We start from the raw sequence: 54117 nt of genomic DNA on the forward strand, positions 1-54117 counted from the left end.
TCAACGAGCCGGATCTTTGCCAGATCATCACGCATTTTTGCGCCGATCCGCAGAAATTCGTCGCTAGAACCTAGTCGTAACTCACAGCCACCAGAAGCATATTCCCATGCGCCCGCATCGGGTGCTTGCCCATTGATTCCATTCGATGCTTCGCCCGCGGCGCCATCGATCCGACTCTCATCCGACGTCGACAAGATTCCTGCCCTCCCCTGCCACGATTGGCCGCGAGTTGACATGCAGGCATTTACCTGCATATTATATCTACAAGATGAGTGAGACCGATGGACGCCGACAAGGTTTTCAAAGCGCTGGGCGACCCAACCCGCAGAAAGCTGCTCGATCTTCTGTGTGAGAAGAACGGACAGACGCTGGGCCAGCTTTGCGAAAATCTCGACATGGCAAGGCAATCCGCGACGCAGCACATCGATCTTTTGGAAGCGGCCAATCTGATCAGCACGGTCAAGCGAGGCCGCGAGAAGCTGCATTTCATCAACCCCGTGCCGCTGCACGAAGTTTACGAGCGGTGGGTGCGCAAATTCGAACGGCAGCGGCTGAGCCTGCTGCACGACCTGAAGCAAGAACTCGAAGGAGACGACCAATGACCCGAGAAACCACCAGTTTTGTCTACGTGACCTACATCAGATCGACGCCGCAAAAGGTGTTCGAGGCCATAACCAAGCCCGATATCGCCAAGCGCTACTGGGGCCACGAGAACGTCTCCGACTGGAAGCCTGGCTCAAAATGGGAACACATCCGCGCCAATGACAAGCGAACCGTCGAACTCGTCGGCAAGGTGGTCGAAATCTCGCCGCCGACCCGTCTGGTCATGACCTGGGCCAACGCGTCGCAAGCCGACGATCCGACCAAACACAGCCGGGTGACGTTCGCCATCGAGGAATACGACACCATGGTCAAGCTGACCGTCAGCCATGACGAGCTCGAAGCCGGCAGCGGCATGGCTAAGGGCGTCAGCCAGGGCTGGCCGGCCGTGCTGTCCAGCATGAAATCCTTCCTCGAAACCGGCAGCGGCATCGACCTTTTCGCCAAGCCGAAATCGGCCTGACTGCCAGCGGGAGAATCACAATGACCAAGCGCTATACCGGCGGCTGTGCTTGCGGCGCGATCCGTTACGAAACCAGCGACGAGCCCATCTTCCAGAACCACTGCCAATGCAACGATTGCCAGAAGCGCAGCGGCACGGGCCACGGATCCTATCTGACCTTCGGCCAGCGAGCCGATATGGCAATCACCGGCGAGGTGAGCACCTGGCGCATAGCGAGCGCCAGCGGCAACGAAAAGATCCACGCGTTCTGTCCAACCTGCGGAACGCCGGTCTTTCTGATATCCGTCGCCATGCCGGAGCTGATAGCGGTCCACGCGGCCAGCCTTGACGATCCTGGCCAGTTCGATCCGCAGGTGGTCACCTACACCGTCCACAGCTATGCCTGGGACAAGATGGACCCGTCCTTGCAGCCATTCGAGCGAATGCCCGGATAAACACGCAGAGCCCTATCCGGATTCCCTCGGATGGGGCTCTGCATTCAGCTCAGACAACCAGACCCTTGGTCAGTTCCAGCGCCTGGCGTTCAAACAGGCGGCGGTAGATCCCGCCCTTCAGCCTGATCAGCTCGTCATGCGAACCTTCCTCGACAATCTTGCCGCGATCGAACACCAGGAGCCTGTCCAGCGCCCGCACCGTCGACAGCCGGTGGGCGATAACCAGCGTCGTGCGGCCGACCATCAGCCGCTCCATCGCCTGCTGGATCAGCACCTCCGATTCCGAATCGAGGCTCGATGTCGCCTCGTCCAGGATCAGGATGCGGGCATCCGCCAGGAACGCACGCGCGATCGCCACGCGCTGACGCTCGCCGCCCGACAGCTTCACGCCACGCTCACCGACCAGCGTGCCGTACCCCTTCGGCAGGCTGGCGATGAAGTCATGCGCGCTGGCGAGCTTCGCGGCATGCTCGATCTCGGCCTGCGTAGCATCAGGCCGGGCATAAGCGATGTTTTCCGCCAGCGAGCGGTGGAACAGGATCGGCTCCTGCTGGACGATGGCGATCTGCGCACGCAGCGACGCCTGCGCCACGTCAGAGATGTCCTGGCCGTCGATCAGGATCCTGCCGCCGCTGACATCATAGAGACGCTGGATCAGCTTGACGAAGGTCGTCTTGCCCGAGCCGGAATGACCGACCAGTCCGACGCGTTCGCCTGCCGCTATCTCCACCGAAAAGTCGCGGTAGAGCGGCAGGCGATGGCTGCCATAGTGGAAGGTGACGTTGTCGAAGCCGACAGCGCCCTGCGTGATCCGGATCGGCTGAGCGCCGGGCCGGTCCTCGATGCCGAGCGGTATGGACTGGAAGTCGACAAGCTCCTCCATATCGTTGACCGAGCGCTGCAGGTTTCGGATATGCGTGCCGACGTCCCTGAGATAGCCCTGCAGCACGAAGAACGACGTCAGCACGAAGGCGACATCCCCCGCACTCGCCTGCCCCCACGCCCACAGCATCAGCGACAGCCCGATCACCGCCGTCCGCAGCACCAACAGCATCGCGCCTTGCGTCGTGCCGTTGATGGTGCCGCGCACCCAGGTGCGGGTCGTGCGCGACCGCCATTTGTCGACGACCTTGGCGAGGCGCTTTTCCTCGCGCGTCTCGGCGCCAAAACCCTTGACCACGGCGTTGCAGCTCACCGCATCGGCAAGCGAACCGCCAAGCCGTGTATCCCAGCCATTGGCGAGCCGCGCCGCGGGCGCGACATAGCCGAGCGACAGCGTCGCCGTCACCAGGATGAACAACACCGAGCCGACTGCTACGACCAGTCCCATCGCCGGCCAGAACCAGCCGAGCAGCAGCGTCGAGCCGACCAGCATGGCGACCGATGGCAGCAGCGCGATCAGGATCGTGTCGTTGAGCAGGTCGAGGGCCCACATGCCGCGCGTGACCTTGCGCACCGTCGATCCGGCAAAGCTGTTGGCGTGCCAGTCGGTCGAGAAGCGCTGGACGCGATGGAACGCATCAGCGGCGATGTCGGCCATCATCTTGAGCGTCAGGTCGACGAGGCCCATGAAAGCGAGGTTGCGCACCACCAGGCCAGCCAGCGCCAGGCCAATGAGCGCAAAGAAAGCCGCTACCGCCGCATTCCAGGCGATGTCGTCGGCCGCGGCACCACTGGCGACGGCATCGACCAGCCGCCCCGAATAGAGCGGCGTCAGGACGTCGGCTATGGTCGCCAGCAGGAAGCCGCCCATGACCAGCGAAAGCCGCCACGGCTGGCGCCGCCAATGGCTGAACGTAAATCCAAGAACGCTGCGAAACGCGCTTGCGCGCAGATCGATTCGAAAACGAGCCATGATGTCATCCGGGCGCAAAAATGCCCGGTCCCGGTAAGGTCGAAAATTGAAAAACCGCGCTGGGCAATTCGCCCGGGCTGCGGAGGTTCGGCATAGGTGGCGGCGCGCCCTGGATATCGGGCGGCGACCGGCATCGGCAGAAGCCTGTACTCGACCCGGCATCGGCGCGAAGGGCAAACCTTCGCCGGACGCCGGTAGAGACCTAGGCTTCGCGGCCTCGCATTACCATGTTGACTACTGCCATTCGGACCTCCCGCAACACAATTGCGGAGCGGTCCTTATAGAGACGCTCCACCGGATCGCCAAGACTGGGCGCGCAGCAAAGCGAAACTGGTCCAACCAGTGAGGTTATTTTGCAACAACGGGCGAACTGCGCTTTAGCCGCGATCCCTGAAACGGTTGGTGATGGGATAGCGGCGGTCGCGGCCAAAATTCTTCCGGGTGATCTTCACACCGGGCGCCGCCTGCCGGCGTTTGTATTCAGCAATGTAGAGCAAATGTTCGACGCGCGTTACCGTCGCCCGGTCGTGGCCGCGTGCGACGATGTCGTCGACGCCCATCTCGTTCTCGACCAGGCATTCCAGAATGTCGTCCAGCACCGGATAGGGCGGCAGCGAATCCTGGTCGGTCTGGTTCTCGCGCAGTTCCGCCGACGGCGCCTTGTCGATGATGTTCTTCGGGATCACCTCGCCGGACGGGCCGAGCGCGCCTGGCGGCACATGGCTGTTGCGCCAGCGCGACAGCGCATAGACCTGCATCTTGTAGAGATCCTTGATCGGGTTGAAGCCGCCATTCATATCGCCATAAAGCGTGGCGTAACCGACCGACATTTCGCTCTTGTTGCCGGTGGTGACGACCATCGAGCCGAACTTGTTGGAGATCGCCATCAGGATTGTGCCGCGCGCGCGGCTCTGCAAATTCTCCTCGGTGATCCCTTCCTTGGTGCCTTCGAACAGCTGCGTCAGCGCATGCAGAAACCCTTCGACAGGCTCGAAGATCGGCACGATGTCATAGCGGCAGCCAAGCGCGCGGGCGCAGTCCTCGGCATCCTTCAGCGAATCTTTCGAGGTGTAGCGATATGGCATCATCACCGCGCGCAGCCGCTCCTCGCCGAGCGCGTCGACGGCCAAGGCGGCACAGATCGCCGAATCGATGCCGCCGGAGAGACCCAGCACGACGTTCTTGAAGCCGTTCTTGTTGACGTAGTCGCGCAATCCCAGCATGCAGGCGCGGTAATCAGCCTCCTCGCGCTCGGGGATTTTCGACATCGGCCCTTCGGAGCAGACCCAGCCGGCATCTGTTCGCTTCCAGGTGGTGACGTCGACCGTCTCCTCGAACTGGCTCATCTGGAAAGCGAGCGTCTTGTCGGCGCCGATGGCAAAGGACGCGCCGTCGAAGATCAACTCGTCCTGACCGCCGATCTGATTGGCATAGATCATCGGCAAACCGGTTTCGATGACCTGCCGGATAACGACCTGATGGCGGACGTCCATCTTGGCGCGATAGTAGGGCGAGCCGTTCGGCACCAGGAGGATTTCGGCGCCGCTTTCGGCCAGGGTTTCACAAATACCGACGTCGCCCCAGATGTCCTCGCAGATCGGAATTCCGATGCGCACACCGCGGAAGTTGACAGGTCCCTGAGCCTCGGGTCCGGCCTGGAAGACGCGCTTCTCATCGAACTCGCCATAGTTCGGCAGATCGAGCTTGTAGCGCTCGGCCAGGATTTTGCCGCCGTCGGCGAAGATGATGGAATTGTGGGTGCCGCTCTTGCGCTTCAGCGGCGTGCCGATGATGACACCCGGCCCGCCATCGGCAGTATCCCCGGCGAAGTCCTGCGCCGCCTTTTCGCAAACTTTCAGGAAGGCCGGCTTCAGTACCAGATCCTCGGGCGGATAGCCGGCCAGGAAAAGCTCGGTGTAGAGCACGATGTCGGCGCCCTGGCGGGCGGCATCCGCCCTTGCCTCACGCGCCTTGGCAAGATTGCCGGCGACATCGCCGACCGTCGGGTTGAGCTGGGCAATGGCGATGCGCAGAATATCGGGAGCGGTCTTCTTGGTCATGCCTGCGGTTTAGCGCGGCAGAATTGCCCGGGCAATGGCGTTCGTTTGGACCAATTCGGTGATCAGTCGTCGCCCATATACTCGCGCAGTGATTGCGGCGAATGGTTCTCGCCGATCGACATGGCCAGGATACGCGAAATGTGTCGGCGCGGCAGGCCGGTCTCCTCGGCCCATTTGTTGATCTGCGCCTGGATCTTGTCGAGATCCCTCTTCGACGTCGGGCTTTCGGCGATGTCGAGGCCGGCATCGCGCAGGGCAGCCGCCATATCGGCCGAGATGACGAAGGCGTCCCATTCCAGCCAGCGCAGGAAATACTGGCCGGTGTTGCCGCCGAGCCGGCTGCCGTGCTTGCCGAGATACGCCATCAGCCCGACCTGGTCGTCGGCCGGCCACTCAGCCAGGAATTTGCCGAAGCTGCCATGCTCCTTCGACACGCGCTCGACAAAGGCGGCGTTGTCGCGCACCGACTTGATCTTCTGCGGATTGCGCACGATGCGCTTGTCGGCCGTCAGATCGTGCCAGAAATCGTCGGGCTGGAACAACAGCCGCTTCGGCTCGAAGTGAAGGAAGGCTTCCTCGAAATCAGGCCATTTCTGCTCGATGACGCGCCAGACGAAGCCGGCGGCAAACACGCGCTCGGCCATCGTCGACAGGATGCGGTCGTCGGTAATTCTGGCCACGGCGGCGTTGTCGGGCAAAGGACCGAGCAGCGACGTCAGCACCGCATCGCCGCCTTTGCGCTTTGCGGCACGGGCATGAATCCTCTGGAAGTCGGCCATTGGCACCCTGATTCACAGTCGGTGGACGCGCAATCTACCACTTCCCGTTCGCGCCGGTAGTCTCTAGGTCTAGTCCAGACGCTGACCATGGAGGCGACCATGCACAAGACCGTGCCAGAACTGGCCAACCGCTGGCTGAGGCGAACACCTGAGACCCTCAGCGAGCTCGAGCGGCGAGTGTTGCAGAGCACCGTCGACCGAAAGCCGATCTCTCAGGATATCAACGACAGTCTCGCCGGTCTTCAGGGGGCTGGCGACCGTATCGCCGATGCTATCGCCCGCGTCGGCGGCTCGTGGACGTTTATCCTGTCCTTCATCGCTTTTCTGGTCCTGTGGATCGGCGCCAATTGGTGGCTGCTGGGACGAGACTCGTTCGATCCCTACCCCTTCATCTTCCTCAATCTTGTGCTGTCGATGATCGCCGCCTTGCAAGCGCCGGTGATCATGATGTCGCAGAACCGCCAGGCCGCGCGCGACCGCATCGATGCCGCGCACGACTATGAGGTCAACCTCAAGGCCGAGATCGAGATCATGGCGTTGCATGAGAAGCTGGACGAGCTGCGCCACAGCCAGATCATCGGCGTGCGCGAGGACATAGCCCGCCTGACTGAACACGTGAGCCGCATTGACGAAAGACTGTCGGGCCGGCAAACGTCTCAATGATCGGGATCGTCCACCACCTCATCGAGCAATATGGGCTGATCGCGGTTTTCCTGGGCTGTGTCGCCGAAGGCGAAAGTGCCGCGATCCTCGGAGGCTTCTTCGCCCACCAGCATGTCTTCGTCCCTTGGAAGGCTTTCCTCGCGGCCGCCATTGGCGCCTTCGTCGGCGACACGTTTTTCTTCGTCCTCGGCCGCAGCTTTGCCGACCATCCCAAGGTTCTGAAACTGAAGGCGAGGCCCGGCTTCAACCACGCCTACCGCCTTGTCTCGTCCCACCCCAACATCTTCGTGCTGTCCAACCGCTACATCTATGGCCTGCGCCTGGTCGGCGGCATCGCGGCGGGCTTTGCCAGCATTTCGGTGCCGCGCTTCGTCATCCTCAACGCCATATCGTCGCTGGTCTGGGCAGCCTTGTTCTGCGGTATCGGCTATGTTTTCGGCCTCGGCGCCGAGCAGATGATCGGCAAGGCACTGCTCCATCATGAACGGCTGCTGATCGCGCTTGCCATTGGGCTGGCCGTCGCGCTTCTTGCCTGGCTCATTGCCCGCACCGTCGCCGGCAAGGAACGCGCCAAGGACGCCCGCGACAGCGAAGCCGCGTCGTAAGGGTCAGTCGTCGTCCTCGACCAGAGCGCGGTCGCCGCGGTCGAGGATCAGCGGGATGATGAGATCCTCCTCGTCGGCAAGATGCCGCTTCAGCATGGCGATCAACCGGCTGTTCTCGTCGGCATAGGCATCGGCGGCGAAGCGCCGTCTGTCCTCGCTCTCCTCAAGCGTGCGGATGACGGCATTCGCCGCTTCGGCGTTGCGCTCCAGCCCCTCATGAATGATGTGGTGATCGGCATCGAGAATCTCGAAGCCGCGCTTCAGGCGCGGCTCGGCCTTGGCGAAAGCCGGGAAATATTGGTAGTCCTCGACATTGTGGTGGCCGTCGAGATTTCCGAGGAAATGGTTGAGCCGCGGCGCGAACCAGCGCGCGAAATCCGGCGCCGTCAGCCGACCTTCGCGATAGTCGGCAATGCCGTTGGTCAGCATGCCGCCGAGCTCGCGGAACATGTCGTGCCGCTGCAGCCACATATTGGCGAGGCCATGGATGTTGGCGTGACCCTGCCAGTTTTCGCGCGGATATTTTTGCACCAGCCAGCGCAGATCGTCCGGAAGGCCGGGACGTTCAAGCAACAGGGAATTCGCGGGCGCGGTCATGTCGGTCTCCTTTAGTAACCGACAGATAGGAACGCAGCCGCTAGATCGGTAGCCCCGTGATGCGCTCGATGATGGCGATGCCCCAGACGCCGGCGACGATCAGCACCGAAATCAGCACCGCCAGCGAACCGCAATCCTTGGCCAGCTGGATGTCGACGTTGAACTCGCGGCTGAAGGCGTCGCAGGCAGCCTCGATGCCGGTGTTCAGCACTTCGACCATGATCAGAAGCAGCACGGCGCCGATCAAGAGCGCGTAGCCGCGCCACGACACCGAGACGAACCAGCCGAGCGGCAGCGCCAGCGCCAGCAGCATCAGTTCCTGCTGGAACGCCTTTTCGCTGGCGGCGAGCTTGCGGAAAGCCCGCACCGAATTGAAGAAAGCATCGATCAGCCGCTGCATGGCCCGCATCCCCTTCGAATCACCGGCAGGGGATAACGCAATGGCTGGATCAAGGGAATAAGGCAGCAGCGGCAAAAATCACTCGTCCGCAACCTTGATCGCCGGCGTCGACTTCTCGAACTGCGGCAACCCATCGTCGATCGTGTAGTAGTCGCCCTTGTCGCCGACGAAGATGTGGCATTCGCCCTCGAGCCTGGTTGGCGCATCGAACGACCCGGCGAGAACCGAGACATAGGCATCCTGGCCAGGCTTCCAGAACAGCACCGAGCCGCAGATCCTGCAAAAGCCGCGTTTGGCAAAGGAAGACGCTTCGTACCAGCTGATGTTGTCGGTGCCGGTTATGGTGATGTCGCCGTCCGCGACATTGGTCGCGGCATAGTAATGCCCGCTCTGCTTGCGGCACTGCGAGCAGTGGCAATAGATCACGCCGCGCAACGGCCCTTGCGTCTGGAAACGCACTGCTCCGCACAGGCAAGATCCGCTGTGGTTGTTGCTCATCCCTGCCCTCCACCGGCCATCGTTCACGGCTTCGCCGCCACGGAGAGGATTTCAGTTTTGCGAGAGCCAGGCACGAGCAAATGCGACACGGCATGGACGTGTTCGGACTTCCTCCTCAGGATCATCGCAGGGCGTTGCTGCAGCCTGAGGTAGAATAGTCGCGTTACCTGGCGGCACGTTAAGGAAACTTTAGCGCCGGCGCATCTATGGTCGGTGCAAGGCGAAGGTCGCGATTGGGGACGCGTCCTTCGTAAGATGATCCGAAATACGGCTGGTTCTCCCCCGGTCGGCGACATCTCGCACGCGCAAGTCTGCGATGGTTCCCAGGGGTAGAGTGAGCAGAACATGCAGCCGGCAGCCGCCCAGACCGACCGAAACAGCGACATTGCAACAGCTGTTGTGACGACCATGCGCCAGCTCGGCGTGCTTGGCCTGCCGCGCAACTACGAGATCTTCTACGAAGCGCTGAAAGGCACCGATCGCGAACTCAGCCTTGCCGTCGTCGCGCTCGGCAACCGGCCGACGCAGGACGATCTCGACCGCATCGGTCGCGCCTTCTTTGCCCAGCATCATGGTCCCGGCATCGTCGAGCAGGCGCGCGACGTGTTGGCCAGGGAACTCGAGGATATCGCCTTGCTGCTGCGAAGCGAACGCAGCCATATCGAGAAATACGGCAAGATCCTCGACGAAACGTCGAGCGGCCTCGCCAACCGCAGCCTGCTTTCACAGGATTTGCTGCAGAAGGTTGCCAATGCAATGGCGGTGGCCACCAATTCGACCCTCGACCATGGCAGGCAGGTCGCCAGCACGCTCAGCGACAAGACGGCGGAGCTGGAGAGCGTCAAGTCGAAGCTTGAGGAGTACAAGCGGCTCGCCGACACCGATCCCTTGACGCATATCTGGAACCGCCGCGCCTTCGACAAGGAAATCAGAAGGATTTACACCTCCAACAAGGGCATCCTGTTCAACGCGCTGATCCTTGCCGACATCGACCGTTTCAAGGACATTAACGACCGTTACGGCCACCCGGTCGGTGACAAGATCATCCAGATCGTCGCCGAAATCTTCCAGACCAGTATCCGCGAAGACATGTTCGTTGCCCGCACCGGCGGCGAGGAATTCGCGTTGATCATCGAGGGCGCCAGCGAGGATACCACCTACGAGATCGCCGAACGCATCCGCGTGCTGGTCGAACAGACGCCGTTCACCAGCAGCCAGACCGGAACCAATTACGGCACAGTGACCGTTTCCATGGGGATCTGCATGGCTTCCGAAGCGGAAAGCCCGGAGGATCTCTACACCAAGGCCGACCGGGCGCTCTATCGCTCCAAGGTCGGCGGGCGCAACCGCGTCACCCGGCATTCGACAATGGCCGGCCGTACCGGCAAGAACTGGCTGCTCTACAAGAAAGACTGACGCTTCGGCGTACAGCCAGTTCGCGGGCATAGGCAAATTTATCCGATACCACCTCTTTCCATATGAATTTTCATGGACTATATTTTCCATGGAAAGAGTGAGGCCATGCCTGCTACACAACGCAATGCTGCCGCCAAGACGGCCGAAAACGCGGTCCTGACCAAGGCCACGCTGCGCGCCGCCGAGCTCCTGGATATAACCGCCAGGATGCTGGCGTCGATCATCGGCGTCTCGGAAGCCACGGTTTCGCGCATGCGCAGGCAGGAATTCCTGCTGGAGCGCGGCACCAAGCCGTTCGAACTCGCGGTGTTGTTCGTGCGGTTGTTCCGTTCGCTCGACGCCATTGTCGGCGGTGACGAGGCGATCGCCAAGGCATGGCTGAAGAACCCCAACACGGCGTTCGACGGCAGCCCGCTTGAAAAGATCCTCACCATCACCGGGCTTGTCGATGTCATTGCCTATCTGGACTCCCGACGCGCTCTCGTCTGAAGCCGCACGGCTCGACGGCAAATATTGGCGCATGGTCGAGGCGCAGCACCGGGTCTCGACGCTGAAAGTCGTCGACACGCTGGACGAACAGGCGTTGCTCGAGGATTTGATCGAGGAGACCAAGCCGCAGATCCCCATGGAATGCCGGCATCTCCACTACCTCCTGGCGACGCCCTTCCGTTACGGCTCGATCTATCCCTACGGCTCGCGCTTCCGCCGCGCCGGCCGCACCCTCGGTGTCTATTATGCCGCGGAGACGATCATGACGGCGGTCGCCGAAATGGCCTTCTACCGTCTGCTGTTCTTTGCCGATTCGCCCGACACGCCGTGGCCGCACGACGCCGCCGAATACACTGCCTTCGCTGCCGCGATCCGCACCGACAAGGCCGTCGACCTGACGCGGCCGCCGCTCGACAGCGATGAGGCTGAGTGGACGCATCCGACCGAGTATGCCGCCTGCCAAGGGATTGCCGATGTCGCGCGCGAGGCCGGGCTGGAAGCGATCCGCTACCGCTCGGCGCGCGATCCGAAGGGCACCAATGTAGCGCTGCTGACATGCCGCGGCTTTGCCAGGGCCAAGCCGCTGGAGCCGCATACATGGCGCATCCGGCTCGGCTCATTCGGCGTGCAGGCGATCTGCGAATTTCCGGAAAGGCGCATTGAGTTTTCCAGAACCGCCTTTGCCAATGATCCCCGGCTCAACGGATTGCGCTGGGAACGCGCCCGCTGACCTCCAAAGGAAAAGGCACCGGAATTGCGGTGCCTTTTCCTTTCACTCTGCAAAACAGACGCTTAGCCGTTGGCTGCCTGCTTGTGCTGCACCGGATGGCTCTTCTTCAAGAGATCCGACACCAGGAAGGCCAGCTCGATCGCCTGGTCGGCATTGAGGCGCGGGTCGCAATGGGTGTGATAGCGGTCCTGCAGTTCCTCGGCGGTGATGGCACGTGCGCCGCCCGTGCATTCGGTGACATTCTTTCCGGTCATCTCGACATGGATGCCGCCGGGATGCGTGCCTTCGGCGCGGTGCACCTCGAAGAAGGTCTGCACTTCCTTGAGGATGCGGTCGAACGGCCGCGTCTTGTAGCCGGCGGCCTCGATGGTGTTGCCGTGCATCGGGTCGGACGACCAGACAACGCTGCGGCCTTCCTTCTGCACCGCGCGCACCAGCTTCGGCAGATGGTCCGCCACCTTGTCGGAACCGAAGCGTGCGATCAGCGTCAGCCGGCCCGGTTCGTTCTCCGGGTTGAGCAGGTCGATCAGTTCCAGAAGGCCGTCCGGCGTCAGCGAAGGACCGCATTTCAGGCCGAGTGGGTTCTTGATGCCGCGGCAATATTCGACATGAGCGTGATCAGGCTGGCGGGTGCGGTCGCCGATCCAGATCATATGGCCCGAGGTGGCGTACCAGTCGCCAGAGGTCGAATCGACGCGGGTCAGCGCCTCTTCATAGCCGAGCAGCAGCGCCTCGTGGCTGGTGTAGAAATCGGTCTCGCGCAGCGCGTAGTTGGTCTCCGAGGTGATGCCGACAGCCTTCATGAAGTCCATCGTCTCGGTGATGCGGTTGGCGAGCATGCCATATTTCTCGCCCTGCGGGCTGTCGGAGACGAAGCCGAGCATCCAGCGATGGACATTCTCCAGGCTGGCATAGCCGCCCTGGGCGAAGGCGCGCAACAGGTTGAGCGTCGCCGCAGACTGGCGGTAGGCCATCTCCTGGCGGGCCGGATCTGGAATACGCGACTTTTCGTCGAACTCGATGCCGTTAATGATGTCGCCGCGATAGCTCGGTAGCGTCACGCCACTCTTGGTCTCATTGTCGGACGAGCGCGGCTTGGCGAACTGGCCGGCGACGCGGCCGACCTTGATCACCGGCTGCGCACCTGCAAAGGTCAGCACCACCGACATTTGCAGGAAGACGCGGAAGAAGTCGCGGATGTTGTCAGCGCCATGCTCGGCGAAACTCTCGGCGCAATCGCCGCCCTGGAGAAGGAATGCATCACCGGCCGCGACGCTCGCCAGCTGCTTCTTCAGCTTGCGCGCCTCACCTGCAAAAACCAGCGGCGGAAAGGTAGCGAGCTGGGCTTCCGTGTTCTTCAGCGCAGCAAGGTCCGGATAGGCAGGAACCTGCTTGATCGGCTTTGCTCTCCAAGAATTCGGCGACCATTTCGTCATCGCAACACCCAAACGCTCTTTCCAGCGGGGCCTTTGCCCGCCATGTCCCGCCCCATATGGGGATCGCGGCTCCATACACGAAGCCGATTTCCTATTCTAGACCGGAATTTAGGCGCTGGCGAATGATGGCGGGCGGCTTAAGCCGCCTTCTCCACCAGCTTTGCCAGCTGCGTCATGACGACAGCCGAACCCGCCAGGCGCTTCTCCGCCGTTGGCCAGTCGCGGATGAAGACCACGCTGTGGTCGGCCCGGATCTTGGCCAGCGAACCCTGCTCGCCGATGTACTTGACCAGCCCGACCGGGTTGGAGAACTCGCGCTTGCGGAAATGGATGACGACCCCCTTTGGCCCGGCATCGAGCTTTTCGACATTGGCCTTGCGGCAGAGAGCCTTGATGAAGACGATTTTGAGCAGATGCTTCACCTCCTCCGGCAGCGGCCCGAAACGGTCGATCAGCTCGGCGCCGAATGCATCGATCTCCTCGGTGTTTTCGAGATCGCCAAGGCGGCGATAAAGCGCCAGCCTGAGCTGCAGGTCCGGCACATAGCTTTCCGGGATCATGACCGCCGTTCCAACAGCGATCTGCGGCGACCAGCCGCCATCCTGGACCTCGCCGGAATCCTTCACCTCGGCGACCGCCTCTTCCAGCATCTGCTGGTAGAGTTCGAAGCCGACCTCCTTGATGTGGCCGGACTGCTCTTCGCCGAGCAGATTGCCGGCGCCCCTGATGTCGAGGTCGTGGCTGGCGAGCTGGAAGCCGGCGCCGAGCGTGTCCAGCGACTGCAGCACCTTCAACCGGCGCTCGGCCGTGTCGGTGAGCTTGCGGTTGGCCGGCAGTGTGAACAGCGCGTAGGCGCGCACCTTGGAGCGGCCGACGCGGCCACGCAGCTGGTAGAGCTGCGACAGGCCGAACATATCGGCGCGATGGATGATCAGCGTGTTGGCCGTCGGAATATCCAGCCCGGATTCCACGATGGTGGTCGACAACAGCACATCGTACTGGCCGTCATAGAAGGCGTTCATGATGTCGTCGAGTTCGCCGGGCGGCATCTGGCCATGGGCCACCGCCACCTTCAGCTCCGGCACGGATTCGCGCAGGAAATCATGGATTTCGGCTAGATCGCTGATGCGCGGCACGACATAGAAGGAATGGCCACCGCGATAGCGCTCCCTGAGCAGCGTCTCGCGGATGACCAGCGGATCGAACGGCGAGATGAAGGTACGCACCGCCATGCGGTCGACCGGCGGCGTGGCGATCAACGACAGCTCGCGCACGCCGGTCAAGGCGAGCTGCAAGGTGCGCGGGATCGGCGTTGCAGACAGCGTCAGCACGTGAACGTCGGTCTTCAAATCCTTCAGCCGCTCCTTGTGCTTGACGCCAAAGTGCTGCTCCTCGTCGATGATCAAGAGGCCGAGATTCTTGAACGAGATCGCGGACCCCAGCAGCGCGTGGGTGCCGATGACGACGTCGACCTGGCCCTCGGCGATGCCTTTTTTGGTTTCCGCCAGTTCCTTGGCGCCGACCAGCCGCGAAGCCTGGGCGACGCGGATCGGCAGGCCGGAGAAGCGTTGCGAAAAGGTCTTGAAATGCTGGCGCGACAACAGCGTCGTCGGCACCACCACGGCCACCTGGAACCCTTCCATGGCCGCGATGAAGGCGGCGCGCAGCGCCACTTCCGTCTTGCCGAAGCCGACATCGCCGCAAATCAGCCGGTCCATCGGCTTGCCGGCGCCGAGATCGTCCATGACGGAATCGATCGCGCCCTGCTGGTCGTCGGTCTCCTCATAGGGGAAGCGCGCCGAGAATTCGCCGTACAGTCCTTCCGCCGGCACCATCGTGGGAGCCGAGCGCATCTGCCGCTCGGCGGCGATGCGGATCAGTTGCCCGGCCATGTCGAGCAGGCGCTTCTTCAGCCGCGCCTTGCGCGACTGCCAGGCGCCGCCGCCGAGCTTGTCGAGTGAGGCTTCGGCCGAATCCGAACCATAGCGCGACAGAAGCTCGATGTTTTCCACCGGCAGGAACAGCCGGTCATCGCCGGCATAATGGATTTCCAGGCAGTCATGCGGCGCGCCGACCGCCTCGATGGTGCGCAGGCCGATGAAGCGGCCAATGCCGTGATCGGCATGGACGACGATATCGCCCGACGACAGCGACGAAGCCTCGGCGATGAACTCGGAGGCGCGCTTCTTGCGCTTGGAGCGCCGGATCAGCCGGTCGCCCAGAATGTCCTGCTCAGCGACGACGACCAGCTGTTCCGTCTCGAAGCCGGATTCCAATGGCAGTACCGCAAGGGCTGCCTGCCCCGGTTCCAGCTTTTCCACTTCACTGAGCGTCGCCACAGGCACGAGATTGCCGAGATGATGTTCGGCGAGGATCTGGCCGAGCCGGTCGAGCGAGCCTTCGGTCCAGCCGGCGACAATGACGCGGCGCCGTGCAGCGCGCTCGTCTGCGATGTGCTTCACGACGACATCGAAGACATTGGCGTTGGGGTCGGCGCGCTCCTCGGCAAAGCTGCGGCCATGGCGCGAACCGCCGTGGAAGACTTTCTTGGCGCCGACATCGGGCGCGTCGAACACAGTGAAATCGATGTCTTCGCGCGACCCGAGCGACGCTTTGAGGTTTTCCGGCGAAAGGTAGAGCAGGTCCGGCGCCACCGGCTTGTAGGGGACGGCGTCCTTCAAGGCGGCGTCGGCTTGCTTGCGGCGCGCTTCGTAGTGGTCGAGGATCAGCGTATGGCGCTCGGCCAGCGCCTCATGCGCCAGATGATCGAAGATGACAGGGGCATCAGGCAGATAGTCGAACACCGTCTCCAGCCGCTCGTAGAACAGAGGCAGCCAGTGTTCCATGCCGGCGAAGCGCCGACCCTCGCTCACCGCCGCATAAAGCCCGTCGTCGCGCTGCGGCGCGCCAAAGGCCTCGATATAGGAGCGGCGGAAGCGGCTGATGGTTTCCGGCGTCAGCGCCACTTCGCTCATCGCCTGCAGCGCCATCGACTTGCGCTGACCGGTGGTGCGCTGCGTGGCGGCGTCGAAGACGCGGATCGATTCCAGCGTATCGCCGAAGAAATCGAGCCTGAGCGCTTCGGTCCAGCCGGGCGCGTAGAGGTCGAGAATGCCGCCACGCACCGCGAATTCGCCGACGCCGCGCACGGTCGGCACCCGTTCGAAGCCGGAAATCTCCAGCCGCGACACCAGCGCATTCATGTCGATCTGGTTGCCGGGTCTGGCGTGAAAAGTCTGCGCTTCGACCAGATCGGCCGGCGGGATGCGCTGCAGCAAGGCATTGGCGGTGGTCAGGATGACGGCGCGATGCGGCTTCTTCGCCAGCGCGATCATCGCCGTCAGCGCATCGAGCCGCTTGGCGGCGGCGTCCGAACCGGGCGAGACGCGGTCGTAGGGCAGGCAGTCCCAGGCCGGCAGTTCCAGCACCGGCAGGCCGGGCGAAGCAAAGGTCAGCGCCTCCGTGATCGCCGGCAGGCGCTGGCCGTCGCGCGCGACGAACAGCACAGGCTTGTCCGGCGCGATCTCGTGGATCGCCTGCACCAGCGCAAAGGCTTCGTACCCGTCGGCGACGCCGTCGACGATGAACTGGCCGGCGCGGCCCTTCGGCAGGCCGATTGTGGGGATCAGGGTCATGGATTCAACGTTTCAGAAAGTCATGGTCCGGCGCGATGCCAGGATCTTTTGCAGGACGGCACAGTCGACATCCCCGGGAACCGGGCGTTCGCCGGTGACCATGGGCAGGAATTCGGTGTCGGGAATGTCGAGGAGCCTTTCATATTGGTCGATTTCGTCGCCGGTCAAGGCGCCGATCTCGTTGTCGGCAAAGGTGCCGAGGATCAGGTCCATCTCGCGCATGCCGCGATGCCAGGATCGGAACAACAGCTTGCGGCGGCGGGTATCCAGCCCCTCGCTTGATCGTTTCGTCCCGGTCATCGTGCCGCATCCTTACGTGGTGCGGCGCATATAGCGTGGATAGAGGGCGGTGTCAGCCTTGCAAGGCAAAGTGAGACACCCGACAATCAATCTGAAATGATTGCATTCTTTCACACCCCCCTCTGGCCTGCCGGCCATCTCCCCCGCAAGGGGGGAGATCGGATGTCATCTCGGCTTTCGATAACCTGCAAGGTCGAGAGAGTGGGCCGGCGCAAGAGCTGCCAATCTCCCCCCTTGCGGGGGAGATGTCCGGCAGGACAGAGGGGGGTGGGAGGGAACTCAGCTTTTCTCACTCCAACTACGGCGCAGCCCTGATGCGCCCTTCCCTCCTCGATCCCCTATTCGTCCCGATCACCTCGCTTGCCGGCGTTGGGCCGAAGGTCGGCGGGCTGATCGAGAAGGTGGTCGCGGCCGATCTCGGCGAACGGCCGGCACGCGCCGGCGACCTTCTTTTCGTGCTGCCTCACACCGTGATCGACCGCCGCAATCGCCCCGGCATCGCGCTCGCGCCTGCCGGCGCCATCGTCACGCTCGACGTGCGCATCGACCGCCACCAGCCACCGCCACGCGGCAACCGGTCGGTGCCCTACCGCGTCTATGCCCATGACGACACTGGCGAGATCGGGCTGACCTTTTTTCACGCCCATGCCGCCTATCTCGAAAAGGCGATGCCGGTGGGCGAACATGTCGTCGTCTCCGGCCGTATGGAGTGGTTTAATGGCCGCCCGACCATGGTCCATCCCGACCATATCGCGCTGGTCAGCGAGGCGGAAACCCTACCGCTGGTCGAGCCGGTCTATCCGCTGACCGCTGGCCTGTCGGGCAAGGTGCTGCGCCGCGCCATCGGCCAGGCGCTCGGCCGGCTGCCGGAATTGCCGGAATGGCAGGACGGCGCCTTCATGCGCAAGCAGACCTTTCCCGCCTTCGCCGATGCACTCGCCCGCATACATTATCCCGCGGACCCGATCGATGTCGCCATCGAGGCCTCGGCATGGCGGCGGCTTGCCTATGACGAGTTTCTCGCCGGCCAGGTCTCGCTGGCGCTGGTGCGGACAAAAGTGCGCCGCCTGTCGGGCCGGCCGCTGATCGGCGACGGCCGCATTGTCGAGAAACTGCGCGCGGCCCTGCCCTATTCATTGACAGGCAGCCAGGAATTCGCGCTCGCCGAAATCAACGCCGATCTCGCCGATCCGGAACGCATGCTGCGCCTGCTGCAGGGCGATGTCGGCTCCGGCAAGACGGTGGTGGCGCTGCTTGCCATGGCGCGCGCCGTCGAGGCCGGCGGCCAGGCGGCGTTGATGGCGCCGACCGAAATCCTGGCGCGCCAGCATCTGGCAACGATCACGCCTTTGGCCGAAAAAGCCGGCCTGCGCGTCGCGATTCTGACCGGCCGTGAGAAGGGCCGCGAGCGCGCTGAGACGCTGGCAGGTCTCGCCAGCGGCGACATCGACATCGTCGTCGGCACTCATGCTTTGTTCCAGGAAACGGTGACTTACCACGACCTCGTCTTTGCCGTCGTCGACGAGCAGCACCGCTTCGGCGTCCACCAGCGGCTTGCCATCACCGCCAAGGGCGATGCGCCCGACATGCTGGTGATGACGGCAACGCCAATCCCGCGCACTTTGGTGCTGACCGCCTTCGGCGACATGGACGTCTCCAAGCTGACGGAGAAGCCGGTCGGCCGCCAGCCGATCCGCACCGTCACGCTGCCGCTGGAGCGGTTGGACGAGTTGGTCGGCCGCATGCTCGACGCCGTCGCCGACGGCCAGAAAATCTACTGGATCTGCCCGCTGGTCGAGGAATCCGAAGAGATCAAGCTGATGTCCGCCGAGGACCGTTTCGCCTCGCTGCAACCCTTGTTCGGCGACCGCATCGGCCTCGTTCACGGACGCATGAAGGGCGCCGAAAAGGACGAGGCGATGCGCGCCTTCAAGGTCGGCGAAACCCGCATCCTGATCGCCACCACCGTCATCGAGGTCGGCGTCGACGTACCCGACGCCACGATCATGGTCATCGAGCACGCCGAGCGCTTTGGCCTGGCGCAACTGCACCAACTGCGCGGCCGCGTCGGGCGCGGCGACAAGCCCTCCTCTTGCGTATTGCTCTACAAGGACCCGCTCGGCGAGACGGCAAAGCGTAGGCTGTCGGTGATGCGCGAGACCGAGGACGGTTTTTTGATCGCCGAGGAGGATCTGAAACTGCGCGGCGAAGGCGAGCTGCTGGGCACCCGCCAATCCGGCACGCCGGGTTTCCAGGTGGCGCGCATCGAGGCGCATGCCGACCTTCTGGAGGCAGCCCGCGACGATGCGCGGCTGATCCTGTCACGCGATCCGGAACTGCAATCCGAACGCGGCGAGGCGCTGAGGCTGTTGCTCTATTTGTTCGGCCGCGACGAGGCGGTGCGGCTTTTGCGCGCCGGCTGAGCCAGGGCGGCCACCGACGGGTTGGCAAGTGCGCTCTCGAGCGGCTCACCGTTGAGGTCGACGAGCCTGGTCTTGACCTCGGGCGCTACCAGGCCGGCCGAAACGATCAGTCTGGCGCCGTCCTCGATCGTCATGTCGAGCAGCACGATGTCGGATTTCAGCACATACATCAGGAAGCCGGTGGTCGGGTTGGGCGTGCACGGCATGAAGACGGCAATCATCGGGTCGCCTTCCTGGTCGAGCTTCTGGTTGATCTCGGTTTCCTTCTCGCTGGCGACAAAGACCAGCGACCAGACCCCTTTGCGCGGATACTCGACCAGCCCGACCTGGCGGAACATGTCGCCCTTGTTCGAAAGCACCGTCTGGAAAATCTGTTTCAGCGAGCCGTAGATGCCGCGCACCAGCGGCATGCGCCCAAGCAATCGCTCGCCGAAATTGACGATGGCCCGGCCGACGATGTTGGCGGTCATGAAGCCGATCAGCGTAATCAGGACCAGCGCCACGATCAGGCCGAAACCCGGAACCGGAAACGGCAGATAGGTGTCGGGGCTGTAGCGCGCCGGAATGTAGGGTTTTACCCAAGAGTCGACCCAGCCGATGAACGACCAGGCGATATAGGCGGTGATCGCCAGCGGCGCGCAGACGATGAAGCCTGTGAGGAAATAGTTCCTCAGCCGGGTCATGCCGGAAGTTCTGGGAGCATCGGACATGGTTCACCGGGCGCGCGCGTTGCAGCGCAACATTAGTGAAGCAGACGGCGCTTTGGAACTGCGAAGTTTTTAAAGACCGCCAACGAGCGCTGGCTACTCCACCGTCACCGATTTCGCCAGATTACGCGGCTGGTCGACGTCGGTGCCCATGAAGACGGCGGCGTAATAGGCCAGCATCTGGATCGGCAGCGCGTAGATGATCGGCGAGATGATTTCCGGTACGTCGGGCAGAATGATCGTTTCCATCGTCTTCACGCTCACCTGCGCAGCGCCCTTGGCATCGGTGATCAGGATGATCTTGCCGCCGCGCGCCGCCACTTCCTGCATGTTGGACACGGTTTTTTCGAAGATGCGGTCATGCGGTGCGATGACGATCACCGGCATGTTCTCGTCGATCAGCGCGATCGGCCCATGCTTCAGCTCGCCCGCCGCGTAGCCCTCGGCATGGATGTAGGAGATTTCCTTGAGCTTCAGCGCGCCTTCCATGGCCAGCGGGAAATTGGTGTCGCGGCCGAGATAGAGCACGTCCTTGTAGCGCGAGATTTCGCGCGCGATGCGCTCGATCTGCTCTTCGAGCTTCAGCACCTGGTTGGCGTAGCGCGGCGCCTCAGAAAGCGCGCGCACAAGCGTCTTTTCCTCGTCCTTCGAGATCGTGCCGCGCGCCACGCCGGCGCGTACCGCCAGCGATGCCAGCACCGAGAGCTGGCAGGTAAAGGCTTTGGTCGAGGCGACGCCGATCTCCGGGCCGGCCAATGTCGGCAGCACGACATCGGATTCGCGCGCCATGGTCGATTCCCGCACATTGACGACCGCGCCGATCTTCATGCCGGCCTTGCGGCAATAGCGCAGCGAGGCCAGCGTGTCGGCGGTTTCGCCCGACTGCGAGATGAAGAAGGCGGCATCGTTGTCCGACAGCGGCATTTCGCGGTAGCGGAATTCCGAGGCGACATCGATGTCGACCGGCAGCCGCGCATAGCGCTCGAACCAGTATTTGCTGATCAGGCCTGCGAGATAGGCGGTGCCGCAGGCCGAGATCGCCAGCCGGCCGATCTTGGCGAAGTCGAACGGCAGATCCAGTGGCTTGGAAACACCCGAGACGAAATCGACATAGTGAGCCAGCGTGTGCGAGATCACCTCCGGCTGCTCATGGATTTCCTTTTCCATGAAGTGGCGGCGATTGCCCTTGTCGACCATGAAGCTGGTCGACAGCGACTGCTGGCGCTTGCGGGCAACCTTCTTGCCGTCGATGTCGAAGATGGTGACGCCGCCGCGGCGCACCACCGCCCAGTCGCCGTCCTCGAGATAGGTGATCGAATTGGTGAAGGGCGCGAGCGCAATGGCGTCGGAGCCCAAAAACATCTCGCCATCGCCATGGCCAACGGCCAGAGGCGGGCCGTTGCGAGCGCCGACGATAAGGTCCTCGTCGCCCGTGAACATGATGGCCAGCGCAAAGGCGCCTTCCAGCCGCTTCAGCGCCTGGTGCGCGGCCTCGACCGGCTTCAGCCCCTTGGCCAGTTCCCGCGCCACCAGATGCGCCACAACCTCGGTGTCGGTCTGCGAGGAGAAGGCATAGCCGTCGCGGATCAGCTCGTCGCGTAGTTCGGCGAAATTCTCGATGATGCCGTTATGGACGATGGCGACGCCGTCGGAAAAATGCGGGTGCGCATTGGTCTCGTTCGGCACGCCATGCGTCGCCCAGCGCGTATGGCCGATGCCGATCGTGCCCTCGAGCGGCTCGTCCTTCAGCCGGCGTTCGAGGTTGATCAGCTTGCCTTCGGCACGGCGCCGGCCGAGCGCGCCCTTCTCGACGGTGGCGACACCGGCCGAGTCATAGCCGCGATATTCCAGCCGCTTCAGCGCATCGACAATGAGCGGCGCAACCTGCTGCTGGCCGACAATTCCGACGATACCGCACATGGCGCCTGCCCCCGATTCCCGATGGAAAACCAGCGCTATCTAGGGATTGCCGGCCTGCCGCGAAAGTCACTTTGCGTTTCGTCTGGTGTAACGGAACGCTTGTCAACCCGATGCACCATGGCAGACCGCTCTTGCAATCCGGTTACTGCAATTGCTCGATTTTTCGAGGCGTCCGGTTCTCGTTTTCGCAATATCTGGCTAAGGTCTGGCCATGATGAGCCAAGCCACCGTCACACTCTGGCGTCCTGTCGGACCCAAGGAACTGGAACTGATCGAGGCGTCAGGGATGCGGGAATTCCCGCCGCGCCTGCCCGATCAGCCGATTTTCTATCCGGTTTTGACCGAAGCCTATGCGACGCAGATCGCCCGCGACTGGAACGTGCCGGCCAGCGGCTCCGGCTTCGTCACCCGCTTCGACGTACTGAAAAGCTTTCTCGACCGCTACCGGGTCGAGCACGCCGGCAGCAAGGCGCATCTGGAATACTGGATCCCGGCCGAAGACCTCGCCGATTTCAACACGGCGATCGTCGGCCGGATCGAGGTGACAGCGAGCTTCGGCAAGGCTGCCGATTTGATCGTTAGTGATCGGCAACAGCTTTCTTTTTCGCTGCCGCGGCCGAGGCAAACCGCTCGCGCAACTCCTTCCCCTTACCCGGAATTGTCTTCTGGCGCGCGCGGCCGAAGGCCAGTGCATCGTCGGGCACGCTTTCGGTGATCACGCTGCCCGAGGCGATGTAGCCGTCCTTGCCGATCGACACCGGCGCCACCAGCGACGAGTTCGAGCCGATAAAGGCGCCCTCGCCGATATCGGTGAAGAATTTCGAGTAGCCGTCATAATTGCAGGTGATGGTGCCGGCGCCGATATTGGCCCCTGCACCGACGCGAGCATCGCCGATATAGGTCAGGTGATTGACCTTGGCGCCTTCCTCGATAACCGCCTGCTTGACCTCGCAGAAATTGCCGACTTTTGCCTTGGTTCTGAGATCTGCACCCGGCCGCAGCCGCGCGAATGGCCCGACATCGCAATTGGAAGCGACGGTGGCACCCTCGATATGGCTGAAGGCGTGGATCTTGGCGCCGCCTGCAATCTTCACAGCCGGGCCGAACCAGACATTGGGTTCGACAATCGTGTCGGCGCCGATCTCAGTGTCGTGCGAGAAATAAACAGTCTCCGGCGCGATCAGCGTGACGCCCGACAGCATCGCCTCATGCCGGCGGCGCTGCTGCCAGATGCCTTCGGCCTGCGCCAGTTCGGCCCGGTTGTTGATGCCGAGCGCGCTCTCGAAGCTGGCCTCGGTGGCGACGACATCAAGGCCTTGTGCGCTGGCAATCTCGACAATGTCGGTGAGGTAGAACTCGCCCTTGGCATTCTTGTTGCCGACCTGGTCGAGCAGATCGAGCGCATGCTTGCCCGCCACCGCCATCATGCCGGCATTGCAGAACCCGATCTTTTTCTCCTCCGCCGAGCAGTCCTTTTCCTCGCGGATGGCGGTGAGCTTGCCGCCTTTTTCGATCAGCCGGCCATAGCCGGTCGGGTTGGGTGGGCGGAAGCCGACGACGACGACAGCGGCACCTTCCGCCAGTTTAAGCCGCGCGACCGCAAGCGCTTCCGGATCGATCAGCGGCGTATCGCCGAACATCACCAGGATATCGTCGTAACCCTTTGATATTGCTGCACGTGCCGCCAGCACGGCATGCGCGGTACCGAGCCGCCTCCCCTGCACGAAGGTCTCCGCATTCGGGGCGAATTTCTGCGCTGCCTTGCGCATGTCCTCCGCGCCATGGCCGATCACCAGCGCCAGATCGCCGCTACCGGCGGCCTCGGCCGCCTTCACCACATGGGCCACCATCGGTAGCCCGGCGATAGGATGCAGCACCTTGGGCAGTGCGCTCTTCATGCGCGTGCCCTCGCCGGCGGCAAGGATGACGGACAGGCAGGATCTCTGGCTCATGAACGGGCAACCATACGAAAGGCGTTTGAATCAATGCATGCTAGCAGTGCTGCTCATGCTGCACCAATGCGGTTAAATTCCGGTGAGACGCCGGAGCAGCTAACTCTCAATCAGCGGGTCGTTCGTTGGGGAATTCTGCGTTCTATCTTTTTGATAATTCATATAAAAATGGGGGGCATGGTCTATTTGACTGGCTACTAGAGTGGTCGCCTACCGCTTTTCCGGCCTCAAGCCAACACACTCCGGCTTCGGACGGCAGCGTTGCGCCACTTGCCGACCCTCGGCACCTCCAAGCACGAACGTCTGGTGTGATATCCGATACAAAAGCACTGCCACGGTGGCGTCAACCGGTTACACAAGGCAGGAAATATCTCCGGCCTTCTGGGAGTGGTGTGTCAGCGTCCCCAGAAGCTGTGTGGGCCTGTCGTCGGTTGGCTGTTAGCGCAGTGACTGGAACGCTCTACGCCTCGCAGCGGGATGGCGAAATCTCGTAAAGGCAAGGCCAAGCTGCGTTCTCCGTTCTGTATCAGCGAACAGGCGGAGACTGGGAGGGATGGATACCATGCGCGTTGGGCGTCTGGAAGCTGGCAGGACATGGACGCGGGGCGACCAGCGTGCAGGCGCTTGGCTGAGCGGTGCAATGACCACGCAGCGCCACCTCGCAGCGATCCTGGCTTGCGACGTAGTCGGCTATTCGCGCCTGATGGAGCGCGATGAGCGCGGTACGCTCGAGCGGCTGAAAATCTACCGCAACGACCTCCTCGAACCGCTGATCTCGGAGCACCAGGGTCGGATCGTTAAGCGCACCGGCGACGGCATGCTGTGCGAGTTCGCGAGCGTCGTTAATGCGGTGACCTCGGCGATGGCGATCCAGCAGGCCTTGGCGGAACGCGAGGCGGAGACGTCCGAGGAACAGCGGATTCGCTTCCGCATCGGCGTCAATCTCGGCGACGTGATCTGCGAGGAGGACGGCGACCTCTACGGCGACGGGGTCAACATCGCCGCCCGCCTCGAAGGCATCGCCGATCCCGGCACCGTGGTCGTCTCGGGCACTGCCTATGACCACCTTCAGGGCAAAGTCGACTGCGGCTTCACGCCACTCGGCGACCTGCGCCTCAAGAACATCGAGCGGCCTGTACGCGCCTACCGCGTCGAGGCCGACGCCAGTGCCTCGGTACCGCCTCACCTGCCCGAGAAACCCTCGATCGCGGTTCTGCCTTTCACCAATATGAGCGGCGACCCCGACCAGGAATACTTCGCCGACGGGCTCGTGGAGGACATCATCACGGGATTGAGCCGGGTGAACTCCTTCTTCGTGATCGCCCGCAACTCGTCCTTCACCTACAAGGGCCGGGCGGTGGACCTGCGCCAGGTCGGGCGCGAGCTGGGCGTCCGCTACGTGCTCGAAGGCAGCATCCGCAGAGCCGGATCGCGAGTGCGCATCAGTGGACAATTGGTGGACGCAATCAGCGGACACCATGTCTGGACCGACCGCTTCGAGGGCGACGTGAGCGACATCTTTGATCTGCAGGACAAGGTGACCGAGAGCGTCGTCGGCGCTGTCGAGCCGAGCATCCGGCTGGAGGAGATCAAGCAGGCGCGCATGAAGCCGACCGACTACATCAGCGCCTACGACCTCTACCTTCGCGCGCTGCCGCGCTTCTACAGCATGACGCGCGAAGGCTTTGCCGATGTGCGCCGGCTCACCAACGAAGCGCTCAGCATCGACCCTGGCTTCAGCTTGGCGAAGGGACTCGGCGCCTATGTCCGCAGCCTGTCCGTGAGCCAGTGCTGGCATGAGCCCGACGATACCCGCGTCGCCGCGCGCATGGCGCGCGAGGTACTGGCGGAAGCGCGCGACGACCCCACGAGCCTACGCTTCGCCGCGCAGGTGATCGCCTACAGCGCGAAGGACTACGAGATGGCGCTGCGCACGATCGAACGATCCCTGCTGCTCAACCCCAATTCGGCGCAGGGCCATACGGGCAGCGGTTGGGTGAACGCACATGCCAGCCGCCCGCTCGTCGCGATCGAGCACTTTCACAGGGCAATGCGGCTGAGCCCGGTCGACCCCGAGAAGGGCATCGCGCTCTCCGGCATCGGCATGAGCTACCTGATGCTCGAGCGCTACGAGGAAGCGCTGGCGTGGGGAGAACGCGCGCTGCACGAGATGCCCAACTACGGCTCCTCGCACCGGGTGGTGATCATGGCGCTGGTCAAACTCAACCGGCTGGACGAGGCGCAGGCGGCGGCGCGGCATCTGATGGAGGCGTTCCCAACCTACACGCTCACCCTGCAGAGACAGATCAACCCTTGGCGGGACAAGGCTTTCGCCGAGCGTTACGTCGAGGCGCTGGGCGTCTCCGGCGTGCCGGAATGATCGTCGCGGCTGCAAGGATGCCCTCTCCTGCGCGTCACGTCCGGCCAGGCGACGTCCGAAGTCCTTGGTCTTAATCAGCAGGTCCGCAGGTGGATCGTGCGCACAAAGCGGCAAACTACCCCAACTGCCCCAGCCCCGGGAAACTCTCCAGCAGCCAGTAGGACGCGCTCTGCACGCCGCCGGTGAGGAAGAACACGCCGGCAACCACCAGCAGCGCGCCGATCGCCTGTTCGACACGGCCGAGATGGACGCGGAATTTGCCGAGGAAGCGCATGAAGGCGCCGGAAAACAGCGCCGCGATCAGAAAGGGGATGCCGAGGCCGAGCGAATAGGCGGCAAGCAGCAGAGCGCCCTCGCCAACAGTCTCGCGGCCGCCGGCCAGTGTCAGGATCGGCCCCAGAACGGGTCCGATGCAAGGTGTCCAGCCGAAGGCGAAGGCCAAGCCCATGATATAGGCAGCAACGGCGCTGGTAGGTTTTCCCCGCGGTTGAAAACGCGCCTCGCGCGACAGCAGCGGGATGCGAATGATGCCGAGGAAGTTCAGCCCCATCAGGATGATGAACGCGCCGGCAATGAAGGCCAGTTCTTGTTGCCAGGTTCTCAGGAACTGGCAGATGGTCGAGGCGCCGGCACCCAGCGCGACGAAAACGGTGGTGAAGCCAAGCACGAAGGCCAGCGAGGAATAAAGCAGCGCGCCGCGTGCCCCGGCCTTCGCGGTCACACCAGTATCGCCGCGGAAGTCGTCGACCGACACGCCGGCCATATAGCAGAGATAGGGCGGCACCAGCGGCAGCACGCAAGGCGACAGGAACGAGATCGCCCCCGCCCCTATCGCGCTGACATAGCCGATATCCAGTGCCATCCCCGATGCTCCACAACGTTGTGGCTTTGATATAGCGAGGCAAAGGCGCATCCGCCAATCACCAATGCGTGGCAAACAGTCGCCCTGCCCAAGAGAATCGCGGGAAGAACCAGTCTCCCGGAAGCGTTTAACAGACGAGGCCCGCAATTTCTGCGCGCTTCTTCGAATACCCAGGGAGATTTCCATGAAAACGATCACTGTCGGGCTCGCGGCCCTTTTGCTCAGCACCGCCGCATCCTTCGCCGCCGAAGCGTGGAAGGAAGCCGAAGTCAACGGCACCAAGATCTACACCGATGCCAACGGCATGACGCTCTATACCTATGACAAGGATGAGAAGGGCAAGACCAACTGCTACGACAAATGCGCCACCAACTGGCCGCCGCTGAAGGCCGAGGCCGGCGCCAAGGCGGACGACGAATGGACCATCGTCGACCGCACCGACGGCACCAAGATGTGGGCTTATGACGGCAAACCGGTCTACACCTTCATCAAGGACAAGAAGGCCGGCGACACGACCGGCGACGGCGTCGGCGAAGTCTGGCACATCGTCAAAGCCGACTGATCTTTCGAACCTCAATCCCCGCCGATCGGCGGGACCAAGCTGGCTGCCGGCTCCAGGCGACCCGGTGGCCAGTTTCGTTTTTCGGCAGCTCGAAGGAAGGACCGGGCGCAGCTTCTGAGTCGTTTGTTCAAGACTTGACGCCCAAACCGGACGTCGCCGAATTCTGTGATTTTCTCCATACACTCTTAGAGTGTATTGCTGCGGACACGCCGGCAATTTGGCCGCCTCCCCTTGACCGGATGCAAAAGCGCGGCCATGTGAGCGACAAATAGAACGAGATTTCGTCGCGCGCAGCGGAATCCTCCTGCCGCACCACAGCTGATATGAGAACTCATGGACGTCGTCGTCGTCGAATCGCCGGCCAAGGCAAAGACAATCAACAAATACCTCGGTAAGAACTATAAGGTTCTGGCCTCGTTCGGCCACGTCCGCGATTTGCCGGCCAAGGATGGCTCGGTGCGTCCGGACGAGGATTTCGCCATGTCCTGGGCGGTCGACACCGCGTCGGGCAAGCGCCTCGCCGACATCGCCAAGGCGGTCAAGGATGCCGACGGCCTGATCCTCGCTACCGACCCGGACCGCGAGGGCGAAGCCATTTCCTGGCATGTCCTGGAGGTGCTGAAGCAGAAGCGCGCGTTGAAGGACAAGCCGGTCAGCCGCGTTGTCTTCAACGCCATCACCAAATCGTCTGTGCTGGAAGCGATGGCCAATCCACGCCAGATCGATGCGCCGCTGGTCGATGCCTATCTCGCCCGCCGGGCGCTCGACTATCTCGTCGGCTTCACCCTGTCGCCGGTGCTGTGGCGCAAGCTGCCGGGCGCCCGTTCGGCCGGCCGCGTCCAGTCGGTGGCGCTGCGCCTGGTCTGCGACCGCGAATCCGAAATCGAACGCTTCATCCGCGAGGAATACTGGCAGATTGCCGCTCTCCTTGGCACGCCGCGCAACGAGACTTTCGAGGCACGGCTGACCGCTTTCGAGCGCAAGAAGCTTCAGAAGCTCGACATCGCCAACAAGGCGCAGGCCGACGATATCAAGGGCATGCTCGAGGGTGCGACCTTCAAGGCGCTGTCGGTGGAAGCCAAGCCGACCCGGCGCAATCCCGGCCCACCCTTCACCACCTCTACGCTGCAGCAGGCCGCGTCGTCGGGCCTCGGCTTTTCGGCGACGCGCACCATGCAGGTGGCGCAGCGCCTCTATGAAGGCATGGAGATCGGTGGCGAGACCACCGGCCTGATCACCTATATGCGAACCGACGGCGTGCAGATGGCACCCGAGGCGATCGATGCCGCACGCGACGCCATCGCCAAGGAATTCGGCCCAAGATACCTGCCCGAAAAGCCGCGTCAGTACACGACCAAGGCCAAGAACGCCCAGGAAGCGCACGAGGCGATCCGTCCGACCGATTTCATGCGCACCCCGGCTTCGGTCAGGCAGTATCTCGATTCCGATCAGCTGCGGCTTTACGAGCTGATCTGGAAGCGCGCCATCGCCAGCCAGATGCAATCGGCCGAGATCGAAAGGACCACGGTCGAGATCGAGGCGGTCAACGGCGCCCGCACTGCAGAACTGCGCGCTGTCGGCTCGGTCGTCCGCTTCGACGGCTTCATCGCCGCCTACACGGATCAGAAGGACGATGACGCGGAGGACGAAGAAAACCGCCGCCTGCCCGAGATCCGCGCCGGCGAGCAGCTCAGGCGCGACGTAATCAACGCTACCCAGCACACCACCGAGCCGCCGCCGCGCTATTCCGAGGCGTCGCTGATCAAGAAGCTGGAGGAGCTCGGCATCGGCCGTCCCTCGACCTACACGGCGATCCTGAAGACGCTGGAAGACCGCGACTACGTCACCATCGACAAGCGCCGGCTGGTGCCGCAGGCCAAGGGCCGGCTGCTGTCGGCCTTCCTCGAAAGCTTCTTCGAGCGCTATGTCGAATACGATTTCACCGCTTCGCTTGAGGAAAAGCTCGACGAGATTTCCGACGGCAAGCTCGCCTGGAAAGACGTGTTGCGCGACTTCTGGAAGGATTTTTCCGGCGCTGTCGCCGACATCAAGGAACTGCGCGTCACCGACGTGCTCGACGCGCTGAACGAGGAACTGGCGCCGCTTGTGTTCCCCGCGCGCGAAGACGGCTCCAACCCGCGCATCTGCCCGAAATGCGGCACCGGTAACCTGTCACTGAAGCTCGGCAAATTCGGCGCCTTTGTCGGCTGCTCCAACTATCCGGAATGTTCCTTCACCCGCCAGCTCGGCGACGCCGCCAACCCGAATGGCGAGAATGGCGGCGGCGAGGACGGCACCAAGGTGCTGGGCAAAGACCCCTACACCTCAGAGGAAATCACACTGCGCTCAGGCCGCTTCGGCCCCTACATCCAGCGCGGCGACGGCAAGGAAGCCAAGCGCTCCAGCCTGCCCAAGGGCTGGACGCCAGAATCGATCGACCATGAGAAGGCGCTTGCGCTGCTGTCGCTTCCGCGCGATGTCGGCAAGCATCCCGAGAGCGGCAAGATGATCTCGGCCGGGCTCGGCCGCTACGGTCCGTTCGTGCTGCATGACGGCACCTACGCCAATGTCGAGAGCATCGAGGACGTGTTCTCGATCGGCCTCAACCGCGCCGTGTCGGTGATCGCCGAGAAGCAGTTGAAGGGCAAAGGCGGCCGCAATGGCGGCACGGCCGCTGCACTGAAGGAGCTCGGCGACCATCCCGATGGCGGCGGCAAGATCGTCGTGCGCGACGGCAAGTATGGGCCCTACGTCAACTACGGCAAGGTCAACGCGACCCTGCCCAAGGGCAAGGACCCGCAGTCGGTGACCGTCGAGGACGCGCTGGCGCTGATTGCCGAAAAGGAAGCCAAGGGCGGCGGCGGCAAGAAGCCGTTCCGCAAGGCCGCAGCGGCCAAGGCACCGGCGGCGGCCAAGAAAACCACAGCCAAAAAGTCGGCGACCAAGAAGCCGGCGGCGAAGAAAAAGGGATAAGCAGCGTGGCGCGCAGGATCACCGGACGAAGCCACGGCGATCCGCGCACCGCCGACACCAGGGCCAAGGTCAAGGACGACTACCGGCCCTCGCGTGACGAGATCCTGCGCTACATCGCCGAAAATCCCGACCGTGCCGGCAAACGCGACATCGCCAAGGCGTTCGCGCTGCGCGGCGACGACCGCATCTGGCTGAAAGACATTCTGCGCGACCTGCAGGACGAAGGCGTGCTGACCAAGGAGCGCAAGCGGCTGGCCCGCGTCGGCGCCTTGCCCCATGTCGCGGTGCTCGACATTTTCGGCCGCGACGGCGACGGCATCCTGCTGGCACATCCGGCAGAGGCCGTGGGCACCGGCGAACCGCCCGTCGTCTCGATCCGCGTCTCGCGCGGCGGCAATGGCCCGCAACCGGGCATTGGCGACCGCGTGCTGGCCAAGACCTTCCCGACCGATGAGCCGACCGGGCCTGCCTATACGGGCCGCGTGATGAAGATTTTCGAGAAGCGGACCGATGCCGTGCTCGGCATCTTCCGCATCCTCAAAGACGGCACTTTCCGCATCGAGCCGGTCGAACGGCGCCAGCCCGAGCTGATCGTCGACAAGGAATTTCAGAACGGCGCCAAAAACGGCGACCTGGTCGAGGTCGAGCCGGCGCGAGCCTCCCGTTACGGCTTGCCGCGCGCGAAAGTGCTGGCGGTATTGGGCTCGCTGACCGGCGAAAAGGCGATCTCGATGATCGCCATCCACGCGCACGACATCCCGCACATTTTCCCGGCCGACGTCATCGCCGAATCCGAAGCGGTGAAACCGGCGACGATGGATCACCGCGAGGACTGGCGCGACCTGCCACTGGTCACCATCGATCCTGCCGACGCCAAGGACCATGACGATGCTGTGTTTGCCACGCCCGACCTCGACGAGAAGAATCCTGGTGGCGTGATCGCCACAGTCGCCATCGCCGATGTCGCGGCCTATGTCCGCTATAACACCGCACTCGACCGCGAGGCGCAGAAGCGCGGCAATTCGGTCTATTTTCCCGACCGAGTCGTGCCGATGTTGCCCGAGCGCATCTCCAACGACCTCTGTTCGCTGCGCGAAGGCCAGGACCGGCCGGCGCTCGCCGTGCGCATGACCTTTTCGGCCGATGGCCGCAAGCTGCGCCATACCTTCCACCGCGTCATGATGAAGTCGGCGGCCAAACTCGCCTACCCGCAGGCACAGGCCGCGATCGACGGCGTGATCGACGACAAGACCGGGCCGATCCTCGACACGGTGCTGAAGCCGCTGTGGGACGCCTACGCGATCCTGAAGCGCGGCCGCGACGGCCGCCAGCCGCTCGAGCTCGATTTGCCCGAGCGCAAGATCATGCTCAAGCCGGACGGCACCGTCGACCGCGTCATCGTTCCGGAACGGCTCGACGCTCACAAGCTGATCGAAGAATTCATGATCCAGGCCAATGTCGCCGCCGCCGAGACGTTGGAGGCGAGGAAGCAGGCGCTGGTCTACCGCGTCCACGACGCGCCGTCCCTGGCCAAGCAGGAATCGCTGCGCGAGTTCCTGCAAACGCTCGGCCTGTCGCTTGCGCGCGGCGCGCAGATGCGGCCCGCCCAGTTCAACGGCATTCTCGATCGCGTGCGCGGCGCCGACAATGAAGGGCTGGTCAACGAAGTGGTGCTGCGTTCGCAGAGCCAGGCCGAATACGCGCCCAAGAACATCGGCCATTTCGGTCTCAATCTCAGGCGCTATGCGCATTTCACCTCACCGATCCGCCGCTATGCCGATCTGATCGTGCATCGCGGGCTGATTGCCGCACTGGGGCTTGGCCCGGGCGGGCTGACGCAGGATGAGGCGGCGCGGCTGGAAGACGTGGCGGTGCTGATCTCCGCCACCGAGCGCCGCGCCATGGCGGCTGAGCGCGACACGGTCGACCGGCTGATCGCGGCCTATCTCGCCGAGCGCATAGACGACCGTTTCGACGCCCGCATCTCCGGCGTCACCAAATCAGGACTATTTGTCCAATTGCCGCAGTTTGGCGCAGATGGTTTCATCCCGGTGTCAAGTCTGACCGGCGATTACTATATATACGACGAAACCGCGCGATCGCTGTTCGGAGAACGCACCGGCAAAGGTTACCAGCTTGCCGACCGCGTCGAGGTTCGCCTGATCGAGGTGGCGCCGATGGCCGGCGCGATGCGTTTCGAGATGCTGACCGACCCGAAGCCCCTGCCCGGCTCCAAGCGGTCGTTTCACAAGGCAAAAGGCCGCGCCCGCGCGTCGCAATCGCGCCCGGGTTCGCGCGGCAGGAGACGATGATGGCAAGCGAATTGGGAATCCAGGAACAGGTTTTCGGCGGCGAACATCATTCGGGCCGCGCCGCCCGTCCGCTGTGGACGGCGATGAAGCGCGGCGCGCTTGGCCGCTGCCCGCATTGCGGCGAAGGCAAATTGTTTGCCGGCTTCACCAAGAGCGTCGACAAATGCAGCGTCTGTGGCGAAGAGCTTGACCACCACCGCGCCGACGACCTGCCCGCCTATCTCGTCATCGTCATCGTCGGCCACATTGTTCTTGGCGCCTTCATGGGTGTCGAGGCGACCTCGACGCTCTCCATGTGGCAGCACATCGCCATCTGGGTGCCGCTGACCATCGTGCTGTCCGTCGCTCTGCTGCAACCGGTCAAGGGCGCCGTCATCGGACTGCAATGGGCGCTCTATATGCACGGTTTCGGCGGCGAAAAAGATGGGATCGAGCCGCATCCCGGAACCTGAGTTGCATCGGGCAATGCTGCCTGGCGCAACATGCCGACCGTGAAAGGCCACTTTCGTTTGCCAGAAGTTTCCGCTAGGTCCTGCGCATGGAAGGTATGACCAAGGCGGAAGTCGACAGGATGGAGCGGGGCACGATCGCCCATGGCGGCCAGCCCATGCGTCCGCGCGACGCCGCCACCCTTATCCTGCTCGAACGCAAGGGCGACGAGGTGCTGGTGCTGATGGGCCGGCGCCATGCCGGCCACGCCTTCATGCCCGGCAAATTCGTCTTTCCCGGCGGCCGCACCGATCCGGCCGACAGCCGCATTGCCGTTGCCACCCCGCTGCTGCCAGCGGAAGAAGCCAAGCTGACCGCCAGCGTCGGCCGCATCAGCCCGTCGCGGGCCCGCGCCATTGCGCTCTCGGCCATCCGCGAGACCTATGAGGAAGCCGGCCTGCTCATGGGCTCCAAAGGCGCCTTCGCAACGGACAAACGCAACTGGCATGGCTTTGTCGAGCACGGCGTCCAGCCCTCGCTGGCGCCGCTTCGCTTCATCGCCCGTGCCATTACGCCACCCAATCGGGTGCGTCGTTTCGACACCCGCTTCTTCAGCGCCTGGCGCAGCGACGTCGTCGTCGAGTTGCCAGGTGGCGGCCCGACCAATGAGCTGGAAGAACTGGTCTGGCTGCCGCTTGCCAAGGCCAGAGAGGCCGACATCCCCGATATCACCCGAACGATCCTGCAGGACCTGGAGAAGCGGCTTGCCGACGATCCACGCCTGCGACCCGGTGGGTCCGTGCCCTTCTACCGGCTTGTCCGCAACCGCTTCGTTCGCGAAGTTCTCTAGCATCGAGTATTCAGGCATCCCATGACGGTCGATACCCAGCAAGAGGGCGACGAACGCGTCCATTGGCTACCGATGATCGCCGCTATCTCGTCCATCAGCGTCGTCGGCATCGCCATCGGCCTCGGCATGCCGCTGCTCAGCGTCATCCTTGAGACACGCGGCCATTCGGCCTCGATGATCGGCCTCAACACCGCGGTCGCCGGCCTTGCCTCGATCGCCGGCGCCCCGCTGGCCACGCCACTGGCCATGCGCTTCGGCGTCGCCTGGACGATGATCGGCATGATCGTCGCCGGTGCGCTCGCCTTTGTCGGCTTCCATTTCGCACCCGATTTCTGGATGTGGTTCCCGCTGCGCATCGTGCTGCACATCGCGCTCACGGTGCTGTTCATCCTGTCGGAATTCTGGATCAGCACCTCGGCGCCGCCGCGCCGGCGCGGCCTGGTGCTCGGCATCTACGCCACCGTGCTGTCGCTCGGTTTTGCCGCCGGGCCGTGGATCTTTGCCCATATAGGCAGCACCGGCTTCACGCCGTTCGGCGTCATTATTGTCCTGGTTGCCCTGGCCGCGGTACCGGTGCTGGCCGCGCGGAACGAAAGCCCTACCATCGTGGTCGACGGTGAGACCAGCAACTTCCTGCGCTACATCTGGCTGGTGCCGAGCGCGACCGCCGCCGTGCTGGTGTTCGGCGCCGTCGAGACCGGCGGTTTTGCGCTGTTTCCTGTCTATGGCAACCGCATCGGCTACTCCGAGGCCGACGCGGCCCTTCTCTTGACCATGATCGGCCTCGGCAACGTGCTGCTGCAGATCCCCATCGGCATGATCAGCGACCGCGTCAGCGACCGCCGCTATCTGTTGATCGCCTGCGCCGCGGTCGGACTCGTGGGAACCATCTTCATGCCGTTCTTCGCTGGGAATTGGCACCTGATGGCAGCCCTCCTGTTCGTCTGGGGCGGTGTGGTGGCCGCCATGTACACGATCGGCCTCGCCCATCTCGGCTCCCAGCTTTCCGGCCACGAACTGGCCTCGGCCAACGCCGCCTTCGTGCTCTGCTACGGTGTCGGCATGGTGCTCGGCCCGCAGGCGATCGGCATTGGCATGGATGCTTTCGGGCCCTCCGGCTTCGGCTGGTCGCTCGGCTTGTTCTTCGGTGCCTACATCGCCCTGGTCAGCGTCAGGCTGATCCGCAAACTCCTGTTGTAGCCGGCGACGGCAAGCGCTTTTTCACGACGCAAAGACACGGCTGCTGACAGAACCGTGTCAGGAGGCTTCAGCTAAAAGGGTGTCCCAAAACACCCGAGTTCGAGGATACTGCCATGATCGACAGCGGCTTTGAAACCACATCGTTACGCATGACGCTACTGCTGCTTGTCAGCTTCCAGGCCCCGGCCGCCGATGTCGACCGCATCATGGACGCCGTGGTCGCGATCGCCCCGCTCGCCATGGGCAAGTATGACCGCAACGCGTACCAGTCCGCGCACGGCATCGAACGCTACCGGCCTCTCGAAGGTGCTGCCGCCGGCGCCGAGACCGAATTGCGCCGCCGTCCCGGCACGGTCGAGGTCTCGTTCGAATTGCCCGATGACCAGTTGCTCGCGGCCCGCGTGGTCGAGGCGATTTTCCAGGCGCATTCCTACCAGGAGCCGGTGATCCGCATTCAGCCGATCCTGGCCAGCCGCTCCAAGGGCCTGGACGACCGCGCCAATCCGAATCGCTGGTGGAACACCACCGGCGACTGGAAGAAAGCAGCTGCGCCGGTAGCGCAAACCGTGTGATTTCAAGCCAAAGGGCGGCTGCACTTGGTCACAGCTGGCGCGCCGGGCTTGACTTTCCGGGCACGTTCTTTATGTGTCGCGCCAAGTTTCCCGCGTCCGGGTGTTTTCCCCCGCTCCAGCGGCCAAAACCCCACGAACATAACGGACTGATACAATGGCCAAAGCCGCAAACATCAAGATCAAGCTTCTGTCGACCGCCGACACCGGTTTCTTCTACGTGACCAGCAAGAACAGCCGTACCAAGACGGACAAGCTGTCGTTCCGCAAGTACGATCCGGTCGCCAAGAAGCACGTCGAGTTCAAGGAAACCAAGATCAAGTAATCTGGCTTCTGCACGCTCTGTAAAAACGCCGCCCTTTCGGGCGGCGTTTTTGTTTTGCAGGCTCTGAAAGCCAGAGACCTTCCGCGCCTTGGCGAGGAAAGCTCCTTGTGATTTTTAGAAAAGAGGGGGCCGGTCGGCGTATGGCAGCGGTACGAGGAGGCCACTATGTGCCAAGGCCGGCCGGCCGACCCCACGGACCCAGGAGATGCGGCGGACCTGAGCATCATGGGGTATTCGGAGCGATACGGCTGTCTACCCTCGTGCCCGCATCGCCTTAGTTCTTGCACTGCACATTTGCGCAACAACGTATGAAAATCAACAGTTTCTTAACCAAGGCTCGGGAATCGCTTGGATTAAGGTAAATTCCTAACCCTATCGGGTTGACTGGATAATTCGGCGTCGGACCTACGCGGCCTTGGCGACGACGCGGTTGCGGCCACCGCTCTTGGCTTCGTAAAGAGCGACGTCGGCGCGCTTCATCAACGCCGCGACCGTGTCCGCGCCGTTCAGCACCGACGACACGCCCACGCTGACCGTGACTTCGATCGTCTTGCCTTCTTGACCGATGGCAAACGGCAGTTGGGCGATTTCGGCGCGAATGCGTTCCGCAACCTTTGCCGCTACCGCTGCGTCCGTGTCCGGCATCACAACCACGAATTCCTCGCCGCCGAAGCGGCAGGCCAGGTCGATACCCCTGACATTTTTGCGCAACCGCCGGGCGAATTCGCGCAGCACGTCGTCGCCGCCGTCATGGCCATGCGCGTCATTGACGGTCTTGAACCGGTCGAGATCGGTGATCATCACCGACAGGGGTCGCCGCCGCGCCACGGCACGGTCGAACAGCGTCTGCAGATGGCTGTCCAGGTAGCGGCGGTTGTGCAGACCAGTCAGCCCATCGGTCACCGCCATCTCGATGGTCTGTGTGACGCTGGCGCGGAGCTGGTCGTTGTAGCGCTTGCGGCGCACCTGCGTGCGCAGCCGCGCCATCAGCTCCTGCTGATCGATCGGCCGCATCAGATAGTCGTTGATGCCGAGTTCGAGGCCGCGGATGATGCGGCCCTCCTCGCCTTCTTCGGCAAGCAGGATAATCGGCAGGAAGCGGGTGCGATCGAGCGAACGCAATTGCGAACATAGCCGCAGCGGATCGAAATCGGCAAAACCGGTCGAGATCAGCACGCATTCATACGGCGCCTCGGCGGCCTGGAAGAAACCGGTATGCGGATCGGTGGCAATGTCGAGTTCGGCGCTGCCCCGCAGCATCTTCTGAATGCGTTCGAAGGAGAGTTTGCGCTCGTCGATCAACAGCACCTTCGGCGTCACCTCGTCGCTCGCGAAGGTACGGCTCAACAGCGCCTCGATGCCGATGTTACGGGTGGTCGAGGCGCGCAGACGCAACTCATCGGTCAGCGACTTCAGCCTGACCAGACTCTTCACCCGCGTCATCAGCTGCAAATCATTGACCGGCTTGGTCAGGAAATCGTCGGCGCCGGCCTCAAGGCCGCGCACCCGGTCGGCAACCTGGTCGAGCGCGGTGATCATGACCACCGGTATGTGCGATGTCGCCGGATCGCTTTTCAACCGCTTGCAGACCTCGAACCCGTCCATGTCGGGCATCATCACGTCGAGCAGCACGACATCGACCTTGCCGTTTTCGCAGGTCTCGATCGCATCCGGCCCGTTGGAGGCGGTCAGCACCTCGAAATATTCGGCCAGCAGCCGAACCTCGAGCAGTCGGACATTGGCAGGGATGTCGTCGACGACGAGGATCCGTGCAGTCATTTCACAAGGCTCCGGCTGGAATCGGTGCTGACATCAGGCATCACCCAGATAGGATTTGATGGTTTCGATGAAACGCGGCACCGAGATCGGCTTGGAGATGTAGGCTTCGCAGCCCCCTTGGCGAATGCGTTCCTCGTCGCCCTTCATGGCGAAGGCGGTGACGGCGATCACGGGAATGGAATGGAGGTCATCGTCCTCCTTCAGCCATTTCGTCACTTCCAGGCCTGATACTTCCGGCAGCTGGATATCCATCAGGATCAGGTCCGGCCGGTGCTGGCGTGCCAGATCGAGCGCCTCGAGGCCGTTGCGCGTGCGCACCGTCTCGTAACCGCTGGCTTCGATGAGGTCCCGAAAGAGCTTCATATTGAGCTCATTGTCCTCGACGATCATCACCTTCTTAGGCATCGATTTCCCGTCCCGGCCGGGCTTCGCCCGAAGCCTGCCGTCATGCGTCCTTGTCGGAGCACACCAAACCCTCCTTCACTCTAGGGCAATATGATTGACGAAACGGAAACCCGCAGCTGTAAAAGCCACTCGGATTCCACCTCGAAAACCACATTGGATTGGGGCGGTGGCTTGCCGCAAGCGACGCTTGCGATTACTGCGGAAAAGAGACTCATTTCCGCAAACCAGAAGGTAATGATGGCAAACGCAGCGTCAATGCGCGAGGAGGCGGAAACCATTGCCGTGAGGGCACTGGGCTTCGTCGCCGCAGACCCGGAACTCCTGCCGCGCTTTCTGGCAATCACGGGCATAGAGGCCTCTGCCATCCGGCGCGCCGCAGCCGAACCGGGATTCCTTGCCGGCGTCCTACAGTTCATCCTTGCCCACGAGCCAACCTTGCTACGCTTTGCCGAGGAAACCGGCACCCCGCCGGCCTCAGTCGGCAAGGCCTTGCGTGCGCTACCGCTCGGCGACGACGACCATGAGCGTTCGATATGAGCGACGACCCCGAGACGGCGCGCCAGATCGCCGAACTTGCAGCCGACGACCGGCCTCTGCTGATCCTCGACGTCGACGATGTCGTGCTCGAATTCATCCGGCCATTTCCGCATTTCCTGAAATCGCGCGGCTTTGGGCTCACGCTGGCCTCCTTCCGCCTCACCGGCAACATCGCCGAAACGGCGAGCGGCCGGCTGATCGAACAGCCGGAAGTGACGGCACTGCTTGGCGATTTCTTCGACGCGCAGGCTGACTGGCAAAGCGTCACCGACGGCGCCGAACAAGCGCTTGCCAGCCTCGGCGACCGCGCCGAAATCGTCCTTTTGACCGCCATGCCGCACCGCCATCGCGCGGCGCGCCGCGCCCATCTCGATGCGCTCGGACTTCCCTATCCGCTGTTGACCACCGAGATGGCGAAGGGGCCGGCAGTGGCGAAATTGCGCGGCGAAAAGGGCCGGCCGGTGGCCTTCGTCGACGACCAGCCGTCCAACCTCATCTCGGCGCGCAATTCGGTCGCCGATGCGCACCTCTTCCATCTGATGGCCGACAATTCGCTGCGCGCCTTCCTGCCGCCGGTGCCCGACGACATCATCTCTGTCGAGGATTGGCATGAGGCGGCGCCAAAGATTGCTAGCGCGCTCGGGCTTTAAGCCCAAGCGCTTTCAAGCCTGGGATCAGGGCTGCAGCTTCGCCCCTGCCCCGCCGCTATTGCCCTGGCCAGGGCTGGCGCCTTGGTCGGTGCCGTCTTCCATGACCGTATCGGGGCCCTTGAGCATGGCGCCGTTGACCGTCACCGACCCATCGTGCCTGGCGTTGATCACCCATTCGATGCGGCCGTCCGGCAGCGTCTTGGCAAATCCCTGGGCCGCCAGCACAAACGGAAAATATTGCGCTGCTTCCGGTTCAGACTTTGCAGAAACTTTCAGGCTTTCAACGAGTTTATCGTAGCCGGCCACGTCGACGGTAAAATTAGCGTCTGGTTTGCTGCCGGGGAATGTCATCTCACCTTCAAGCGCAATTTCCGTATCGCCGTTGCTAAAAATGCTGTGATCGACGACAAACTTTGGCGCATTGGCCATAAAGTCTGACTTGATCTGATCACCAAACTCCGCCGGCAATGGCGGATTCTTGTTGAGATCAAACGTCTCGATCGCCTTTCTGCTCATACTGTCGAGATCGATGTTCGCCCCGCCAAATTTCACATCGAGTTCGGTAGGTAGTAGTTTGGCTGCCCAGCCGGGAATAACATAGGGAAAGCTAAGGCCTGTGGCCTTAATTTCATAATCGAACCTGCCCTTCTGGGCGATGCCGTCAGCTCCAAATGAAGTGACGAATTGAGACGCACCCAGGTTGCCTGCATAGGTTTCAATGACAAAGTTTTTAAACGTATAGGTTCCAGCTATCCGCTCCCATAGCGGCAACGCCGCGAGCAAGAGTGTTTTCAGTTCTGCTTGATCCGCTTTCAGTTGGGCCTCGTCCTCATGGGCGACCGCGAACGCCAGGAGGTCCAGAAATGGCTTCGTCCGTATCGCCTTGGCCGTCAGGTCAACGACGAGTTCAGATGTCTTGACTGCCCCTACCGCCCGGTTGTCAATTTTGACCGTTTCGGCGAAGTCCGCCATCGACTGCGCCACGTTTAGATCGACCCCGCCATGCGCCGATTTGGTTGCACCAAACTTTGAAGATCCCGAGCTGACGCTCAAATCCGTGATCTGCCTGGGCATCTGCGACGTCATCGTCATGCCCGCTACAGAACTCGCGCCGCTTGTAAACGCCCCCAGTTCGGGGTCATAAACGCCCGTGAACTTGCCATCCTTGACGGCTATTTGCCCCGTCGCCGGACCTTCCTGATTATTCACTTCAAATGACCCATTGGTCGAAAAATCCGTCGAGACGTCCCAACCTCCGTCTGAGCGTGGCTTGACCAGCAAGGTGACGGGCGGGAAATCGAACTTCGGCAGGTCCTGCTTCGGCACCTTCGCCGCAAGCGCCTTCATGTCGAAGGTGACCTTATAAGCGTCCCCCTCGGCAGAGACCTTCAAGATGCCTTCGTTGAGCGCCTGTTTGCCAACATAGCGGGAGAGCTCATCGGAAAGTTGCTTGGCACCTTGGGCATCGACAGCCTGGCCAAAAGCTGGAGCGCTGAGGGCGAGAAGGAAAGCAAGCGGCAAGACACGGTTCACAAAATTCTCCATTTGACCAAAAAGGAACGCTTCGTTTCTCTGCTATGAAACCAGCCTACAACTTCAAGATGACATCAACAACGCCAACGGGTAATCAGACTACAGCACCAGCCGCATCAGCGGCCGGCCAGCCTTGCGTTCGACAAGCCGCTCGAAGCCGGCTTTTTCAAACACGCGTGATGAACCGACGAACAGTCCGATCGAGCGCAAATCACGCGACACATCGATCGGGCAGGCCTCGACTAGCCGCGCTTTGTTCCGACGGGCAAAGGCGATGCCGCCCTCGACCAGACGGTGGCTGATCCCCCTGCCGCGTGCACTGGCGCGAATGAAGAAGCAGGAGATCGCCCAGACGCTCGCGTCGGCGGCGTCCGACGGGTCGACCGGCGCCGAGCCCCTGCCCCGATTGTTCCATTCGGGCACGTCGGCGCGTGGGCCGATCTGCATCCAGCCGACTGCCACGCCGTCCTCGAAGGCCAAAAGCCCCGGCGGCGGCCCGGCCTCGATACGCGCCTTGATAAGATCTTTGTTGCGCTGCTTGTCGCTGGCGCGCCGCGCCGCCGGGGCTTGCCTGAAATAGGTGCACCAGCAGCCGTAACAGGCGCCCTGCTTGCCGAAAAGGTCCTCGAAATCCGCCCATAGGTCGGGCGCCAGCGGCGCTATGGTCGTGCTCATGAGTTCTCTCCCGGCTAACCGCTTGTGGCAGCTCCCGTCCTGACGTACCATTGCATTTGTTCTCTTTATGTTCGCAGCGATGGCGGCCCCTGTCAACAATCCCGAGCACGGTTTTTGCCGCGACTGCCTGACCCTTCAGCGCAGCGATGTCAGACGCTGCGAGCGCTGCGGCAGCCCGCGGCTTGCCCGCCATCCCGAACTCTACCGGCTGCATCTTGCCCATATCGATTGCGATGCCTTTTACGCGGCGATCGAAAAGCGCGACAACCCGGCGCTAAAGGACAAGCCGCTGATCATTGGCGGCGGCAAGCGCGGCGTCGTCTCCACCGCCTGCTACATCGCCCGCATCAAGGGCGTGCGCTCGGCGATGCCGATGTTCAAGGCGCTTGAAGCCTGCCCGGAAGCGATCGTCATCCCGCCCAATATGGAAAAATATGTCCGCGTCGGCCGCGAGGTGCGCGCGCTGATGCAGGCGCTGACGCCGCTGGTCGAGCCGCTGTCCATCGACGAGGCGTTTCTCGACCTTGCCGGCACCGAGCGCCTGCACGGCATGCCGCCGGCGGTGGTGCTGGCGCGCTTCGCGCTGACCGTGGAAAAGGAAATCGGCATCACCGTTTCGGCCGGCCTCTCCTACTGCAAGTTCCTGGCCAAGGTTGCGTCCGATTTCCGCAAGCCTCGCGGCCTTTCGGTGATCGGCGAGGCCGAGGCGATTGCGTTTCTGGCCGAGCAGCCGGTGACGTTGATCTGGGGCGTCGGCAAGGCGTTTGCCGCAACGCTTGAACGCGACGGCATCCGCACCATCGCCCAGCTGCAGCGCATGGAGCGCGCCGATCTGATGCGCCGCTATGGCGTGATGGGCACCCGGCTCTACCATCTGTCGCGCGGCCAGGACGACCGCCGTGTCGACCCAGATCAGGATGCAAAAAGCGTCTCGGCCGAAACCACTTTCGACACCGATATAGCTGAGATGGACGAACTGGTCCCGGTGCTGCGGGGGTTGTCGGAAAAGGTTTCAGCCAGGCTGAAGAAGTCAGGCATTGCCGGGCGCACCGTGGTGCTGAAGCTGAAGACGCAGGACTTCAAGCTGCGCACCCGCAACCGCCAGCTTGGCGACCCGACAAGGCTTGCCGACCGTATCTTCCAGACCGGGCTCGATTTGTTGCGCAGAGAGGCGGACGGCACGAAATACCGGTTGCTCGGCATCGGCGTCAGCGATCTCTCGGATGACGGGAAGGCCGATCCGCCCGATCTTGTCGATGTCGGCTCGCGCAAGCGCGCCATGGCCGAAAGCGCCATCGACACGCTGCGCGACAAATTCGGCAAGAAGGCGGTGGAAACCGGCTACACCTTCGGCAAGGGCCGCAACGCCAACCCGCCCGAGCCGATCGAGGATTGACGCTGTCGGTCAGATGCGTTGCAGATCGATGCGGCTGGTCACCACGCTCTTGCCGGTTTTCGGATCGACGTCGGTAACGGTCAACCGCATTCCGTCGTCGCTGGTTTTCTCGACCGTCAACCGCGCCTTGCGATCGCCATTGACCTCCGTCGCCCAGCTAATGCCGAGATTGATCGCGTTGCCCGAGCGGCTGCCGGCGAGCTGTGCCGGGCCGGTGCGCGATCCAACATAGACGCCGCTGTATTTCGCCCCGCTGGCCTTCAGATCCGCGCTGATGGCGCGCGTCACCACGACAAGACCACGGCAGTTGCCGTCAAGCGACAATGAGGTCGAGGTCGCGTCGGAATTGAAAGTGCAGGAGACATTCACCGTCCGCGCGTCGGTGGTGACCTTGACAGTTCCCTTGCCTGAGAAATTCCCCTGCAAGGAACTCAGGAAATCAGCCTCGTCAGCCCGGGCGTCCACCGCAGCCATCAAGCAACCGGCAAGGACAAAGCATGCAAGTGATTTCATCGTATTCTCCCCCGAGACGTGTTGGAGATGCGGCGCGTCCAGCGGAAACCGGCACCACGCAGACTTAGAACGCCTGCCCGCAAAACGGGTTCCGCTTTCAATAAGACTGTTTCTAACGTCGGTCCAATCGGCGCAGGGGCTGGCCCGTTCGAATGTGTCGCTAGCGGTTGCGGCGGAAGCAAACTAGGTACGGTTGAGATCAATGCGGCTTGTCACAACCGTCTTGCCAGTCTTGGGATCGACATCGATCACGGTAAGGCGCATGGCGTCGGTGCCGATCTTTTCGACAATCATCTGGGCGTCGCGATCGCCGTTGACGATCTTTGCCCAGCGGATGTCGAGATTGATTGCATCGCCGGTGTGGCTGCCGCTGAGCGCCGCCGGTCCGCTTTTGGAGCCGACATAGGTGCCGCTGTAGGTCGCCCCACTGATCGTCAGGTCGGCGCGGATTTCGCGCGTCATGATCATCATGGCGCGGCAGGTGCCGCCCAGTGAGAGCGAGGTATCCGTGGTATCTGATTTGAAGGTGCAGGAAATATTCATGACAGGTGAATTCGTCCTGATTCTGACAGTTCCTTGGCCGGCAAATTCTCCCTGCAACGAGCGCAGAAAGCCCGCTTCGTCGGCATGTGCCGCTGGCGCTGACAACAGGCAGACGGCAATCAGCAACCCGACGACTGATTTCATCCAGAATCCCCTCTTGCGATCACAAAGGTGGCGACTCCCCCGAGAGCTGGCCGACGCTGGACTCAAGCGAGCGCCCCGCCGGCAGGTTCCGCCTTCGACGTGACCGTTTTTTTACAACCGTTTTTGCACCCCCCGCTGGCCCAGTCGAATGCCTCGACTAACGGTTGCGGCGCGGCCGCCGTCTTGCGACATAGCGCCCATGGTCCCTGCTCCCTCGATCCCCAAAGCCGCCTTCTGGATGGCGCTGTCGATCGCCTCGTTCCTGACGATGTCGGTCGCCGGCCGTGCAACCACCGCCGAGCTCAACGTCTTCCAGGTGCTCGAACTGCGCTCGGTGATCGGCTTTTTCATCCTTCTGCCGCTGGTGATAATGAGCGGCGGTTTCACCGCGATGCGCACCGGGCGCCCGCTGGCCCATGTCGCCCGCAACGTCATCCACTATACCGGCCAAGCAGCCTGGCTCTATGCATTGACGCTGATCCCGCTTGCGGTGCTGATCTCGATCGAGTTCACCACGCCGATCTGGACCGCCATCCTGGCCGTCAGCTTCCTAGGCGAAAAACTGTCGCGGCCAAAACTCGCGGCGATCGTGCTCGGCCTGATCGGTGTGGTGGTCATCGTGCGTCCGGGCGTCGGATCTGTCGATCCCGGACACATTGTCGTGCTGGGCGCCGCTGTCTGTTTCGGCATCTCGGTGGTCATGGTCAAGTCGCTGACGCGGACCGACAGCGTCGTACGCATCATCTTCTGGATGCTGGTCATCCAGTCCGTGGTCGGCCTTCTGCCCGCGCTCTACGAGTGGCGCAATCCGCCGCTCGAACTGTGGCCGTGGATCATCCTGATCGCCTTCACCGGTATGTCGTCGCATTTCTGCATGGCCCGCGCGCTTGTCTATGCAGACGCAACCGTTATCTCGCCGATGGATTTCCTGCGCGTGCCGCTATCGGCGCTGATCGGCTGGCTGCTCTATCGCGAGCAGATCGACATTTTTACCGCCGCCGGCGCCCTCCTGATCCTAATGGGCAACCTGCTCAACCTGCAGCGGAAAGCGACGCGGCCGGCGGAGGTCGCTGCCTCGGGATAGCGACACCAAACCGTTCCGGTGGTTGGGGCGAGAGATTGCTCAGCTTTGCACCACCGCGCCGTCGGGCCCGACAAGGCGCCAGGCCGTGGCGGTGTCGTAGACGAACCGCCCCTCGGCGATCCGGTCGCCGCGCCAGCGCTGCAGGGCCACCTCTTCCAGTCGGCGCACAGTGCCCGTCTTGTCGATCCTGTCGAAGATCCAGCGGATGGCGACATTGTCGCCATCGACCATGAATGTCTGGACCGGATGCGTCTGCATCCTCTCGATCCGGTCGAGCGCGGCCTGCTCATGCGCCATTAGCGTTTCGATGCCACGCCGCGGCACGCCAAGATTCTCCTGCATGGTCGCATCGTCATGGTAGAAATCGGCGATCGCCTTGACGTGGCTGCCTTCGACCGCCTCCTTGAGGAAGGCCTCAACGCGTTCTCTGCTGGGCATGATGTGTGCGTCCCCTTTGGCGTTCTTCGCTGTGTGCTAACGCATGTGGGTCACGGCAGCGCCACATCAACCGTCCCCGGCATGCTGGCCCTATCAGCCACGATGCCAGGCCCAGCGGTCTCAATCCGCGATGCGCTGGCCGCCGTCGATGCGATTGCCGTCGGGATCGCTCGACACTCGGCCGTCACAGTCCGGGCTCGCGCGACGTAATCGACAGGCGGTTGCCATCTGGATCACTCACCAGCCTCGCATCGCCCTCCGCCGCCAGGGCAAGACCGGCCTGCGTCAGCCGCTGCACGACGGTGTCGAGCACCTCGCGACTGGGTAGCTCGATCACAATCAGCTCAAGTCCTGAGCAGTCCTGGGCAACTCGGACGGCCTCCGGGCCGGCCCAGGTGTTGTAAGCCACAATGTGGGGGCGCAACTGAGTGCCGACATCGTACATACCAAATTTTGGGGCGCAAATGCGGGGTTTGAACCCGAGAATGCCAGCATAGAACGATGTGGTCGCTTCCGGGTCTGACACATGAAGATGAACGTGGCCCACATTCGTTCCTGCCGGAAGTGGTTCGACAATCGAGCTGTCGCCCGCGAGCTCTTCAAGCAATTGTGCGATCTGCAACGGCTCCAGGCCAGTGTGGATCGATCCGTCCACTGCTACCGCACGTATCCCTCCGTCCGCATTTTCAAAATGGCCACGATGAAACGTCTCGAAGGTAAGTTCGATACCGTTGCCATCCGGATCAGCCAGATAGATCGACTCAGTGGCCAGGTGATCCGTCGCGGAATGCTTATAGCCGGCGGCTCGCAGCCGGGCCGCAGCGCGAGCAAATTCCTTTCGAGACGGTATGTGGATGGCAACGTGATAGAGCCCCAGGCTCTTTGTCTGCACTTGCCGCGCAGCAGTGGCGTGGAGGACAACAAGTTGCCGGCCGCCGGCGCCCAGCATTACCTTTCCGAGGTGCCTCTCGATAACTGAAAGCCCAACGATATCCCGCCACACGCCCAAGGCACCATCAAGATCGGTAACTCGCAGATGAACCGCTCCGAGCCTTGTGCCCTCGATCTGTTGGTCGGGTATGCTCAAATTCCCATTGGCTGACTGCATCGGATTGGCTCTGCGTCAAGGACAGTTGGACCGTACTTCATGTGCCGGGTTCTGTCGCGCCGCTCCAAATCGAATCTTTCGTGGTGCTTGTCCCCCTACACAAGTTCCACTTCCACCACACCCGGCACGGCCCGCATGGCCGACGCGATCTGCGGCGAGATGCGGTAGCGGTTGGGCAATTCGATCTCGACCTCGCCCTGCCCGGCTTCCTTGATCAGCACGAAGCTGACCTGCCCTTCACCCTTCACCGCCAACTGGCCGGCCAGCATGTTGATCGGCGCGGCGTCACGCACAAAGATACGCAACGCCTTCTGGATGCGGCTGGCCTCGTCTTCCAGCGACTGCACGGTCTGGATGCGCAGATTGACGCCCTCGGGCCGGTCTTCGGCCGACACGGTGATCACCACCGAACGGCCGGGCTCGAGCAGATCGCGATACTGCGCCAACCCTTCCGAAAACAGCACGGCTTCATACTGGCCAGATGTGTCGGAAAAGGCGATGACGCCCATCTTGTTGCCGGTGCGGGTCTTGCGTTCCTGCTTGGTGGTGACGGTGCCGGCGAGCCGCCCGGCGGCGGCACCGCGTTTGACCGCGGCCGAGAATTCGCCCCAGTTCTGCACCCGCATCTTCTGCAAAGCAGCCTTGTACTCATCGAGCGGATGCGCCGAGAGATAAAAGCCGACCACCTGGAATTCGCGGTGCAGCCGGTCGGCGGCAAGCCAGGGATCGGTCTGCGGCAGATTGAGCGCCTGCGACTGCGCGCCGAGCGACGCACCGAAAATGTCGTGCTGGCCCGAAATCGCATTCTGCTGCGCCAGCGACGCCAGTCCCATCATCCGCTCGACGCCGGCTATCATCTGGGCGCGGTCGTGGCCGAAACAGTCAAGCGCGCCGGCCATGATCAGGCTTTCGAAGACCCGCTTGCCGACTATCTTCGGATCGACCCGCTCGCAGAAGTCGGCAAGGTTCTTGAACGGCTTTTCGCCACGCATGGCGACGATGTGCTCGACCGCGGCATCGCCGACGCCCTTGAGCGCCGCCAGCGAGTAATAGATCCGGTTTTCGCCGACCTCGAAGTCGCGAAAACTCGACATCACCGACGGCGCCACCACCTCGATGCCGAGACGCAGGGCATCCTGGCGGAAATCGGCGAGCTTATCGGTGTTGCCCATGTCGAGCGTCATCGACGCCGCCAGGAATTCGACCGGATAATGTGCCTTGAGATAGGCCGTCTGGTAGGAAACCACGGCGTAAGCCGCGGCATGCGATTTATTGAAGCCGTAATCGGCGAACTTGGCCAGAAGGTCGAAGATGAAATCGGCCTGCGGCTTGCCGACGCCGCGCTCGACGGCGCCGGTGACGAAACGCTCGCGCTGTTTGTCCATCTCGGCGCGGATCTTCTTGCCCATGGCGCGGCGCAGAAGGTCGGCTTCGCCGAGCGAGTAGCCCGACAGCTCCTGCGCGATCTGCATAACCTGTTCCTGGTAGACGATGACGCCTTGCGTCTCCTTCACCAGATGGTCGATCTTGGGATGGATCGAGGCCATCTCCTCCTCGCCATGCTTTCTGGCATTGTAGGTCGGGATGTTCTCCATCGGGCCAGGGCGGTAGAGCGCCACCAGCGCGATGATGTCCTCGATGCAGTCGGGCCGCATGCCGATCAGCGCCTTGCGCATGCCGGCACTTTCCACCTGGAACACACCGACCACTTCGCCGCGCGACAGCATGGCGTAGGTTTCAGGATCGTCGAGCGGGATCGTCGCCAGGTCGATCTCGATGCCGCGGCGGCGGATCAGCTTCACCGCCGTCTCCAGCACCGTCAGCGTCTTGAGGCCGAGGAAGTCGAATTTCACCAGCCCCGCCTGCTCGACATACTTCATGTTGAACTGGGTGACCGGCATGTCCGAGCGCGGATCGCGGTACATCGGCACCAGCTCCGACAGCGGCCTGTCGCCGATGACGATGCCGGCGGCGTGCGTCGAAGCGTGGCGGTAGAGCCCTTCCAGCTTCTGCGCCATATCGAGTAGCGTCTGGACGATCGGCTCCTTCTCAGCCTCTTCGGCAAAACGCGGCTCGTTGGCGATGGCGTCGGCGAGCTTGACCGGATTGGCCGGGTTCTGCGGCACCATTTTGGACAGCTTGTCGACCTGGCCGTAAGGCATCTGCAGCACGCGGCCGACGTCGCGCAGCACCGCGCGCGCCTGCAGCGTACCGAAGGTGATGATCTGCCCGACCTGGTCGCGGCCGTATTTCTGCTGGACGTAGCGGATCACCTCTTCGCGCCGGTCCTGGCAGAAGTCGATATCGAAGTCGGGCATCGACACGCGGTCGGGATTGAGGAAGCGCTCGAACAGCAGCGAGAAGCGCAAAGGGTCGATGTCGGTGATGGTGGTGGAATAGGCGACCAACGATCCGGCGCCCGAACCGCGGCCGGGCCCGACCGGAATGCCTTGCGCCTTCGCCCATTTGATGAAGTCGGCAACGATCAGGAAATAGCCGGGGAACTTCATCTTCTCGATGATGGAAAGCTCGAAATCGAGCCGCTCGCGATACTGCTGGGCGGTATAGCCGGCAGTGGGTCCATGCGCCGCCAGCCGCGCGTCGAGCCCTTCATGGGCCTGGCGGCGCAATTCGTCTGCCTCGGCCTTCAGCGCCACCTCATTGTCGGCGACATCGCCGCCGGTAAAGCGCGGCAGGATCGGGTTGCGGTTCTTCGGATAGTAGGAGCAGCGCAGCGCGATCTCGACGGTGTTGTCGATCGCTTCCGGCAGATCGGCGAACAGTCGTGCCATATCGGCCTGGCTGCGCAGGAAATTGTCCGATGTCAGCCTGCGGCGGTTGTCGGCGGCAACGACCGAACCTTCGGCAATGGCGATCAGCGCGTCATGCGCGTCATAATCGTCGCGGGCGGAAAAGAACGCCTCATTGGTGGCAACCAGCGGCAGGTCATGGATATAGGCAAGATCGACCGATGATTTCTCGATCGCGCGGTCATAGCCGGAAACTCGATCCAGCTCGACATAGAGCCGGTCGCCAAACAGCGCCTTGAGCGCCAGCAGACGCGCCTCGGCGAGGTCGCGGCGGTCTTCCTTCAGCGCCCGGCCGATCGGACCGCGCGGCCCGCCGCTGAGGCAGATCAGGCCATCGCTATGGCCCTCCAGCATTGCTGACGTCAGATGCACGGGCTCGCCCGGCGGCGTCTCCAGATAGACCTGGCTGACCAGCCTGACCAGATTGCCATAACCGGCCTCGGTGGCGGCCAGCAGCACCACGGCATGCATCTCCGGACCATGACGGCGGCGGTCGCGCTGCGCGTCGCTCGTCTCGCCGGAAAAAGCGAGATCGACCTGGCAGCCAATGATCGGCTGGATACCCTCCTTCACCGCCTTCTGGGCGAATTCCAGCGCGCCGAACAGATTGTTGGTGTCGGTGACGGCGATTGCCGGGCACTCGTCCTTGACAGCATGACCGACAATGGCGGCTACCTGCAAGGCGCCTTCGAGCAGCGAGTACGCCGAATGCACGCGCAGATGGATGAACGGTCGCGCCGGCGTCTCCGGGCGCGCGGCAGCAATCGCTGCTTCGCGCTTCAGGGGGTCGCGTGGAAGTTTGTCATCCGCCATGATTTCTCGCGCTGCCCAGGGCTTTGAGTCGATGGAAATGTATTGTCCCGGACCGGGCTATGCCAGTCCAGCACAAACGACCAAAGGCCACAGGCTTCCAGCCTGCTCAGGCGAATTCCATGATCACCGCGTCCACCGCCAGGCTGTCGCCCGGCTTGGCGTTGAGTTTCGACACGACAAGATCTCGGTCGGCGCGCAGCACGTTTTCCATTTTCATGGCCTCGACCACGGCCAGCGTCTCGCCGGCCTTGACCTCCTGGCCCTCGACGACCGCAATCGACACGACCAGCCCCGGCATTGGGCAAAGCAGCATCTTGGACGTGTCCGGCGCCACCTTTTCCGGCATCAGTCGTTCCAGCTCGGCCGTGCGCGGCAACATGGCGCGTGCCATCACCGACATGCCCTTCCAGGCGATGCGTAGACCGTTCGGCAGCGGCCTGATCTGCGCGGTGATCTTGCGGGCACCGACCGTGCCGCGCCAGATCAGATCGCCCGGCCGCCAGTCGGACGTCACCGTCAGCGCCTTGCCGCCATCGACCGACAGGTCGATTTCCATCGGAATGGAGATCATGCCCTCGGTCATCGAAGCCTGGAGATAGTCCTCGCCGATCTTCACCACCCAGTCACGCTTGAGCGCCCCCGAATGCGGCGCCAGTCGCCCGCTTAAGCGATCGAGCCGGTCGCGGCGCAAAAGCTCGACAGCCGTGGCGATCGCCGCCAGCACCGCCTTTTCGTCAGCGTCCGGAACGATCGGCGCAAAACCGTCAGGATACTCCTCGGCAATGAAGCCCGTCGATATCCGCCCTTCGCGCCAGCGCGGATGCTGCATCAGCGCTGCCAGGAACGGAATGTTGTGCTCGATGCCGTCGACGACGAAACTGTCCAACGCTTCCGACATGGCGTCGATCGCCGCCAGCCGCGTCGGCGCCCAGGTGCAGAGCTTGGCCACCATCGGGTCATAAAACATAGAAATCTCGGAGCCTTCGGTGACGCCGGTGTCGTTGCGGATGACGATGTCGCCGAACGTGCCCTCCTCCGGCGGCCGGTAACGCGTCAACCGGCCGATCGACGGCAGGAAATTGCGATAGGGATCTTCGGCATAGAGGCGGCTTTCCACCGCCCAGCCGTTCAGCTTGACGTCGCTCTGCTTGATCGCGAGCTTTTCGCCGGCGGCGACGCGGATCATCTGCTCGACCAGATCGATACCGGTGACGAGCTCCGTCACCGGATGCTCGACCTGCAATCTCGTATTCATTTCAAGGAAATAGAAGTTCTTTTCAGCGTCGACGATGAACTCGACGGTGCCGGCGCTCTGATAGTCGACCGCCCGAGCCAGCGCGACTGCCTGCTCGCCCATGGCCTTCCTGGTCTTGGCATCGAGAAACGGCGATGGCGCCTCTTCGGCGACCTTCTGGTTGCGGCGCTGGATCGAGCATTCGCGCTCGCCGAGATAGAGCGCGGTGCCATGTGCGTCGGCCAGCACCTGGATTTCGATATGGCGCGGATCGACGACGAATTTCTCGATGAAGACGCGGTCGTCGCCGAACGAGCTTTTGGCTTCGGAACGCGCCCGGTCGAAACCGTCGCGCACTTCCGATTGGCTCCAGGCGATGCGCATGCCCTTGCCGCCGCCACCGGCCGACGCCTTGATCATCACGGGATAACCGATCTCACCGGCTATTCTTTCGGCATGATCGGCATTCTCGATGACGCCAAGCCAGCCGGGCACCGTGGAAACCTTGGCAGCATTGGCAAACTTCTTCGATTCGATCTTGTCGCCCATCGCCTTGATCGCCTTGGGCTTGGGGCCGATGAAGACAATGCCCTCAGCCTCCAGCGCCTCGCAGAAGGCCGCACGCTCCGAGAGAAAGCCGTAGCCGGGATGCACGGCCTGAGCCCCTGTTTCCTTGCAGGCGGCGATGATCTTTTCCGGCAGGAGATAGCTCTGCGCGGCCGGCGAAGGCCCGATATGCACGGCTTGGTCGGCCATTTCGACATGCACGGCGTCACGATCGGCGTCGGAATAAACCGCGACGGTGGCGATGCCCATCTTGCGCGCCGTCTTGATCACGCGGCAAGCGATCTCGCCGCGATTGGCGATCAGGATTTTTGTGAACATGCAGACGTCGTTCCTCCGGCGAAGCCGTCCTGTTCTATGGACAATCCAGCCTTGTCTCAAGGGGTGGGCGTTTGTTGCCGTCCGGCCTGATTGTGGCTCCTGCGCCGAAAAACGTCGCAAGAAAAGTTGGCCGCCATCCCCGAACCCGGTAAGGTGGCCGTGGGCTCATAACAAACGGCAGACTGGCGTCTCGCCTTGCCAGGCAAGCCGAACAAGACTGGCGTAACCTGACGCTTACACATTGCTTTGGGAGGGATCTGTCCGATGAAAACTCGCGCCGCTGTCGCTGTCGCTGCCGGAAAGCCGCTGGAGATCATGGAGGTCGACCTCGACGGACCGCGCGAAGGCGAGGTGCTGGTGGAGATCAAGGCGACCGGCATTTGCCACACCGACGAGTTCACACTCTCGGGCGCCGACCCTGAAGGCCTGTTCCCGGCCATCCTCGGCCATGAAGGCGCCGGCATCGTCGTCGATGTCGGCAAGGGCGTCACTTCGGTCAAAAAGGGCGACCATGTCATCCCGCTCTACACGCCAGAATGCCGGCAGTGCCCGTCCTGCCTGTCGCGCAAGACTAACCTCTGCACCGCCATCCGCGCCACCCAGGGCCAGGGCCTGATGCCGGACGGTTCGTCGCGCTTCTCGATCGGCAAGGACAAGATTTTTCACTATATGGGGTGCTCGACCTTCTCGAACTTCACCGTGCTGCCCGAGATCGCGGTGGCCAGGGTCAACCCGGACGCGCCCTTCGACAAGATCTGCTACATCGGCTGCGGCGTCACCACCGGCATCGGCGCTGTCATCAACACCGCCAAGGTCGAGCAAGGCGCGACCGCCGTTGTCTTCGGTCTCGGCGGCATCGGCTTGAACGTCATCCAGGGCCTGAAGCTCGCCGGCGCCGACATGATCATCGGCGTTGATCTCAACAACGACAAGAAGGCATGGGGCGAGCGCTTCGGCATGACGCATTTCGTCAACCCGAAGGAGGTCGACGGCGACATCGTCCCTCACCTCGTCAACATGACCAAGCGCGGCGCTGACCAGATCGGCGGCGCCGACTACACATTCGACTGCACCGGCAACACCAAGGTGATGCGCCAGGCGCTGGAAGCCTCGCATCGCGGCTGGGGCAAGTCGGTCATCATCGGC

General features: G+C 62.8%; 47 protein-coding genes and 1 pseudogene (1 of these 48 running past the window's edge). 25 read left to right on the forward strand and 23 right to left on the reverse strand.

The window, feature by feature from the left end:
* The 4 genes from ACWTU9_RS20815 to ACWTU9_RS20830 all read left to right on the forward strand — a co-directional run.
* Positions 1 to 74: the final stretch of an NUDIX hydrolase gene (locus ACWTU9_RS20815; protein ID WP_455859906.1), read on the forward strand. The gene continues 424 nt to the left of window position 1, outside the view; the window shows 74 of its 498 coding nt (coding positions 425-498); its start codon lies beyond the left edge, outside the window; the stop codon is at positions 72 to 74.
* A 207-nt stretch (positions 75 to 281) separates the two neighbouring features.
* Positions 282 to 602, forward strand: coding sequence for an ArsR/SmtB family transcription factor (locus ACWTU9_RS20820; RefSeq protein WP_142864953.1), 321 nt, complete (start codon positions 282 to 284; stop codon positions 600 to 602).
* Positions 599 to 1063: an SRPBCC family protein gene (locus ACWTU9_RS20825; RefSeq protein ID WP_455859907.1), complete on the forward strand. Its 465-nt coding sequence runs from the start codon at positions 599 to 601 to the stop codon at positions 1061 to 1063. The genes ACWTU9_RS20820 and ACWTU9_RS20825 overlap by 4 nt, the downstream gene beginning before the upstream one ends.
* 20 nt (positions 1064 to 1083) lie before the next feature.
* On the forward strand, positions 1084 to 1497 hold the full coding sequence (locus ACWTU9_RS20830) for a GFA family protein (RefSeq protein WP_454588509.1): 414 nt from the start codon (positions 1084 to 1086) through the stop codon (positions 1495 to 1497).
* Positions 1498 to 1546: 49 nt separating this feature from the next.
* Here ACWTU9_RS20830 and ACWTU9_RS20835 read toward each other — a convergent pair whose 3' ends face one another.
* The 3 genes from ACWTU9_RS20835 to ACWTU9_RS20845 all read right to left on the reverse strand — a co-directional run bounded on the left by ACWTU9_RS20835 (position 1547) and on the right by ACWTU9_RS20845 (position 6191).
* Positions 1547 to 3352, reverse strand: a complete 1806-nt coding sequence (locus ACWTU9_RS20835) for an ABC transporter ATP-binding protein (protein WP_455859908.1) — start codon at positions 3350 to 3352, stop codon at positions 1547 to 1549.
* 377 nt (positions 3353 to 3729) lie between these two features.
* Positions 3730 to 5412 carry an NAD+ synthase gene (locus tag ACWTU9_RS20840; RefSeq protein WP_455859909.1) on the reverse strand — a complete coding sequence of 561 codons (1683 nt, stop codon included), beginning with the start codon at positions 5410 to 5412 and terminating at the stop codon, positions 3730 to 3732.
* 62 nt (positions 5413 to 5474) lie between these two features.
* Positions 5475 to 6191 (reverse strand): DNA-3-methyladenine glycosylase I, encoded by a 717-nt coding sequence (locus ACWTU9_RS20845; protein ID WP_455859910.1) that lies wholly within the window; start codon positions 6189 to 6191, stop codon positions 5475 to 5477.
* 99 nt (positions 6192 to 6290) lie between these two features.
* On the opposite strand from ACWTU9_RS20845, the gene ACWTU9_RS20850 reads away from it, so the two are divergent.
* Both ACWTU9_RS20850 and ACWTU9_RS20855 read left to right on the forward strand, forming a co-directional pair.
* On the forward strand, positions 6291 to 6854 hold the full coding sequence (locus ACWTU9_RS20850) for a DUF1003 domain-containing protein (protein WP_455859911.1): 564 nt from the start codon (positions 6291 to 6293) through the stop codon (positions 6852 to 6854).
* The gene (locus tag ACWTU9_RS20855) at positions 6851 to 7459 is read left to right on the forward strand and encodes a DedA family protein (RefSeq protein ID WP_455859912.1); all 609 of its coding nucleotides are present in this window, start codon (positions 6851 to 6853) and stop codon (positions 7457 to 7459) included. The genes ACWTU9_RS20850 and ACWTU9_RS20855 overlap by 4 nt, the downstream gene beginning before the upstream one ends.
* Before the next feature lie 3 nt (positions 7460 to 7462).
* Here ACWTU9_RS20855 and ACWTU9_RS20860 read toward each other — a convergent pair whose 3' ends face one another.
* The 3 genes from ACWTU9_RS20860 to ACWTU9_RS20870 form a co-directional block, all read right to left on the reverse strand.
* A complete protein-coding gene (locus tag ACWTU9_RS20860; RefSeq protein ID WP_455859913.1) occupies positions 7463 to 8056 on the reverse strand; it encodes a hemerythrin domain-containing protein in 594 nt (197 codons plus the stop codon).
* A 40-nt stretch (positions 8057 to 8096) separates the two neighbouring features.
* Entirely contained in the window at positions 8097 to 8456 is a 360-nt protein-coding gene (locus ACWTU9_RS20865) for a diacylglycerol kinase (RefSeq protein WP_455859914.1), read from the reverse strand.
* Positions 8457 to 8534: 78 nt separating this feature from the next.
* Positions 8535 to 8954 (reverse strand): GFA family protein, encoded by a 420-nt coding sequence (locus tag ACWTU9_RS20870; RefSeq protein ID WP_455859915.1) that lies wholly within the window; start codon positions 8952 to 8954, stop codon positions 8535 to 8537.
* A 345-nt stretch (positions 8955 to 9299) separates the two neighbouring features.
* On the opposite strand from ACWTU9_RS20870, the gene ACWTU9_RS20875 reads away from it, so the two are divergent.
* The 3 genes from ACWTU9_RS20875 to ACWTU9_RS20885 all read left to right on the forward strand — a co-directional run bounded on the left by ACWTU9_RS20875 (position 9300) and on the right by ACWTU9_RS20885 (position 11589).
* Complete coding sequence (locus ACWTU9_RS20875; protein ID WP_455859916.1) at positions 9300 to 10370, forward strand: diguanylate cyclase domain-containing protein; 1071 nt, start codon at positions 9300 to 9302, stop codon at positions 10368 to 10370.
* Positions 10371 to 10475: 105 nt separating this feature from the next.
* Positions 10476 to 10859 carry an MbcA/ParS/Xre antitoxin family protein gene (locus tag ACWTU9_RS20880; RefSeq protein WP_455859917.1) on the forward strand — a complete coding sequence of 128 codons (384 nt, stop codon included), beginning with the start codon at positions 10476 to 10478 and terminating at the stop codon, positions 10857 to 10859.
* The gene (locus tag ACWTU9_RS20885; protein ID WP_455859918.1) at positions 10819 to 11589 is read left to right on the forward strand and encodes an RES family NAD+ phosphorylase; all 771 of its coding nucleotides are present in this window, start codon (positions 10819 to 10821) and stop codon (positions 11587 to 11589) included. The genes ACWTU9_RS20880 and ACWTU9_RS20885 overlap by 41 nt, the downstream gene beginning before the upstream one ends.
* 62 nt (positions 11590 to 11651) lie before the next feature.
* On the opposite strand, the gene ACWTU9_RS20890 is transcribed toward ACWTU9_RS20885, so the two are convergent.
* From ACWTU9_RS20890 to ACWTU9_RS20900, 3 genes are all read right to left on the reverse strand, one after another.
* A complete protein-coding gene (locus ACWTU9_RS20890; protein ID WP_455859919.1) occupies positions 11652 to 13025 on the reverse strand; it encodes a class II 3-deoxy-7-phosphoheptulonate synthase in 1374 nt (457 codons plus the stop codon).
* Positions 13026 to 13162: 137 nt separating this feature from the next.
* Positions 13163 to 16660 (reverse strand): transcription-repair coupling factor, encoded by a 3498-nt coding sequence (gene mfd, locus ACWTU9_RS20895; RefSeq protein ID WP_455859920.1) that lies wholly within the window; start codon positions 16658 to 16660, stop codon positions 13163 to 13165.
* A 12-nt stretch (positions 16661 to 16672) separates the two neighbouring features.
* Positions 16673 to 16960 (reverse strand): succinate dehydrogenase assembly factor 2, encoded by a 288-nt coding sequence (locus ACWTU9_RS20900; protein WP_454588497.1) that lies wholly within the window; start codon positions 16958 to 16960, stop codon positions 16673 to 16675.
* A 314-nt stretch (positions 16961 to 17274) separates the two neighbouring features.
* Between ACWTU9_RS20900 and recG the strand changes: the two genes are divergently transcribed.
* Entirely contained in the window at positions 17275 to 19383 is a 2109-nt protein-coding gene (recG, locus tag ACWTU9_RS20905; protein ID WP_455859921.1) for an ATP-dependent DNA helicase RecG, read from the forward strand.
* Here recG and ACWTU9_RS20910 read toward each other — a convergent pair.
* Positions 19335 to 20093 (reverse strand): DUF502 domain-containing protein, encoded by a 759-nt coding sequence (locus ACWTU9_RS20910; RefSeq protein ID WP_454574106.1) that lies wholly within the window; start codon positions 20091 to 20093, stop codon positions 19335 to 19337. The genes recG and ACWTU9_RS20910 overlap by 49 nt on opposite strands.
* 93 nt (positions 20094 to 20186) lie before the next feature.
* Positions 20187 to 22010, reverse strand: coding sequence for a glutamine--fructose-6-phosphate transaminase (isomerizing) (glmS, locus tag ACWTU9_RS20915; RefSeq protein ID WP_455859922.1), 1824 nt, complete (start codon positions 22008 to 22010; stop codon positions 20187 to 20189).
* A 211-nt stretch (positions 22011 to 22221) separates the two neighbouring features.
* Here glmS and ACWTU9_RS20920 point away from each other — a divergent pair.
* Positions 22222 to 22566: pseudogene (locus tag ACWTU9_RS20920) on the forward strand (ADP-ribosylation/crystallin J1); the annotation flags it as partial.
* 22 nt (positions 22567 to 22588) lie between these two features.
* Here ACWTU9_RS20920 and glmU read toward each other — a convergent pair.
* Positions 22589 to 23962 (reverse strand): bifunctional UDP-N-acetylglucosamine diphosphorylase/glucosamine-1-phosphate N-acetyltransferase GlmU, encoded by a 1374-nt coding sequence (gene glmU / locus ACWTU9_RS20925; RefSeq protein ID WP_455859923.1) that lies wholly within the window; start codon positions 23960 to 23962, stop codon positions 22589 to 22591.
* A gap of 640 nt (positions 23963 to 24602) precedes the next feature.
* Here glmU and ACWTU9_RS20930 point away from each other — a divergent pair.
* The gene (locus ACWTU9_RS20930; protein WP_455859924.1) at positions 24603 to 26342 is read left to right on the forward strand and encodes an adenylate/guanylate cyclase domain-containing protein; all 1740 of its coding nucleotides are present in this window, start codon (positions 24603 to 24605) and stop codon (positions 26340 to 26342) included.
* 115 nt (positions 26343 to 26457) lie between these two features.
* Here ACWTU9_RS20930 and ACWTU9_RS20935 read toward each other — a convergent pair whose 3' ends face one another.
* Positions 26458 to 27204, reverse strand: coding sequence for a cytochrome c biogenesis CcdA family protein (locus ACWTU9_RS20935; protein WP_455859925.1), 747 nt, complete (start codon positions 27202 to 27204; stop codon positions 26458 to 26460).
* A 184-nt stretch (positions 27205 to 27388) separates the two neighbouring features.
* Between ACWTU9_RS20935 and ACWTU9_RS20940 the strand changes: the two genes are divergently transcribed.
* The 8 genes from ACWTU9_RS20940 (at position 27389) to rpmG (ending at position 36424) form a co-directional block, all read left to right on the forward strand.
* A complete protein-coding gene (locus tag ACWTU9_RS20940; RefSeq protein ID WP_455859926.1) occupies positions 27389 to 27766 on the forward strand; it encodes a COG4315 family predicted lipoprotein in 378 nt (125 codons plus the stop codon).
* A 333-nt stretch (positions 27767 to 28099) separates the two neighbouring features.
* Positions 28100 to 30739: a type I DNA topoisomerase gene (gene topA / locus ACWTU9_RS20945; protein WP_455859927.1), complete on the forward strand. Its 2640-nt coding sequence runs from the start codon at positions 28100 to 28102 to the stop codon at positions 30737 to 30739.
* A 5-nt stretch (positions 30740 to 30744) separates the two neighbouring features.
* Positions 30745 to 33051: a ribonuclease R gene (gene rnr, locus ACWTU9_RS20950; protein WP_455859928.1), complete on the forward strand. Its 2307-nt coding sequence runs from the start codon at positions 30745 to 30747 to the stop codon at positions 33049 to 33051.
* Positions 33051 to 33503, forward strand: a complete 453-nt coding sequence (locus tag ACWTU9_RS20955; RefSeq protein ID WP_455859929.1) for a DUF983 domain-containing protein — start codon at positions 33051 to 33053, stop codon at positions 33501 to 33503. The genes rnr and ACWTU9_RS20955 overlap by 1 nt, the downstream gene beginning before the upstream one ends.
* Before the next feature lie 86 nt (positions 33504 to 33589).
* The gene (locus tag ACWTU9_RS20960) at positions 33590 to 34330 is read left to right on the forward strand and encodes an NUDIX hydrolase (protein ID WP_455859930.1); all 741 of its coding nucleotides are present in this window, start codon (positions 33590 to 33592) and stop codon (positions 34328 to 34330) included.
* A gap of 21 nt (positions 34331 to 34351) precedes the next feature.
* Entirely contained in the window at positions 34352 to 35530 is a 1179-nt protein-coding gene (locus ACWTU9_RS20965) for an MFS transporter (protein WP_455859931.1), read from the forward strand.
* Between the two features lie 113 nt (positions 35531 to 35643).
* Positions 35644 to 36102 (forward strand): hypothetical protein, encoded by a 459-nt coding sequence (locus tag ACWTU9_RS20970; RefSeq protein ID WP_454574117.1) that lies wholly within the window; start codon positions 35644 to 35646, stop codon positions 36100 to 36102.
* A 154-nt stretch (positions 36103 to 36256) separates the two neighbouring features.
* A complete protein-coding gene (rpmG, locus tag ACWTU9_RS20975) occupies positions 36257 to 36424 on the forward strand; it encodes a 50S ribosomal protein L33 (protein WP_006201775.1) in 168 nt (55 codons plus the stop codon).
* Positions 36425 to 36829: 405 nt separating this feature from the next.
* Here the strand turns inward: rpmG and ACWTU9_RS20980 are convergent, their stop codons facing one another.
* Complete coding sequence (locus ACWTU9_RS20980) at positions 36830 to 38203, reverse strand: PleD family two-component system response regulator (protein WP_455859932.1); 1374 nt, start codon at positions 38201 to 38203, stop codon at positions 36830 to 36832.
* 33 nt (positions 38204 to 38236) lie between these two features.
* Positions 38237 to 38608 carry a response regulator gene (locus tag ACWTU9_RS20985; protein ID WP_023667574.1) on the reverse strand — a complete coding sequence of 124 codons (372 nt, stop codon included), beginning with the start codon at positions 38606 to 38608 and terminating at the stop codon, positions 38237 to 38239.
* Between the two features lie 237 nt (positions 38609 to 38845).
* On the opposite strand from ACWTU9_RS20985, the gene ACWTU9_RS20990 reads away from it, so the two are divergent.
* On the forward strand, positions 38846 to 39145 hold the full coding sequence (locus ACWTU9_RS20990) for a DUF3572 domain-containing protein (protein WP_455859949.1): 300 nt from the start codon (positions 38846 to 38848) through the stop codon (positions 39143 to 39145).
* Positions 39142 to 39795: a hypothetical protein gene (locus ACWTU9_RS20995; protein WP_455859933.1), complete on the forward strand. Its 654-nt coding sequence runs from the start codon at positions 39142 to 39144 to the stop codon at positions 39793 to 39795. Before ACWTU9_RS20990 ends, ACWTU9_RS20995 begins: the two co-directional genes overlap by 4 nt.
* 24 nt (positions 39796 to 39819) lie before the next feature.
* On the opposite strand, the gene ACWTU9_RS21000 is transcribed toward ACWTU9_RS20995, so the two are convergent.
* Together ACWTU9_RS21000 and ACWTU9_RS21005 are read right to left on the reverse strand one after the other, a co-directional pair.
* Positions 39820 to 41328, reverse strand: coding sequence for a hypothetical protein (locus tag ACWTU9_RS21000; RefSeq protein WP_455859934.1), 1509 nt, complete (start codon positions 41326 to 41328; stop codon positions 39820 to 39822).
* 99 nt (positions 41329 to 41427) lie between these two features.
* On the reverse strand, positions 41428 to 42003 hold the full coding sequence (locus ACWTU9_RS21005; RefSeq protein WP_455859935.1) for a GNAT family N-acetyltransferase: 576 nt from the start codon (positions 42001 to 42003) through the stop codon (positions 41428 to 41430).
* Between the two features lie 67 nt (positions 42004 to 42070).
* On the opposite strand from ACWTU9_RS21005, the gene ACWTU9_RS21010 reads away from it, so the two are divergent.
* Entirely contained in the window at positions 42071 to 43399 is a 1329-nt protein-coding gene (locus ACWTU9_RS21010) for a DNA polymerase IV (RefSeq protein ID WP_455859936.1), read from the forward strand.
* 9 nt (positions 43400 to 43408) lie between these two features.
* On the opposite strand, the gene ACWTU9_RS21015 is transcribed toward ACWTU9_RS21010, so the two are convergent.
* Complete coding sequence (locus ACWTU9_RS21015) at positions 43409 to 43912, reverse strand: hypothetical protein (protein ID WP_455859937.1); 504 nt, start codon at positions 43910 to 43912, stop codon at positions 43409 to 43411.
* 183 nt (positions 43913 to 44095) lie between these two features.
* Complete coding sequence (locus ACWTU9_RS21020) at positions 44096 to 44599, reverse strand: hypothetical protein (RefSeq protein WP_455859938.1); 504 nt, start codon at positions 44597 to 44599, stop codon at positions 44096 to 44098.
* A gap of 199 nt (positions 44600 to 44798) precedes the next feature.
* Between ACWTU9_RS21020 and ACWTU9_RS21025 the strand changes: the two genes are divergently transcribed.
* Entirely contained in the window at positions 44799 to 45683 is an 885-nt protein-coding gene (locus tag ACWTU9_RS21025) for a DMT family transporter (protein ID WP_455859939.1), read from the forward strand.
* A gap of 39 nt (positions 45684 to 45722) precedes the next feature.
* Here ACWTU9_RS21025 and ACWTU9_RS21030 read toward each other — a convergent pair whose 3' ends face one another.
* From ACWTU9_RS21030 to ACWTU9_RS21045, 4 genes are all read right to left on the reverse strand, one after another.
* Complete coding sequence (locus ACWTU9_RS21030; protein WP_455859940.1) at positions 45723 to 46121, reverse strand: nuclear transport factor 2 family protein; 399 nt, start codon at positions 46119 to 46121, stop codon at positions 45723 to 45725.
* Between the two features lie 184 nt (positions 46122 to 46305).
* The gene (locus ACWTU9_RS21035) at positions 46306 to 47229 is read right to left on the reverse strand and encodes a VOC family protein (protein ID WP_455859941.1); all 924 of its coding nucleotides are present in this window, start codon (positions 47227 to 47229) and stop codon (positions 46306 to 46308) included.
* Between the two features lie 95 nt (positions 47230 to 47324).
* A complete protein-coding gene (gene dnaE, locus ACWTU9_RS21040) occupies positions 47325 to 50852 on the reverse strand; it encodes a DNA polymerase III subunit alpha (RefSeq protein ID WP_455859942.1) in 3528 nt (1175 codons plus the stop codon).
* 106 nt (positions 50853 to 50958) lie between these two features.
* A complete protein-coding gene (locus ACWTU9_RS21045) occupies positions 50959 to 52971 on the reverse strand; it encodes an acetyl-CoA carboxylase biotin carboxylase subunit (protein ID WP_455859943.1) in 2013 nt (670 codons plus the stop codon).
* A gap of 264 nt (positions 52972 to 53235) precedes the next feature.
* Here ACWTU9_RS21045 and ACWTU9_RS21050 point away from each other — a divergent pair.
* Positions 53236 to 54117, forward strand: an 882-nt coding sequence (locus ACWTU9_RS21050; protein ID WP_455859944.1) for an alcohol dehydrogenase catalytic domain-containing protein, incomplete at its 3' end; no start/stop codon positions are given.

The sequence above is a fragment of the Mesorhizobium sp. 128a genome (assembly GCF_053848025.1).

Bases quoted from the DNA above. Each gene is read 5' to 3' on its own strand.
- ACWTU9_RS21020 (WP_455859938.1), bottom strand. From the start codon at position 44,599: ATGAAATCAGTCGTCGGGTTGCTGATTGCCGTCTGCCTGTTGTCAGCG.
- ACWTU9_RS20845 (WP_455859910.1), bottom strand. From the start codon at position 6,191: ATGGCCGACTTCCAGAGGATTCATGCCCGTGCCGCAAAGCGCAAAGGC.
- glmS (WP_455859922.1), bottom strand. From the start codon at position 22,010: ATGTGCGGTATCGTCGGAATTGTCGGCCAGCAGCAGGTTGCGCCGCTC.
- ACWTU9_RS20840 (WP_455859909.1), bottom strand. From the start codon at position 5,412: ATGACCAAGAAGACCGCTCCCGATATTCTGCGCATCGCCATTGCCCAG.
- ACWTU9_RS20865 (WP_455859914.1), bottom strand. From the start codon at position 8,456: ATGCAGCGGCTGATCGATGCTTTCTTCAATTCGGTGCGGGCTTTCCGC.
- ACWTU9_RS20910 (WP_454574106.1), bottom strand. From the start codon at position 20,093: ATGTCCGATGCTCCCAGAACTTCCGGCATGACCCGGCTGAGGAACTAT.
- ACWTU9_RS20890 (WP_455859919.1), bottom strand. From the start codon at position 13,025: ATGACGAAATGGTCGCCGAATTCTTGGAGAGCAAAGCCGATCAAGCAG.
- ACWTU9_RS20930 (WP_455859924.1), top strand. From the start codon at position 24,603: ATGACCACGCAGCGCCACCTCGCAGCGATCCTGGCTTGCGACGTAGTC.
- ACWTU9_RS20995 (WP_455859933.1), top strand. From the start codon at position 39,142: ATGAGCGACGACCCCGAGACGGCGCGCCAGATCGCCGAACTTGCAGCC.
- ACWTU9_RS20970 (WP_454574117.1), top strand. From the start codon at position 35,644: ATGATCGACAGCGGCTTTGAAACCACATCGTTACGCATGACGCTACTG.
- ACWTU9_RS20835 (WP_455859908.1), bottom strand. From the start codon at position 3,352: ATGGCTCGTTTTCGAATCGATCTGCGCGCAAGCGCGTTTCGCAGCGTT.
- rpmG (WP_006201775.1), top strand. From the start codon at position 36,257: ATGGCCAAAGCCGCAAACATCAAGATCAAGCTTCTGTCGACCGCCGAC.
- ACWTU9_RS20870 (WP_455859915.1), bottom strand. From the start codon at position 8,954: ATGAGCAACAACCACAGCGGATCTTGCCTGTGCGGAGCAGTGCGTTTC.
- ACWTU9_RS20820 (WP_142864953.1), top strand. From the start codon at position 282: ATGGACGCCGACAAGGTTTTCAAAGCGCTGGGCGACCCAACCCGCAGA.
- ACWTU9_RS20935 (WP_455859925.1), bottom strand. From the start codon at position 27,204: ATGGCACTGGATATCGGCTATGTCAGCGCGATAGGGGCGGGGGCGATC.
- ACWTU9_RS20965 (WP_455859931.1), top strand. From the start codon at position 34,352: ATGACGGTCGATACCCAGCAAGAGGGCGACGAACGCGTCCATTGGCTA.
- ACWTU9_RS20940 (WP_455859926.1), top strand. From the start codon at position 27,389: ATGAAAACGATCACTGTCGGGCTCGCGGCCCTTTTGCTCAGCACCGCC.
- ACWTU9_RS21005 (WP_455859935.1), bottom strand. From the start codon at position 42,003: ATGAGCACGACCATAGCGCCGCTGGCGCCCGACCTATGGGCGGATTTC.
- ACWTU9_RS20880 (WP_455859917.1), top strand. From the start codon at position 10,476: ATGCCTGCTACACAACGCAATGCTGCCGCCAAGACGGCCGAAAACGCG.
- ACWTU9_RS20830 (WP_454588509.1), top strand. From the start codon at position 1,084: ATGACCAAGCGCTATACCGGCGGCTGTGCTTGCGGCGCGATCCGTTAC.
- recG (WP_455859921.1), top strand. From the start codon at position 17,275: ATGCGCCCTTCCCTCCTCGATCCCCTATTCGTCCCGATCACCTCGCTT.
- ACWTU9_RS21015 (WP_455859937.1), bottom strand. From the start codon at position 43,912: ATGAAATCACTTGCATGCTTTGTCCTTGCCGGTTGCTTGATGGCTGCG.
- ACWTU9_RS20990 (WP_455859949.1), top strand. From the start codon at position 38,846: ATGGCAAACGCAGCGTCAATGCGCGAGGAGGCGGAAACCATTGCCGTG.
- ACWTU9_RS20850 (WP_455859911.1), top strand. From the start codon at position 6,291: ATGCACAAGACCGTGCCAGAACTGGCCAACCGCTGGCTGAGGCGAACA.
- mfd (WP_455859920.1), bottom strand. From the start codon at position 16,660: ATGACCCTGATCCCCACAATCGGCCTGCCGAAGGGCCGCGCCGGCCAG.
- ACWTU9_RS20875 (WP_455859916.1), top strand. From the start codon at position 9,300: ATGCAGCCGGCAGCCGCCCAGACCGACCGAAACAGCGACATTGCAACA.
- ACWTU9_RS20885 (WP_455859918.1), top strand. From the start codon at position 10,819: ATGTCATTGCCTATCTGGACTCCCGACGCGCTCTCGTCTGAAGCCGCA.
- ACWTU9_RS21030 (WP_455859940.1), bottom strand. From the start codon at position 46,121: ATGCCCAGCAGAGAACGCGTTGAGGCCTTCCTCAAGGAGGCGGTCGAA.
- ACWTU9_RS20825 (WP_455859907.1), top strand. From the start codon at position 599: ATGACCCGAGAAACCACCAGTTTTGTCTACGTGACCTACATCAGATCG.
- ACWTU9_RS20860 (WP_455859913.1), bottom strand. From the start codon at position 8,056: ATGACCGCGCCCGCGAATTCCCTGTTGCTTGAACGTCCCGGCCTTCCG.
- ACWTU9_RS20855 (WP_455859912.1), top strand. From the start codon at position 6,851: ATGATCGGGATCGTCCACCACCTCATCGAGCAATATGGGCTGATCGCG.
- dnaE (WP_455859942.1), bottom strand. From the start codon at position 50,852: ATGGCGGATGACAAACTTCCACGCGACCCCCTGAAGCGCGAAGCAGCG.
- ACWTU9_RS20900 (WP_454588497.1), bottom strand. From the start codon at position 16,960: ATGACCGGGACGAAACGATCAAGCGAGGGGCTGGATACCCGCCGCCGC.
- glmU (WP_455859923.1), bottom strand. From the start codon at position 23,962: ATGAGCCAGAGATCCTGCCTGTCCGTCATCCTTGCCGCCGGCGAGGGC.
- ACWTU9_RS21010 (WP_455859936.1), top strand. From the start codon at position 42,071: ATGTTCGCAGCGATGGCGGCCCCTGTCAACAATCCCGAGCACGGTTTT.
- ACWTU9_RS21035 (WP_455859941.1), bottom strand. From the start codon at position 47,229: ATGCAGTCAGCCAATGGGAATTTGAGCATACCCGACCAACAGATCGAG.
- ACWTU9_RS20980 (WP_455859932.1), bottom strand. From the start codon at position 38,203: ATGACTGCACGGATCCTCGTCGTCGACGACATCCCTGCCAATGTCCGA.
- ACWTU9_RS21025 (WP_455859939.1), top strand. From the start codon at position 44,799: ATGGTCCCTGCTCCCTCGATCCCCAAAGCCGCCTTCTGGATGGCGCTG.
- ACWTU9_RS20955 (WP_455859929.1), top strand. From the start codon at position 33,051: ATGGCAAGCGAATTGGGAATCCAGGAACAGGTTTTCGGCGGCGAACAT.
- ACWTU9_RS20960 (WP_455859930.1), top strand. From the start codon at position 33,590: ATGGAAGGTATGACCAAGGCGGAAGTCGACAGGATGGAGCGGGGCACG.
- topA (WP_455859927.1), top strand. From the start codon at position 28,100: ATGGACGTCGTCGTCGTCGAATCGCCGGCCAAGGCAAAGACAATCAAC.
- ACWTU9_RS20985 (WP_023667574.1), bottom strand. From the start codon at position 38,608: ATGCCTAAGAAGGTGATGATCGTCGAGGACAATGAGCTCAATATGAAG.
- ACWTU9_RS21045 (WP_455859943.1), bottom strand. From the start codon at position 52,971: ATGTTCACAAAAATCCTGATCGCCAATCGCGGCGAGATCGCTTGCCGC.